Below are 55,131 nucleotides of genomic sequence, written 5' to 3' on the forward strand. Positions count from 1 at the left end.
GGGCCCTTGGCGGACAGCGGCGTGAACGTCGACATGATCGTCCAGAATGTGTCGGAAGACGGCAAGAAGACCGATCTCACCTTCACCGTCACGCGCGGCGAGCTCGCCCGCGCCCTGGCCTCGATCGAGAAGGCGGCCGAGCAGATCGGCTATCGGGAGATGACGCATGACGCCGACGTGGCGAAGGTCTCGATCATCGGCATCGGCATGCGCGCCCATCCCGGCGTGGCCCAGACCATGTTCCGCACCCTGTCGGAGAAGGGCATCAACATCCAGGTGATCTCGACCAGCGAGATCAAGGTCTCGGTGCTGATCGCCGAGGAATATGTCGAGCTCGCCGTGCGCGCGCTGCATTCGGCGTATGAACTGGACGTGGCGTAGATGAAAAGAGCCCCCCTCTTTTCCTCCCCCGCGTTTGCGGGGGAGGTGCTGAGCGAGCCCTTCGCGAGCGAAGCGGAGGGGGCCCGCCCCGCACCGTCGCCCATACACTTCCCCCCTCCGTCGCTGTCGCTGCGCTCCAGCGACACCTCCCCCGCAAACGCGGGGGAGGAAAAGGAGTTCTGATGCCCGTAGCCGCCGGCGGCCCGCGCATTCTCCTGCGACGCCTGCGCGAGATCATGGCCGAGCAGACGAGCGCCCAGATGCGGCTCGACAAGCTCGTCACCGTCATCGCGACCATCATGGTGGCGGAGGTCTGCTCGATCTATCTGCGCCGGGCCGGCAAGGCGCTCGAACTCTTCGCCACCGAGGGCCTGAACCGCAGCGCCGTCCACAACACGCGGCTGAAGGAAGGCGAGGGCCTTGTCGGCCTCGTCGCCGAAACCGCCGAGCCGGTGAACCTGTCGGATGCGCCGTCCGATCCGCATTTCTCCTACCGGCCCGAGACCGGCGAGGACCCGTACAAATCCTTCCTCGGCGTGCCCATCGTGCGCGGCGGCCAGGTGTTCGGCGTGCTCACGGTGCAGAACCGCCAGGCCATCCTCTATTCCGAGGAAGAGGTCGAGGCGCTGCAGACCGTCGCCATGGTGCTGGCCGAGGTCGTCGCCCAGGGCGGGTTGTTCAAGCTCTCCGAGCTCGACGAGCCCGAGCTGCGCGCCGACCGGCCGCGCACCTTCCACGGCGAGGGGTTGTCGGAAGGCGTCGGCATCGGCCGCGTCGTGCTCCATGAGCCGCGCGTAAAAGTCGAGCGCATGATCGCCGAAAATACGCTGGAGGAGCTGACCCGGCTCGAGGACGCCATCGGCTCGCTGCGCGACGCGGTCGACAAGATGCTGGATTCCAGCGAGCTCGACCTCACCGGCGAGGGCCGCGAGGTCATCGAGGCCTACCGCCTCTTCGCCCACGACCAGGGCTGGCGCCAGCGCATGCGCGACGCGGTGCGCACCGGCCTCACCGCCGAGGCCGCGGTCGAGCGCGTGCAGGACGAGATGCGCGTGCGCGTCCAGCGCCTCGACGATCCGGTGCTGCGCGAGCGCCTGCACGATCTCGACGACCTGGCGCGCCGCCTCCTGCGCCACCTGACCGGCGAAAGCGGCATCCAGGAGCTGCCGCTCAACGCCGTCGTGATCGCCCGCGCCATGGGCCCGGCCGAGCTCCTGGACTACAGCCGCGAACGCCTCGTGGGCCTGGTGCTCGAAGAGGCCGCCTCGACCTCGCATGTCGCCATCGTCGCCCGCTCGATGGGCCTGCCGCTGATCGGCTCGGTCGAGGGCATCACCGATTCCGCGCGCGGCGGCGACGAGATCGCGATCGACGGCGAGACCGGCGAGCTGCACCTGCGCCCGCAGAGCGAGATCGTCGCCGCCTTCGAGGTCAAGCGCTCGCTGCGCGAGCAGGTCCAGGCGCGCTTCGCGGCGCTGCGCGATCTTCCCGCCGTCACCAAGGACGGCGTGCCGATCAAGCTGATGATGAACGCCGGGCTCAAGCTCGACATGCCGCATCTGGCGCAATCCGGCGCCGACGGCGTCGGCCTGTTCCGCACCGAGCTTCAATTCATGATCGGCGAGACCATGCCGCGCCTCGCCGACCAGGTGTCGTTCTATCGCGAGATCCTCGACGCGGCCGGCGACAAGTCCGTCGTGTTCCGTACCCTCGACCTCGGCGGCGACAAGGTGCTGCCCTATGCGCGCTGGGAGCGCGAGGAGAATCCGGCGCTCGGCTGGCGCGCCATCCGCATCGCGCTCGACCGTCCGGCCCTGCTGCGCTACCAGGTCCGCGCGCTTTTGATGGCGGCGACGGGGCGGGTGCTGCGCATCCTCCTGCCGATGATCTCCAATGTCGACGAGTTCAACCGCGCCCGCGCCCTGATCGACCGCGAGACCGAACGCGCCCGCCTGCTCGGCCAGGAGCGGCCCAAGCAGGTCCTGGTCGGCGCCATGCTCGAAGTCCCGGCGCTCGCCTTCATGCTGCCGCAGCTGATGCGCTCGGCCGATTTCGTCTCCATCGGCTCGAACGATCTTCTGTCGCTCGCCTTCGCGGTCGACCGCACCAATCCGCGCGTCTCGCGCCGCTACGACACGCTCAATCCGGCGTCGCTGACGCTGATCCGTCTCATTGTGAACAGTTCGGCCGAGGCCCATGGCGAGCTGTCGCTGTGTGGCGAAATGGCCGGCAAGCCGCTCGACGCCATGGCGCTGCTGGGGCTGGGCTTGCGTACATTGTCCATGCATCCGGCCAATATCGGCGCGATCAAGCTGATGATCCGCAGCATGGATCTGAGCGAGGTGACGCCTTTCGTCACGAAACTTTGCGGCCGCACCGACCACAGCCTGCGCACGCGGCTCGCGGCTTTCGCGGCCGAGCGCGGGATCGCGCTGAAATAAATGGCGTCAAATTGTCGTGACCGGAACGCCTGCGCTTGATTTCGCTGTGCGCATGCGAAAAGGATCGTCTGTGTCCACCAATAGAGAGAGCATCTTGCACTACGGTATGATGGGTATTGCGGCTGCCGCCGCCTTGGGTTTGTCGCTGATCGGCGCGCAGGCCCAGTCGGATCCGGCTCCCGCTCCGGCGGCGCCCGGCACGGTCACGACGCCTAGCACGGTCGCCGCGCCCGCCATGGTCGCTACGCCGAACGCCCCGTCCAATACCGGCGCTCCCGGTCAGGCGGTTGCCGCGATTCCGCCCGATCCCGATGCCGACAAGATGATCTGCAAGGATATGCCCCCGCCGACCGGCTCGCGCCTGGGCGGCCGCCGTGTGTGCCTGACCAAGGCCGTCTGGCAGGAGATGACGCGCGTCGGCCAGGAAAATGTCGGCCGCATGCAGCGCGGCGGCGTCAGCGGCGGCAGCTCGCGCTGACCTCATCGCGGGGGGCGGCCGTCCGCCCATCGCGATAGGCCTGTAAAAAACGCCGCCTTTTCGGCCGGTTTCAAAGAATTGGCTGGCACCGGTGCGGCGCAGCGGATAATGCTTTGCCAATGACCAAAGTGACCCGCCTGACGCTCGATGACGACGGCAACATGAAGAGCCGGCGCATCCATCTGCGCGAAATCTCCGGCGACAGCGACGCCCCGCTGGAGACGGTGGGCCAGGATCTGCGCGCCGCCCGCCTGCGCCGCGGCGACGATCTGGCGACCGTCTCCAAGGCGCTGAAGATCCGCAAGGACCACTTGGAGGCGATCGAGGAGGACCGGCTGGAACAGCTTCCCGGCCGCACCTATGCGGTGGGCTTCGTCCGCTCCTATGCCGATTATCTCGGCCTCGACACCCAGCAATGCCTGGAGCGTTTCAAGGCGGAGATCGCCGGGCGTTCCGACACCGACAACGTCCCCGCCGTCTCCGTCATCGACGAGGACGAGAACCGCCGCCTGCCGCAGGGCTGGAAGATCATCGCGGCCGTCGTCGTGCTCCTGATGGCCTATGGCGCTTATTATGTGTTGAGCTCGACCAGTTCGATGACCTCGCAGCCGGTCCCCGCGCCGCCACAGCTCGCGCCGAAGCCGGTCGTTCAGGCGACGCCGCAGCCCGCGCCGCCGCCGGCCGCGACGCCGGCCGCGCCCGCGGCAGGTACCCCGGAGGCCGCCGCCGGCACGGCGCCGCCCGCCGGCGCCCCGGCGCCCGCCCCGCTGCCGCAAGGCCAGGTCTATGGCGCGAACAATCGCGGCGCCCGCGTCGTGCTGCGCGTGCATCAGGCGACGCGCGTGCTGGTCCAGGGCGAGGACGGGATGGTCTACATCAACCGCACGCTCCAGCCGGGCGACACCTACCAGGTCCCCAATGTCGTCGGCCTGACGCTGACGACGACGAATGCCAATGCGGTCGAGATCGACCTCGACGGCGAAACCAAGGGTTTTGCCGGCCGGGATGCCGGCGTCGCGGAAGGGCTGTCGCTCGATCCGCAATCGATCGTCGACCGCACCGGCGGAGGCCTCTGATGAGCGTACGCGCGTACCGCGATATCCACCGGCGCAAGTCGCGCCAGATCATGGTCGGCAAGGTGCCGGTCGGCGGCGACGCCCCGATCACCGTGCAGACCATGACCAACACCGTCACCGGCGACGCCCGCGCCACGATCGACCAGATCCGCGGCATCGAGGAGGCCGGCGCCGACATCGTGCGCGTCTCCTGCCCGGACGAGGACGCGACCAAGGCGATGCGGGCGATCACGCGGGCCGCGAACATCCCGGTCGTCGCCGACATCCATTTCCACTACAAGCGCGCCATCGAGGCCGCGGTGGCCGGCGCCGCCTGCCTGCGCATCAATCCCGGCAATATCGGCAACGCCAATCGCGTGAAGGAAGTCGTGCAGGCCGCCAAGGATCACGGCTGCTCGATGCGCATCGGCGTCAATGCCGGCAGCCTCGAAAAGGAGCTGCTCGAGAAATACGGCGAGCCGTGCCCCGAAGCGATGGTGGAGAGCGCGCTCAACCACGCCAAGATCCTCGATGACCTCGATTTCCGCGAATACAAGATATCGGTGAAGGCGTCCGACGCCTTCCTCGCGGTCGCCGCCTATCAGCAGCTCGCCGACGCGGTCGACTGCCCGATCCATCTGGGCATCACCGAGGCCGGCGGCATGATCTCCGGCACCGTCAAATCCTCCATCGGCATGGGCATGCTCCTGTGGAGCGGCGTCGGCGACACGATCCGCGTCTCGCTCAGCGCCGATCCGGTGGAAGAGGTGCGCGTCGGCTTCGACATCCTGAAGTCGCTGAACCTGCGCCATCGCGGCGTGAACATCGTCTCCTGCCCGAGCTGCGCCCGCCAGGGTTTCAACGTGATCGACACGGTTCGCACGCTGGAAGACCGGCTCAAGCATATCTCGACGCCGATGTCGCTGTCGATCATCGGCTGCGTCGTCAACGGCCCAGGCGAGGCGCGCGAGACCGATCTCGCCTTCACCGGCGGCGGCGCCGGCAAGGGCCACGGCCAGATTTATCTGAACGGCAAGCCGGCCTATCGCCTCGACAACGAGAAGCTGGTCGAGCACGTCGTCGAGCTCTGCGAGAAGAAGGCCGCCGAGATCGAGGCGGGCCGCGGCACCGTCGCGCCCGTGTTGGAACCGGCGCAATAGAAAGACTTGTCATGCCCGCGAAGGCGGGCATCCAGCGACCGGGCGAGCGGCCGATCTGGCTTCCGGCTTTCGCGGGATGACATTCTGGTATCGGTTTCCCTATCGGCGGACGCCTACCGCGCCTTGATCTGGCTCGTCACCACATCGGTCTGTGCGCCGTTCGGCACGTAGTCCACGCGCGCCGTCACCGTCCTGCCGCAGATCAGCCCCGTCCAGTTCTCGCGCCAGCCCTTGGGCGACGGCTTGCCCGCCGCCACGATGTCGAGCACCGCCGGCGTCTTCCAGTCCTTGCACTTGGTCACGTTCATCATGCTTTCGACGACATAGGCATGCGCCGTTTCTTCCAGCTTGTAGCCGCCGGCGAATTCGCCGGGCAGCAGCCCGCGCGTGCGCAGCGTGTTGTCGGACTTGGTCTCGACCAGCGCGCGGCGCAGCACCTTGGTGCCGCAGGCGTCCAGCGTGGCGCGCTGGACCCAGGCGCCGGTGCTCGCGCGCCATCCCTGCGGTCCCTTCACGAAGGCCGGCGCCTCGACGATCTCGGGCTTGTCGAACGAGACCAGCGTCAGGACAGGGCATTTGGCCTTGAGCGTCGCCGGCTCGGCGTCGTTATAGGCCTTGAGCAGGATCCCCCGATAGGCCGGGGAGCCGACATAGCCGTCGAACAGCGCCTGCTGGCTCTGCGCCTGGGCCGCGCCGGCCGCCAGCCCCAGAAGGACCAGCCCCTTGAGGAACGCGAACGCCGCGTGATAGCCGGGTAGCCGAAAGGTCATGCGCGCGCCTCGCGAAGGGGTCCGCGCATCCTATCTTAGGAACCGCAATGATCCCATCCGCCAAGCTCGAACGCCTGCTCGACCGCTTCCACGCGGTCGAGGCCGAGCTGTCGTCCGGCGCGGGCGGGCCGGCCTTCGTGAAGCTCTCCAAGGAACATGCCGAGCTCGCGCCCATCATCGACGTGGTGCGCGACTACCGCTCGGTGCAGGACCAGCTCGCCGGCGCCGAGGCGATGATCGCCGACCCCAAGACCGACAGCGAGATGCGCAGCCTCGCCGAGGAGGAACGCGCCGAACTCAAGCAGCGCTTCGAGACGCTCGAGCACGATCTGCGCATCCAGCTCCTGCCCAAGGACGCCGCCGACGCGTCCAACGCCATCATCGAAATCCGCGCCGGCACGGGCGGCGACGAGGCGGCGCTGTTCGCCGCCGACCTCCTGGAGATGTACACGCGCTATGCCTCGCTCCAGGGCTGGCGCACCGAAATGCTGTCGCGCACCGACAGCGACCTCGGCGGCATCAAGGACGCCGTGCTCGACGTCACGGGGCAGGGCGCCTTCGCCAAGCTGAAATTCGAGAGCGGCGTGCACCGCGTGCAGCGCGTGCCGGTAACCGAGGCGCAGGGCCGCATCCACACCAGCGCCGCGACCGTCGCCGTGCTGCCCGAGGCCGAGGACGTAGACATCGTCATCGACGACAAGGACCTTCGGATCGACGTCTACCGCGCCCAGGGCGCCGGCGGCCAGCACGTCAACAAGACCGAGAGCGCGGTGCGCATCACGCATCTTCCGACCGGCATCGCCATCGCCCAGCAGACCGAGAAGTCGCAGCACAAGAACAAGGCGGCGGCGATGAAGATGCTGAAGGCCAAGCTCTACGACATGGAGCGCGAGCGGGTGGATTCGGCCCGCGCCTCGACGCGCAAATCGCTGGTCGGCTCGGGCGACCGCTCCGAGCGCATCCGCACCTACAATTTCCCGCAAGGCCGCGTCACCGATCACCGCATCAACCTGACGCTCTATAAGCTCGACCGCATCATCTCCGGCGACGATCTGGGCGAGATCATCGACGCGCTGGTGGCGCAGGACCAGGCCGACCGTCTGACCGCGATGGAAGAGGAAGGGTGAGCGATCCGCTCGCCGCCGCCGTCGCCCGCCTGCGCGAAGCCGGCGTCGACAACCCGCGCCTGGACGCAAGACTGCTGTGGGAGTTCGCACGCTCTCTTTCCTCCCCCGCCGTTGCGGGGGAGGGGGACCGCGAAGCGGTGGAGGGGGCCGCCGCCGGTAGGCTCTTCGACACCCTGAGCGCCCGCCGCGCCGCGCGCGAGCCGCTCGCCTACATCACCGGCACCAAGGAATTCTGGAGCGTCGCCTTCGCCGTCGGCCCCGGCGTCCTGATCCCGCGCCCCGACACCGAAACCCTGATCGAGGAGCTGATCCGCCTCTACCCCGACCGCTCCGCGCCGCTGTCGATCCTCGACCTCGGCACCGGCTCGGGCTGCCTCCTGGTCGCGGCGCTGACGGAGTACCCGGCCGCCCATGGCGTCGGCATCGACGCCTCGCCCGAGGCGCTGGCCTGGGCCCGGCGCAACGTCGCCGCCCACGGCCTGGAGGCCCGCGCCAGCCTGATCGAGACCGCCTGGCCGGAGGAGGCCAGCCCCGGCTTCGACGTCCTCCTGTCCAACCCGCCCTACATCCCGACCGCCGAGATCGACACCCTGGAGCCCGAGGTTTCGCGCCACGAGCCGCGTCCGGCGCTGGACGGCGGGCCGGACGGCCTGGACGCATACCGCGCCTTGGCCCCGCGAATCGCCCGGCTCTTGAAGCCCTCCGGTTCCGCCATTTTGGAGTTCGGCGCCGGCCAAGCCGATGCTGTCACCGCCATCATGGCGTCCGAAGGTCTCCGGACCATGAAAATTGCGCCAGATTTGGCCGGAATCCCGCGATGTACGGTCGTAAAATCGGCGGCCCGCTCTATATAGAAAACAGTTGGAAATCGGCCCCCGAGCCGTTAGTTTCCCGGCCCGTGGGGACATAGGGACCCTGCCGGCAGTCGATCGCAATCGATCGGGGGGGCCGGAAAGCGGCCAGGCCGCGGTTCTTGTGCAAAGCGAAAGACGAGCCCTGCATTGCTGTGGCAGCCGGATTTGCGCGGAGCGCGGCCCGTGGGCGGCAAAGGCGCTTCCATCGCGCGCAGCAAAGCGATGCTCGTCCTCTGAAGGTTAGGGGCAGAAGTGAAACGTTCACGCAGAGGCGGCCGCAGGCCGCAACACGCAGGCGGCGGCGGTCATAACAATGGCGGCGGCGGCGGAGGTGGCGGCAACGTCCACAATCCGAACCGGACGTTCGATTCCTCGGGTCCGGAGGTGAAGATTCGCGGCTCGGCCTCGAATGTCTACGAAAAATACCTCCAGCTCGCCCGCGACGCCAATGCGTCGGGGGACCGGGTGATGGCGGAGAACTATCTCCAGCACGCCGAGCACTATTACCGCATCATGGCGGCGCAGCAGGCCCAGCTTCAGCAATACCAGCAGCAGCAGGCCCTGCAGCAGCAGCAGCCGCGCGGCGGCAATGGGAACGGAAACGGCAATGGCGGCGGCGACCAGCCCTATGTCCAGCCGCAGCCCGCCCAGAGCGCGCCGTCCTTCTCCCTCGCCGAGAGCGAGGAAGAGGGCGAAGAGGAAGCCGCGGAGTAAATCCGCGCTTGCCGTTTGATCTCGCGACGCGCTCCGGCAACGGGGCGCGTTTGCGTTTGTGCCCGGCCCCCTTGAAGAGTACGGACCGGGAACCCAATTACCCTCTGGAACGGGGCGCCCCTGAGGGGCCTTATTCCAAATCAAACGAGACTCGCCCGGGCGGCTCTACAAGGCGTCCTCAGGGACGAGGGCTTGAGAGGCGAAAATGGACGCAGAGAAATTCACCGAGCGGGCGCGCGGCTTCATGCAATCCGCGCAAGGGTTGGCCCTCCGCTCCAACCACCAGTACTTCACCCCCGAACATCTCCTGAAGGTCCTCATCGACGATGAGGAAGGCCTCGCGGCCCGCCTGATCGCGGCCGCCGGCGGCAAGCCGGAACAGGTCCGGGGCGGCGTCGAGCGCGCGCTGGCGAAGCTCCCCCAGGTCCAGGGCCAGTCCGGCCAGGTCTACCTGTCGTCCGACGCGGCCAAGCTGTTCGACAATGCCGAGCAGATCGCCAAGAAGGCCGGCGACAGCTTCGTCACCGCCGAATACCTGCTGCTCGCGTTGACGGTCTCCGGCAACACCGAGAGCGCCAGGATCCTGAAGGACGCCGGCGTCACCGCGCTGAACCTGAACAAGGCGATCGCCGACCTGCGCCAGGGCCGCCATGCCGACAGCGCCACGGCCGAGAACAGCTATGACGCGCTCAAGAAATACGCCCGCGACCTCACCGAGGCCGCGCGCACCGGCAAGCTCGACCCGGTGATAGGGCGGGACGAAGAAATCCGCCGCACCATCCAGGTGCTGGCGCGCCGCACCAAGAACAATCCCGTCCTGATCGGCGAGCCCGGCGTCGGCAAGACCGCCATCGCCGAGGGCCTCGCCCTGCGCATCGTCAATGGCGACGTGCCGGAGAGCTTGCGCAACAAGAAGCTGATGGCGCTCGACATGGGCTCGCTGATCGCCGGCGCGAAATTCCGCGGCGAGTTCGAGGAGCGGCTGAAGGCCGTGCTGGGCGAAGTCACTTCCGCCGAGGGCAACATCATCCTCTTCATCGACGAGCTGCACACTCTGGTCGGGGCCGGCGCGTCCGAGGGATCGATGGACGCCTCCAACCTGCTCAAGCCGGCGCTGGCGCGCGGCGAGCTGCATTGCGTCGGCGCCACCACGCTCAACGAATACCGCAAATATGTCGAGAAGGACGCCGCTCTGGCGCGGCGCTTCCAGCCCGTCTTCGTCAACGAGCCGACGGTGGAGGACACCATCTCCATCCTGCGCGGCCTCAAGGAGAAGTACGAGGTCCATCACGGCGTGCGCATCACCGACAGCGCGCTCGTCGCCGCGGCGCAGCTTTCCAACCGCTACATCACCGACCGCTTCCTGCCCGACAAGGCCATCGACCTGATGGACGAGGCGGCGTCGCGCCTGCGCATGCAGGTCGACTCCAAGCCGGAAGAGCTCGACGAGCTCGACCGCCGCATCATGCAGCTCAAGATCGAGCAGGCGGCGCTCAAGAAGGAAACCGACGCCGCGTCGAAGGACCGGCTGAAGACCCTGGAGCACGACCTCGCCGAGCTCGAGGAGAAGGCCAACGTCCTCTCCGCCAAATGGCAGGAGGAGAAGAAATCGGTCCAGGACGTCCAGGGCCTGAAGGAACAACTCGACAAGGCCCGCATGGAGGTCGAGGTCGCGCAGCGCAAGGGCGACTTCGCCCGCGCCGGCGAGCTCAGCTATGGCGTGATCCCCGGTCTCGAGCGCCAGCTCAAGGCCATCGAGGACAAGGAGACCAACTCCCTCGCCAAGGAAGCGGTGACGCCCGAGCAGATCGCCGCCGTCGTGTCGCGCTGGACCGGCATCCCGGTCGACAAGATGCTGGAAGGCGAGAAGGACAAGCTCCTCAAGATGGAAGATGCGCTGGAGCAGCGCGTCGTCGGCCAGCACGAGGCGGTGCGCGCCATCGCCAACGCGGTGCGTCGCGCCCGCGCGGGATTGCAGGACCCCAACCGTCCCATCGGCTCGTTCCTGTTCCTGGGCCCCACCGGCGTCGGCAAGACCGAGCTGACCAAGGCGCTCGCCTCCTTCCTGTTCGACGACGACACCGCCATGGTGCGCATCGACATGTCCGAGTTCATGGAGAAGCATTCCGTGGCGCGTCTCATCGGCGCCCCGCCGGGCTATGTCGGATACGAAGAGGGCGGCGTGCTCACCGAAGCGGTGCGCCGGCGGCCCTATCAGGTGATCCTGTTCGACGAGGTCGAGAAGGCCCATTCGGACGTGTTCAACGTGCTGCTCCAGGTGCTGGACGACGGGCGCCTGACCGACGGGCAGGGCCGCACCGTGGACTTCAAGAACACGGTGATCATCCTGACCTCCAATCTCGGCACCGAACTGCTTTCGACCGGCGAGGAGACCCGCGAGGCCCGCGCCGCCGTGCTGCAGGCCGTCAAGGCGCATTTCCGGCCCGAATTCCTGAACCGGCTGGACGAGATCATCCTGTTCCACCGGCTCTCCCGTGCGAACATGGACAAGATCGTGGAGATCCAGCTCGGCCGCCTCGAGAAGCTGCTCGCCGACCGCAAGATCGAGATCACGCTGGACAAGCGCGCCACCGAATGGCTCGCCAATGCCGGCTACGACCCGGTCTATGGCGCGCGCCCCTTGAAGCGCGTGATCCAGCGCCGCCTGCAGGACCCGCTCGCCCAGCTTCTGCTGGAGGGCAAGATCCTCGACGGCTCGAAGGTGAAGGTCTCGACCGGCAAGAACGGGCTGACGATCGACGGCGTCGAATTCGCCACCGGCGAAGACGACGTCGACATCGACCACACCCCGCAGGTCAGCCGAGCGGTCCATTAAGACTCCGCGCAGCGGGGAGCGACCCCGATCGGTGTCATCCGCCGCGAATGCGGCGGACCAGGTGATATCTGCACGGCAGGCGTCACCTGGGTCCGCCGCATTCGCGGGGCATGACACTTAAGGGTCGGCAGGTTGTCCGATATCCGCATATGCAGCGCACCGTCGCCGCCCCGCTGGTGCCTTGTCGCCGCCCCGCGACGTCATCATGAATATTTAAACAATACTTCAGGTAGCCGCTGTTATTTTCGGTGAAATAGGCGATAGACTTCAGATAGACGGAGGAGGCAAGCACATGGCTGAACCGACACCGGTCGATGGGGTGATTACCGATTCCCTCACCCAGTCCAATGTTACGGTCCTGGGCGACGCGCCCGCGATCGCCATGGGCAATCTCTACCAGGCGACGGCCCAGGCGCTCGCCAATGCGGCGCACAACGCGACGAGCGCGCAGCAGCAATCCAACATCACGGCCCAAGCCGCGACGACCATGGGCGTGTCGACGCTGTATTCAATCGACACCGCCAGCACCGGCCAGGCGACCGGCAAGATTCTCGGCAACGCCGCGACCGCCAGCAAGGATTCCTGACATGGCCATCCCGACACCCGTCAACGGGCAGATCACCGACGCCGTCACCCAATCCAACCTCACGGTCGTCGGCCAGGCGCCGGCCATGGCGCTGGGCAATCTGCTGCAGGTCTCGGCCCAGGCCTTCGGCCTGATGATGCAGAACGCCGCCGCCGCGCAGCAGCAGCTCAATATCACCGCGCAGGCGGTGACGACCCAGGGCGCCGTCGTCCTGTCGTCCTCGGCGTCGGCCTCCGCCGCCAAGCTGGCGCAGTCCGACGTGCCGGACAATCTGCTCTCGCTGCTCGCCGCGCTACGCGCCGGCACCGGTCCGATCCCGAGCTGACCTTCGAACAGGAGCGTGCCGATGTCCGATCCGCAGACGCCCGGTGCGCCGCCGCCGGGCGAGACCGCCGAACCGCCTTTCCACCAGGCCGAGCAGGAAGAAACGGCGCGCGCCGAAACCGGCGGCGCGGACGATCCGCTCAACGGCCAGATCACGGCCGCCGTCGCGGCCGTGGAAGCCGCCATCGAGGACGCCATGGCGGTTGCCGCCGCGTCGCTGGCGCAGGTCGTCGCGCAATCGGCCGGCCTCGCCATGCTGAACGCCGTCAACGCGCAACAGAACGCCTACATCACCGCCAACGCCACCGTGGCGGCGACGGTGGCGCGCATTCTCTCGGCGCGCGAGGTCGTCACGAAGGAGCCCGCCGATGTCTGATCCGGTCGATCCGCCGGTCGATGTCGGCGACAGCTATGCGATGGTGGCGCAGGCCTGCGCGCTGGCGATCCAGGACGCAGTGGCCCATCTGCGCAATGTGGAGATCGTCGCCAACGCCGTCATCGGCGTAGCGCAGGAGCGGCTGATCAGCGGCACCAACGGCCCCGACCCGGCCGCCGCCATCGCGACGGCCCAGGAGACGATCGTCGCGGCGGTCAGGACTCTCGAAACGATCAGCGCCACCGCCGGCAAGATCCTCGCGGACTTCCCGCGCGGGTAGGGACCCCAAAAATATTGTCATGCCGACGACGCGGGAATGACACTCTGGAATAAGCCGATCAACCGCAGGCCGGCGCTCTACCGATACCCCCGCCACAGCCACTCCAGCGCGTCCGGCAGCGTCTCTTCGGTCACGCGCGGATCGACATGTACCGCGCCCTTCGCCAGCACATAGCGGTAGTCGTAGCCCTTGGCCTTCAGCACCGCCGCCATCCGCGCATTCGCCAGCGGCCAGTTGTGCCAAGTCTCTTCCGGATCGTCGAAATGCAGGTCCTTCTCGCCCACCTCCATCCAGACGCGGATCGGCTTCTTCGGCGCGTCGGCGATGAGACGGTCGTGATACTCCCACGCCCCGCGCGGCGTCGCTACGTTGGGCGGCGATTGCTGGTTCACGAAGGTGCCCGAATAGGACAGCACCTTGCCGTAACGCTCGGGATGGAACCACGCCATGGTGAAAGCGCAGGCCGCGCCCGAGCTCGCGCCCATCGTCGCGCGCCCGTTCGGGTCGCTTGTCAGCGTCACGCCCGTCTCCGCCACGACGCGCGGCAGCACCTCCGCCTCGATGAAATCGCTGTAGACGCCCGACACCGTGTCGTACTCCAGCCCGCGCTCCGAGCCCTGCGCGTCGCCGCCGCCGCTGTCGACGAACACCGCGACCATGGCCGGTATCCGCCCCTGCGCGATCAGATTGTCGAGCACGCGCGGCATCACCTTCATATAGCCATAGCCGTCCTGCACCACCATGAACGGCGCCGCCGTCCCGCGCGCATACTGCTTCGGCACATAGACCCACACGGTGCGCGTATAGGGCAGGGGCATGGACTGCTCGTGCGCCGCCGCCGCGATCCGGTTGCCGTAAGCATCGCGCCGCTTCGTGATCGCGTTCTCGATCCGCGCGATGCCCGGATAGAATCTGCTGTCGCCCGAATACATCGCGAAGGCCTTGATCTCGCCGACCGGCACGCCCGCCGCGACGCGCGTCTCCGGCGCCGCCGCATAATCCGGCCCGATGACGATGTCGGCCGGCTCCCCCGCCAGCGCGGCGCCCGTCATTGCAAGCCCCGCGAATATGCAGGACAGCCCCCTCCGCATCGTCCCCTCATGCCCCCGCGACTTCCTTCGTGATCACATCGAACTTCACCAGGTCCGCCCGCCCGAAGGCGGTGGAGAGCGCCACATCCGCCGCGTCGCGCCCGCGCGCCATCAGGATGCGGCCGATGCGCGGCTTGTTGTGGCGCGCGTCCCAGCTATGCCAGGCCCCGCCGAGATAGACGTCGAACCAGGCGCTGAAATCCATCGGCGAGGGATCCTCCGGCACGCCGATATCGCCGAGATAGCCGGTGCAATAGCGCGCCGGGATGTTCATGCAGCGGCACAGCGCGATCGCCAGATGGGCGTAGTCGCGGCACACGCCGCTCCGCTCCATGTAGGCGTCATGCGCCGTGCGGTCCGAGCGGGCGTTCTGATAGCTGAAGGCGATGCGGTCATGCGTGAAGTCGGTGATCGCCTTCACCCGCGGCCAGCCGGGCTCGATATGGCCGAACTGCGCCCAGGCGAAATCGGCCAGCTTGTCGGTGTCGCAATAGCGGCTGCCGAGCAGGAAGATGAGCAGCTCGTCCGGCAGGGAATCGATCTCCGCCTGCCAGGCGCCGTTCGGAACGTGGTCCGGCAAGCCGCTGTCGTGGATCAGGAAGTCGTTGGTGACATGCGTCACGCCCGCCGGCACCACCAGCCGCGTGCACAGATTGCCGAACACGTCGTGGTAGGTACGGAAGCGCACGCCGCGGTCGACCGCGAAATTCTCCGGCGCCAGGAGGTCGCCGATCCGCTCGGACCGCACATGCAGCATCAGGAGCAGGGGGGTCTGCGCGGTGCATTCGAAGGCGATGTCGTACCCGCACCGGATCAGCAAACCGTACCTCCAGACTTCAACGCATGCGCACCACGCGCTTGTGGCCGCCAGGTTCCTCGGCCACGACGTCGACCTCGACGTCCATGCCCAGATAATCGGCCGCCTCGCCGTCCCACGTCCCCGACAGCGGCACGGCCTGCACCGGATCGCGCACCACCGCGACGCGGATCAGGTCGCGATTGCCGACAAGGCCGTTGGTCGGGTCGAATTCGGCCCAGCCGCCGCTCGGAAGGAATACGCGCACCCAGGCATGAGTGTTCCCGCCGCCCCGGTGCGCCGGCCGGTCGTCGCGCTCGGGCACGTAGAGATAGCCCGACACGAAGCGCGTGGCGAGGCCGAGCGACCGCGCCGCCTCCATCATCAGGACCGCGAAATCGCGGCAGGTGCCGCGCCCCAGCGCCAGCGTCTCCAGCGGCGTGCGCGGCGGCCCCGAATGGCGCGCCTCGTATTTCAGCTCGTCATGGATGGCGAGCGTCATTGCGGCCAGGATGTGCGGCGCGTCGATCCGGGTGAGGCCTTCCAGGAAACGCCGCGACCAGGCGGCGAGCACGCCGTCCGGATCGGCATGGATCGGCGTCTTGGACGGCCCGAGATCCGGCTCGTCCACCCTGTCATAGGCGAAGGGAAAGGCGTTGGTGCCCTCGCGGTCGTCCGGCGCGTCGAGCGCGTGCTCGGGATGGTGCTCCAGCCGGTTGATGCTCTCGAACAGCAGCTCGCGCGCCCGGCTCTCGAACCGCGCGATGCCGATCGTGTTGCCGAAGGCGTCGTGGATGTAGCGGATCGAGGCCGGCTTGGGCGTGATGCGCAGCACCGATTCCAGCACATGCTGGTCGAAGCTCTCGCGCGGCCGGAACATCATGCGATGCTCGCCGAACGCGACGGGACGCGCATAACGGTAGCGCGTCAGATGACGCACGCTCAGAACGGTCACTTGTCGCCCACCCGCGATTCCAGCCGTCATCATGCGCCTTCGCGCATGGGCGACGGCGTGACGGAACGTCGCGCAACCGTCTTATGTGTTAACGCGCCTTGGCCTGGCGCAGGTCGGTGGCGATGTCCGCGACCTTGTTCTCCAGCGGCGTCGAGGCCAGCATCGCGTCGACATGCAGCTTGCCGAACAGGAAGTCGCGCAGCTCGGTGCCGCCGAGCTTGCGGCCCTCCGCCACCTTCACCTTCAAGGGATTGACCTGCTCGTTGTGCACCAGGATCTCGTAGTGCAGGTGCGGCCCGGTCGACAGGCCCGTATTGCCGCTATAGGCGACGATCTCGCCCTGGTGCACATGGCTGCCCGGATGGATGCCCGGCGCGAAGCGCGACAGGTGGCCATAGGCGAAGCCGTAGCCGTTGCCCATGTCGATGCGCATGTAGTTGCCGTAGCCGCTGCTGCGGCCGGCGATCTTCACCGTGCCCGCGCCCGAGGCCATCACCGGCGTGCCCACCGGCACCGCGAAGTCGATGCCCTTGTGCATGCGGCTATAGCCCAGCACCGGATGGAAGCGCATGCCGAAGCCGGACGAGATGCGCGCACCGTCGACCGGCGTCTTCATCAGCATGCCCTTGAGGCTTTCGCCATGGGCGTCGAAATATTCCGCCGGCTGGTTGGGATCGGGCTGGTAGCGATAGACCGCGTAGGTGTGCCCGCCGGTCTTCATCATCGCATAGTCGATATTGCCTTCGCGCGCCGGCTGTCCGTCGGGCGTGTAGTAATAGCTGTAATAGACCTCGAAGGTGTCGCCCGGCCGGATGTCGCGCTGGAAGTCGACCTTGTAGGAGAAGAGCTTGATCATCGCGATCGTGACGTCGGTCGGAATGCCGGCCTGGGTCGCCGCGAGATAGAGCGAGGAATCGATCGTCGCACCCGCGCGATGGGTGTGCTCGGTGAGCTGCTTGACGTCGTCCTGCGCCGCGAAGCTGTTGTCGGCCTGGCGCGCCACCGTGATCTCGTGCTCGACCGACGGCGAGAACGCGATCGACAGCAGCCGTCCCGCCGGCGTCGTCACCGGCGTGACGTCGCCGGAATCGGATGCATCGTCGTCGCTCGCGTCGCTGCCCGCCACCGTGACCGGCCGGCCGTTGACGTTGACGACGGCGGTATGCGGCTTCGCGGCCGCCGGCGGCGGCGCGGCCGGCTGCGCCACCGGCTCGAAGGTCGCGACGAAGCTCTGTCCGGCGCGCGCGTCGCGCAGGTCGTAGATCTTGGCGAGCGCCAGGACCGCGCCATTGGCGTCGTCCTTCGGCACGCCCGCGTCCTCGAGCAGCCCGACCAGCGTGTCGCCGGAATCCAGCGTCAGCGTGCGCGTCTCCGGCGCCGGCGCGCCGGTGTCGCCGGCCTCTTCGTCGGCGAGCGCGTTGTCGAGCTGCGCCGGCGGCGGCGCGACATGGCGCGCGGGCTGTCCCGAAACGAGATTGTTCCCCGCCTGCACCAGGTCCGAGAAAAGCCGATAAGGCAGGAACGTCGTCGACGCCTGCTGCGTTTTCACATGCAGCGGCGGCAATGCGCTCGCCGCAAGCCAAGCCATGGAGCCGGCGACAAGCCCGGTAATGGTGGTCGAGACCAGCGCCCAGCGGCCATCGGTGGTCGCGAGCGCCGACGTCGCTGCGTTGAGCGAGCGGCGCATGGCATCCAGGCGCATCGATAAAGTGCGATCCACGTCGGCTCCTGTCTTTCAGTGTCGACGCATATCCCGCGCCAACCCCAGCCCAGTGTTATGCCCCCAGCGCTCAGCCGGCGTGCAGGAAGCATATAGCCCGGCCAATTATAGGGCCGTCAACCCTTGCCGGCAGGTTAACGGTGCATTGACCAACCCCGATTCGGGAACTCGCGTTCGTGCGCGCCGATGTTTTCCTCCCCCAACTCTTCTTTCCTCCCCCGCAAAGCGGGGGAGGTGGCACGCCGAAGCGAAGCGAAGGCGTGACGGAGGGGGCCAGCCGCCCGCTGGCCCCCTCCGCCTCGCTGCGCTCGGCACCTCCCCCGCTTTGCGGGGGAGGAAAGAAAAAACCCGCATCGCTTGCGCGACGCGGGCTCTTTCGCCGGATCGGAAAATCAGAGCCGCACGAGAAGCGCTTCGGCGATCTTGCCGTGCACCCATCCGATGGCGCGCGCGACATGCAGCACCAGGAAGAACAGGAAGACGCCGATCAGCGCCAGGACCAGGAGGCCCGGAGCGGTGTGCAGGACGTGCTCGAGATAGGGCGCATTGCTGATCTGGATGTGCGATTCGCCGGTGACGAGGCCGTAGATCGAGCCCGCGGTGACGCCGAGCGACAGGGCGAGGCCCACCACGCCGACGACGAAATAGCAGATGCCGAGCGGCAGCATCAGCAGCATGTAGAACAGCGACGACCAGGTGCGGATGTCGCTGAACGCTTCCTTGATCTTGGAGAGGACGCCTTCGTCGGCCGAAGGGCCGGCGGGCAGGCGGCGCGGCATGCGCACGCCGAGCAGGGCCTCGACGATGCGGCCCTCGACATGGGCGAGCACGCGGACCGAGGCGATGAACATCAGCGCGAAGGGGATGCCGATGATCAGGATGAAGAGGCCGAAGGAAAGCGCGATGCCCGTCACCGCCCAGGTGAAATAGAAGATGCCGGTCGCCATCGACAGCAGCATGTAGAGCAGGGCGCCATAGGTGCGCGGATCGGACACCACGTTGAAGAAGCCGAAGCGGCGGTCGTCGCCTTTGGTTTCGGGCTGCGGGAACGGAGTGGAAATCGTGTGTTCCATGTCTCGGTACTCCTCGGCGATCTCCGCGGGCGTGCCATAGGTCTCGATCACGCCGGCGAGGATCTGGGTTTCGGACAATTCGGGATTTTGTGCGATCTCGTTGTTGAGGTGGTCTTCGCAGTCGGCGAGCGCGTCGGCGATCAGTCCCGCCGGCGCGCCTTTGAGCGCGCGCCGGAGCTGGATCAGATACGCATTGACGGTCTCAGGCGGCGGCGCCGGCATGACCATCGGGGGTCGCTCCAGGGGTTGTGCCGGCCTTGAGGGCGTCGTCGACGAATTCGCGCATGTCGCGCCAGGCGAACTGCCATTCGGCGAGGGCTTTGCGGCCGTCCTCGGTGATGTCGTAGTAGCGGCGCGGCGGTCCGAAGGCGGACGCCTCGACCCGGCTGTGCAGCAGGCCGGTGGCGTTGAGCGAGCGGAGCACGGGGTAGATCGCACCCTGTTTGAAGATGAGTCCGCCTTCGCCTTCGGCCTTCACGGCTTTGGCGATTTCGTACCCGTACATTTCACGTCCTGCGCGGGCGAGCACCGCCAGCAGGACGAGCGAGGAAAGCCCGGCCATCAGTTCTTTACGGAATTTGCGCGTGTATTGGGATTCTTCGGTCACAACGCGCCTTGTCCGCCTCCTTGGCTATTGCGAAGTTCTATCTAGCATGAACTTCGCACTATGCAAGAGTGAACTGTACTGAGGTTGAAAATAATTCAAGCGCTCGCCGGCCGGGGTGGCCGACCAGCTCCGGTCACTTTTTCCTAGTCATATGATATTTTCCCCAATACCAGCTATTTATCGGGCCGTTCTCTTTGCTTAGTCCGACCCATAGGTGTCATGGCCCGCGATGCGGGCCATCCAGTTGGGTTCTGTACGCTCGTCGTGAGCGAGTCGAATAAGGCTCTCTATTCGAGTGACCACGAGAACGCTTCGTCTTGCAGACTCGCGGATGAAGCCGGTCATGTAGGCGACCTTGGGAGGGGCCAGCATCCGCTGGCCATCAACAGAATGTTGTCGATTTCGCGCTTTTCGGCATCATCAAAATAGAGCCTGAATCGCGGGCCAGCCGATCCGGGCGAGACTCGCCGCCTGCCGTGACCTATTAGTTTTTATAGGTAACGCATCGAACAAGGAAGTGGCACGGTAGACAACGCGGATGCGGGTGCTCTTCGCTGCAATACCTGTCAGGAAACCGGAGCGGGCGATGAAGGTCTTGATCTTTGCTCTTTGCGCCGTGGCCGCACTTGGGTGCGCACCCGCGTCGGCGGACCCTTGGCGGCCCTCTGCGGGTCATGCGCAAATTCCGCTATGGCCGGGAACGCCGCCCGATGCCAAGCCGATGCCGAAGCCGGAAACCGAAGGGCAGACCAAGAGCCTAGTCGCAGGCAAACCATGGACATGGGTCGCCTATGTCTCCCAGCCGACGATGACGATCTATCCGCCACACGGAAAGAACACCGGCGCGGCCGTCGTGGTGCTTCCCGGCGGCGGCTTCGAGGTGCTGGCGATCGATCTCGAAGGCACCGAGGTCTGCGACTGGCTGACATCCGCCGGCATCACCTGCGTCCTCTTGAAGTATCGCGTCCCGAGCGAGCCTTATGACTGGCACTGCGATTGCCGTCCCGACGGTCTCGCGACATCGACGCGGTCGTTGGAGGATCTGCAAAGAACCATCGGCCTGGTGCGCCTTCACGCCAGGCAATGGCATATCGATCCGCGCAGGATCGGCGTGCTCGGGTTCTCGGCCGGCGGATATCTCGCGGCGGAGATCAGCACGAAATACCGGCAACGCCTGTACGCGCCGGTGGACGATGCCGACAAACAAAGCGCCCGCCCGGATTTTGCCGTGCTGGTCTATCCGGGGCATCTCGCGCCGGGCAAGACGGACGGCAATACGCTGAACCCGAATGTTCCCGTCACCTCCGAAACGCCACCCACATTCCTGGTGCAGGCGGAGGACGACAAAACGGACGGCGTGAATCAATCGCTGGTCTACTACGCGGCGCTCAGGAAAGCCGGCGTGCCGGCGGAGATGCATCTGTACGCGGAAGGCGGGCATGCGTTCGGCCTGCGGCGGACTCGGTTTCCCATCACGGACTGGCCGCGACTGGTCGAGGCGTGGCTGCGCACGATCGGGATGACATCGCGGTAGAGGTGGGTACACGGGCTTCCCCGCCTCGTGCACAAAAAATATTCCGCCTCACCTCTTGAATTTCCGGTTGTGCACCACACGTTCCACAACTCACAGACATCGCCAGGCATTCCAACGGAGGTCCCCGTGCAGGGCTTCGACATCGTCGGTCACGAACTCGACAGGCGCTTTCGCGCCCGGCGCGCGGCCGGCCTCGTCTCTGTCGACTCGCTATCCAGCCTCGTTCGCCAATACGTCCAGGCGTTTGCGCGCGATCCGCGCGAATCGAACCGCCTTTTCGCTTCGAAGCTGAAGCGCCGCCCCGGCGGCCAGCCGGGCAACGAAAACCGTCGCATCCATGGCTATTATTCCGGCGACGCAAAACTCCTGCGCGAGGGCATCCGCGCGCTGGAATGGCTGATACGGATTTCGGCCGACGGGGGACAATCATGAACATCGACGCCTATCTCGCCCGCATCGGCCTGGATCATCGCCCGCCGCCGACGCTGAAGGGGCTGACCGAGGTCCACCGCGCCCACATGCTGGCGATCCCGTACGAGAATCTCGACGTCCAGCTCGGCCGGCCCGTCACCATCGCGCGGCCGGCGATCTACGAGAAGATCGTGAACCGCCGCCGCGGCGGCTGGTGCTACGAGATGAACGGCATCCTCGGCTGGGCCATGGGCGAGCTCGGCTTCCGCGTCACGCGCGCCACCGGCGCGGTGATGCGCGAAGCCGCCGGCGAGACGGCCGTCGCCAACCACCTGGTGCTGAAGGTCGAGCTGGACGAGGGCCTCTATCTCGCCGATGTCGGCTTCGGCGACGGCCCGCTCGATCCGATCCGCCTTGCGCCCGGCACGTTCTCCTCGAACGGCTACGTGTACGGATTATCGCGGGCCGACGGCGATTGGTGGCGGCTGCGCAGCCACCCCAACGGCGCCGCGCCGAGCTTCGACTTCGATCTGGATCCCGCCGACGAGACGCGCTTCGCCGCCAAATGCGAAGAGCTCCAGACCGCGCCGGACTCCCACTTCGTGCAGAACCTGTTCTGCTTCCGCCACCATCCGGACGGCACCGTGCTGCTCTTGCGCGGCCGCGTCCTGCGCACGGTCACGCCCGCGGGCTATGCCGACCGCGTCCTCGACAGCGCCGAGGATCTCGTCGCGACGCTACGCGACGGCTTCTCGCTCGACTTGCCGGAGGCGGCGACGCTGTGGCCGAAGATCGTCGCGCGGCACGAACAGGTCATGGGCCGGCCCGCGCCATGAACACGATGCGACAACCTGCAAAAGAAAAGACCCAGCGCGAGATTTCGCACCGGGCCCCTCTCAATGCCTGTATCGAGACCTTAATCGTGAACCGAGAAGTCGGTCGTCTCGCAGAGGTTCTGGTTGCGGAACTCGGCGGTGCCGCCGTCGCTGAACACGGCCTTGATGTCGTACGAGCAGGTCGTGCGGCCATCGGCGATGTCGACCGACAGATCCTCGCCCGGATCGACCTTCCCGCTCAGGATGTTCTCTTCCCACGAGTTCGTGCCGACATGCGAGACATACAGCTCGGTCAGCTGCGTGCTCGTGTTGTTCGTGACGTTGATGCTGAGGTCTTCCGCCAAAGCGGGCGTTGCGAACGCCAGGGCAGCGGCGACGACCGCGGTTGCGAAGAATTTCATATATATGCGCTCCTTGATGGTTCCCTCGAAATGGCGCAGCCCCTGCCACGCGCCTGTGAGGTCGCGACACTTTGCGAATGAATTTCCAAAAGGCAATACGAGAAGCGGCTTCCGCCGGCGTTCTTTTTTGGAACACGCCAACACGATTAACGGCCTGCCGTTCGGGAACCCATCCGCTCCGATCGCCTCGGCTCTTTGGAGATTGGGCGGCAAGGCTGTCGTTTCGCGTCCGCTGCGGCAGGCGAGATCGACAAAGCAAGCCTGCCATCACAGGTGAAGGTCTGCGCGTTCGCCCCGTCGGAACCGCTCACGACATCCAGATAAGACGTGTACGTCACACGGGGCGCTTCCTCGATTCGCGTCGTCGTCTGCCGATCGTACGGCATCGGACGCAACGGCGAGACGAGCCTCGCCCGCAAGATGGCGCCAAGCAAGCGACCGGCGGCGGCGTGCGGCCGGAGCCTTCGCCGGGCTCGCCGACGCGTTCCTTAGTTGTTGGCCAGGATCACGTTGCGCACGATCGGGTAGATTTGCGTCTGCCAGCGCGTGCCGGAGAACACGCCATAATGGCCGACCCCGGCCTGCACATAGTGCTTCTTGCGGAACGGCTTGATCGACGGCGTGAGATCGTGCGCCGCGAGCGTCTGGCCGACGGAGCAGATGTCGTCGCGCTCGCCCTCCACGGTGAGCAGCGCCGTCTTGCGGATCGCGGCGGGCTCGACGCGCGTACCGCGATACTCGAACTTGCCCAGGGGCAGGTGAAACTCTTGGAACACCTTCTGCACGGTCTCGAGATAGAACTCCGCCGGCAGGTCGGAGACCGAGAAATACTCGTCGTAGAATTTGCGGTTGGCCTCGGCCTTCTCGTCCTCGCCCTTGCGGATGTGATCGAACAGATCGACATGCGCCCGGATATGGCGCGCCAGGTTCATCGACAGGAAAGCCGACACCTGCATGAAGCCCGGATAGACCCGGCGATGCGCGCCCGGATAGCGGCGCGGCACGGTGGTGATCAGGTTCTGCTCGAACCATTCGATCGGATGCTCGGTCGCGAGTTGGTTGACCGTCGTCGGGCTGACGCGCGTGTCCACCGGCCCGGCCATCAGCGTCATGCTGCGCGGCTGGCAGGGATGGTCGGCCTGCGCCATCACCGCGACGGTGGCGAGCAGCGCGGCGCAGGGCTGGCACACCGCCACGACATGCGCGCCCGGACCCATGTGCTCGAAGAAGCGGATCGTGTGGTCGATATAGTCGTCCACGCCGAAGCGGCCGGCGGTCAGGGGTACGTCGCGGGCGTTCTTCCAGTCGGTGATGTAGACGTCGTGGTCGGCCAGCATCGTCTTGACCGTGTGACGGAGCAGGGTAGGGAAGTGTCCCGCCATCGGCGCCACGATCAGGACGCGCGGCTGCTCGATATTCGTCTCCTTCTTGAAATGGAGCAGGGTCGCGAAAGGCGTCTCCAGCGCCCCCACTTCCGCGACCGGCACATCGCGGCCCTCGACCTCCACGGTCTCGATCTCGTAGCTCGGCCGCTCATGGATGAGATGGGCCCGGTTCAGGACCTCCGCCGCGGCCGAAATGCTCTTGAGGATGTAGTTCGCGCTCGGTCCCGCGCAGGTGTCGCGGTAGATCGCGCTCGTCAAGCCGGCCCAGGCGCGCAGGGGTGCGAGCAAGTCCGACTGGGCTTGGTAGGCGTCGTACAACATCTCGAAAACCGAACGCCTCTTGGACAGCCCGTTTTGCGGTGCGGCAATAATCGAACGATTTCACGCCCTGACGGCGAAAAATGCTAGTGCATTTTATGCTGCGGTGCGAAATAATTGGTGACAACGTTAGCGGAAGAATCGTCGCCATGGGTAAAGCGCTCCTGACGATTTCGAGCAAGAACTACTCGTCCTGGTCGCTGCGCGGCTGGCTGCTGTGCCGCATGGCGGGGCTGGAATTCGACGAGAAAGTGCTCTCGACCGACGATCCCGACACCCGCGCCGAGCTTCTGCTGCTGTCGCCGTCCTTCCTCGTGCCCTGTCTCACCGACGACGGTATCAAGGTGTGGGATACGCTGGCCATTGCGGAATATCTCCAGGAGACGCGTCCCAAGAGCGGCCTGCTGCCCAAGGACCTGGAAGCGCGCACCCATTGCCGGGCGATCTCCGGCGAGATGCATTCCGGCTTCGCCAATCTGCGCTCGGCGCTGCCGATGAATCTCAAGGCGCGCTATCCCGACTTCAAGGTGTGGGCCGGCGCGCAGGCCGACATCGATCGCGTCGTGGCGATCTGGCGCGAATGCCTGAAGCGTTATGACGGCCCCTATCTCTTCGGCGAGAAGCCGACGCTCGCGGACGCGATGTATGCGCCGGTGTGCACGCGCTTCCACACCTATCACGTGAAACTCGACCGGCTCTGCGCAGACTATTGCGAGACGATCCTCAACCTTCCTGAGATGCTCGAATGGATCGAGGCCGCCAAGGCCGAGCCGGACGCGGTGGAAGAACTCGAAGCCGAGTTCTGAGCCTTACGTCCCGGTCTCGTTGGCCTTGGTCTGGAGCTGGACGTAGTTCTGGATACCCATCTGCTCGATCAGGCGCATCTGGGTCTGCAGATAATCGATATGCTCCTCTTCGCTTTCGAGGATGTGCACGAACAGTTCGCGGCTGCCGAAATCGCCGACCGCCTCGCAGTGTCGGATCGCGTTCTTGAGATCGGGATAGGAGAGGGTCTCCAGCGACAGGTCGCAGGTCAGGACCTCCTTGACGTTCTCGCCGATCATCAGCTTGCCGAGATCCTGGAGGTTCGGCAGGCCGCCGAGGAACAGGATGCGCTTGATCAGCGCATCGGCGTGCTTCATCTCGTCGACGGATTCCTCGTATTCGTGCTTGGCGAGAAGGGAGAGTCCCCAATCGCCGTACATCCGCGAATGCAGGAAGTACTGGTTGATCGCCGTCAGTTCGTTCTTCAGGACCGTGTTGAGCCAGCGCAGCGTCTCAGGATCGCCCGGGATGCCGGCATGGGGCTCGGGACCCGGCGCTACTCCGCCGCCAGCAGCCGGGGCCGCACCGCGGCGCCGTCCATCATTTTTTCGATCGTTTCCTGGCATCGCCCGCAATTCTTTCTCACGTTGCAGTAAGAATACACGTGGTCGGCCGATTCCGCGCCCTGCTCGATGGCACCGCGAATCTTCACGTCGTTCAGCCTATTGCAGACGCAGACGATCATCCAGAAACCGTTCCCAGATCAGACACCTCCGATATGATGAGACTGAGAATGATTGTCAACTGTGCGAAAACCAGCCGTTTCCAGGAATCCAGGGATTTCCTGGAAAAACCGCGATTTGAGCGTCACGCGGCCGCGGCGAGCGCCTTTATCTGCTTCTCGACCTGGACATAGTCGGTCTTACCTGTCCCGAGCACCGGAATCTCGTCTACCGACAGGATCCGGCGGGGCACCGCCAGTTCGGAGACGCCGTGGTTGTGTGCCCAACCGACAAGGTCGTGCCGGTTGGCATCCTTGTTGGTCGTCATCAGGACGATCTGCTCGCCCTTGCGGCCGTCGGGAACGGCGATGGCGGCATGGCTGTGGTCGGGCCAGAGGGCCGAGGCAATGCTCTCCACCACGGCCAGCGATACCGTCTCGCCGCCGATCTTGGCGAAGCGCTTGAGGCGGCCCTTGATGGCGATGAAACCTTCGTCGTCGATCGACACGACGTCGCCCGTATCGTGCCAGCCACCCTCGGGCGGCTGGATCACGCCGGGCTGATCGGCCTTGATATAGCCGAGCATCACGTTCGGCCCCTTCACGAACAGCCGCCCGGCATTGGGGATGCCTTCGACCGGCTCCAGCCGCGCCTTCATGCCGGCCATCAGCCGGCCGACGGTGCCGGGGCGGTTCGCCTGCGGCTGGTTCGCCGCCACCACCGGCGCCGCCTCGGTGACGCCATAGCCCTCGAGAAGCTCGATCGCATACTTCTTGCGCAGAAGGGCGCGCGTCTCGTCGCGCAGCCTTTCGGCGCCGCATACCGCGAGCCGGAGCGAATTGAGATCGCCCTGGTCGCCGGCCCGCGCATATTGCGAGATGAAGGTGTCGGTGGAGAGCAGGATCGTCGATCCTGTCTCGCGGATGCGCTTGACGATCTCGTGCGGCTGCAGCGGCGTCGGATGGCACACGACCTTGATGCCCAGCAGAAGGGGCATCAGCGAGCCGACGGTCAGGCCGAAACAGTGAAAGGTCGGCAGCGGATTGAACAGGATATCGGTTTCGTAGATGTCGATATGCTCGCGCACCTGCTCGACATTGGAGAGCAGATTGGCATGGCTGAGTGCGACGCCCTTGGGCTCGCCCTCAGTGCCCGAGGTGAACAGGATCACCGCGGGCGACGAATGCATCGCGTGGCTGGCGACGAGGCTAGGCACGAAGGTCCCCACCGCCGCGAAGATCTTGTCGAGCAGCGAGAGCTTTTCGCGCACGTCTTCGAGATAGACGATCTCGTATGTCTTCTCGAGCTGCTCGATCAGGCTGTCGAGTTTGCCAAGCTGCACGAAGCGCTTTGCGGTGACGATGCGTTTAACCTTGGCGGTGTTGAGCGCGCTCTTGAGGCCAGCCGCGCCGCTCGTGAAATTGAGCATTGCCGGGACGCGGCCGTAAGCCGAGACGGCGAAGAACGCGATCACCGCGCCCGCGCCGGTCGGCAACAGGATGCCGACGGCTTCCCCGGACTTGGTGCCCTTCTTCAGCGCGTGGCCGAGCGCAAGCGAGGCGCGGATGATCTCCTCATAGGTGAGCACCCGCTCGTCGCCGTCGACCAGCGCGGCGCGGCTGGCGCCGAAACGCGAGCGGGCATCGATCAGGGCGCTGAAGACGGGCTGCTGCCAGCGGCCTGCCTCGGCCGCTATGACGGATTCCTCGCCGGACGCTGCAGCGATGCTTGCGACGCTCAATGTTCCACCCCAAATTTGTCGTTCTGTGCAGGCGACATGGCGGCCTCCGTCTAAGCGGCGGTCACACTCTCTCGATATATTACGAATTATTTGGGGCGTCGTCTGCGGACAACAATCCTAAATCAACGGAACCGGTCGACCCATTGCGACAGCCGCTGGGCAAGCAGGTCGCGGACTTCCGCCGTGTTGATCGAGGACATGAGACGGCCGACGTGATCTCGCCATGGCCGCGTCTCGGCCCAAACCCGGTCTGCCTGGGGCGCGACCGCCGCGGCCAGCGGAACCAACGTCGCGGCCGAGATCGGTCGGACGAGTTCGTCGCGGAACCGCCTGGTCCCGAAGAGGGCCACGCCCAGCGCGGCAAGCCCGGCAACGCCGACGACAACGGCGATCGTTCGCAGGGGCAGGACCTCCAACAGCGACTTCGGCGCGGTCTTCCGACGCGCCGGGGCGTTACCCCGCGCGAGTACTTTCGTCGTTGCCTTGACCGGTTTGCGTGCCGCCATCTGAATCTCCCTCTAGTCCCATGCAACGCACAATGGGAACAAAAGTTCAAAATGCCATGAATTCGCTCGCGGAAGCGACTATATCGGTTATGCCATGACCATCGTGATCGACCGCACCACCCCGCCGCGCCACCCGGAAAAGGCGCACCGTCCCGATTCGCCCGTCCCGCGCAAGCCGGACTGGATTCGCGTGAAGGCGCCGGTGTCGAGGGAATATGCCGCCACGAGGGCGATTGTGCGCGCGAACAATCTCCACACCGTGTGCGAGGAGGCAGCCTGTCCGAATATCGGCGAGTGCTGGACCCAGCGTCATGCCACCATGATGATCATGGGCGACACCTGCACGCGCGCCTGTGCGTTCTGCAACGTGAAGACGGGGCTGCCCGCGCCGCTCGATCCGGCGGAGTCCCAGAACGTCGCGCAGGCCGTGGCCCAACTCGGGCTGAAGCATGTCGTGATCACCTCGGTCGACCGCGACGATCTCGCGGATGGCGGGGCAGGGCATTTCGTCGAGGTCATTCGTGCGATCCGCGCCACCAGTACCGGCACGACGATCGAGATTCTCACGCCCGATTTCCTGCGCAAGGACGGCGCGGTCGAGACGGTGATGACCGCGCCGCCAGACGTCTTCAACCACAATCTCGAGACCGTGCCGCGGCTCTATCTGACCGTGCGGCCCGGCGCGCGCTATTTCGCGTCGTTGCGCCTGCTCCAGCGCGCCAAGGAGCTGGCGCCGCAGGGCTTCACCAAGTCCGGCCTGATGGTCGGGCTGGGCGAGAGCCGCGAGGAGATCATGCAGGTGATGGACGACCTGCGCGCCGCCGGCGTCGATTTCCTCACCATCGGCCAATACCTCCAGCCGACCAAGAAGCATGCCGCGCTCCAGCGCTTCTGGTCGCCCGACGAATTCGCGGCGCTGGAGGCGACGGCACGGGCGAAGGGCTTCGCGATGGTCTCGGCCTCGCCGCTGACGCGCTCGTCCTATCACGCCGACAGCGATTTCGCCGCATTGAAAGCGGCCCGCCGCGCGTGAGCGCCCATTCGGAGATCCGAATCGTTCCGTACACGGCCGATCTGATGTACCAGGTCGTCGCCGATGTGGAGCGCTATCCGGAATTCCTGCCCTGGGTGGTGGCGCTGCGCGTGCTGTCGCGCGAGCAGGTGAAGGCCCGCGACGTGCTCAATGCCGAAATGGCGGTGGGCTATGGTGCGCTGCGCGAGAAATACACCAGCCGCGTCATCCTCGATCCGGCCGCGCGCACCATCGACGTGGCGCAGACCTCCGGTCCGTTCCGGATTCTGGAAAACCACTGGCGCTTCACGCCGCAGGCCGACCGCTGCCGCGTCGAATTCTCGCTCGCCTATGAGTTCAAGAGCCGCCTGCTCAATGCCGTGGCCGGCGCCGCTTTCGGCAAGGTCTATATCAAGATGGCCGACGCCTTCGAGGCGCGGGCCAAGGCGCTGTCAGATCAACCGGTGCAGCAGGCTTAGCGCCGCCTCGCAGGTTTTCAGCCGCACCTCCGTGCGTCCGATGTCGCCGAAGCGGTGCGCCTCGTGCAGGATCGAGCGGCCCTCGCGGCAGGCTGCGACATGGACAAGGCCGATCGGCTTCATCGGCGAGCCGCCGCCCGGACCGGCGATGCCGGTCACGGCGACGGCGAGCTGGGCGTTGGAGTTCTCGACCGCGCCTTCCGCCATCATCCGCGCCACGGCCTCGGAGACTTCCCCCATGTCGGCGATCAGATCGCCCGGCACGTTCAAGAGGTCCTGCTTGGCGCGATTGGTGTAGACGATGAAGCCGCGATCGAACACCGCCGACGACCCCGGTATCTCGGTGAGCAGCCCCCCGATCAATCCGCCGGTGCAACTCTCCGCCGTGGCGACACGCAGCTTCGCGGCGCGCGCGTCGGCGATGACGACTTCGGCAAGGCGGAGCAGGGCGGAAGAGAACATCGCGGAAAGCCTTCTCGAAGAGGCGCTCAGATTAGGCCGCGCCAGCGCAGGGCCGCAACGACGGCGGCGGAGATGACCGCGGCGATCAGGTCGTCGGTCATGATGCCCCAGCCGCCCGGCAGTTTCTCGCCGAGCGAAACCGGCCACAGCTTCGAGATGTCGAGGGCACGAAACAGTGCGAAGGCCAGCGCGAATCCGACGAGGCTCAGCGGCGCCGCGGCGCAGGCGAGCCATTGGCCTGCGACCTCGTCGATCACGCATTCCGACGGATCGATCTTTCCGATCCGCGCCGCATGGATGTCCGTGGTCCAGACGCCGACGAAATAGGTGCCGATGGCGATGACGGCCAGCGCCGCCGGCCCCAGCTCCCAGAGGATCAGCCAGGCGAAGGGCAGTGCCACCAGGCTCGCGGCCGTGCCCGGCGCGAAACGGGCATAGCCGACGCCGAAGACGGTCGAGAGCGCGGTTGCGATCATCCGGGCAGCCGGACGGTCGCGACCGCCTGTGCCGCAAGCCCTTCGCGGCGTCCTTCGAAGCCCAGGCCTTCCGTGGTCGTCGCCTTCACGCTGACGCGCGAGACGTCGAGCTTGAGGATCTCCGCGATGCGCGCCCGCATCGCCTCGCGATGCGGTCCGACCTTCGGGCGCTCGCAGATGATGGTGACGTCGCAATGCGAGATCGCGCCGCCCCTGGCCGTGACCAGCGACGCGGCATGGGCGAGGAATTTCCACGACGGTGCGCCGCGCCAGCGTTCGTCGCTCGGCGGAAAATGCTGGCCGATATCGCCTTCGCCGATGGCGCCGAGGACGGCGTCGGTCAGCGCGTGCAGTCCGGCATCGGCATCGGAATGGCCCTCGAGCCCATGATCGTGCGGCACCTTCACGCCGCAGAGCCAGACATGATCGCCCGCCGTGAAGCGATGAACGTCGTAACCCATGCCGGTGCGGCTTTCGCCCAGCCGGGCGCGCAGATGCATCTCGGCGAGCGCGAAATCCTTCGGCTCGGTGACTTTCATGTTCGCGTCCTCGCCGGCGACCGCCGCGATGTGCAGGCCGGCGAGTTCGGCCAGCGCCATGTCGTCCGTGACCTCCTGCGCGGCATAGTGCCGATGCGCGCGAAGTATCTTCGTGAACTTGAATCCCTGCGGCGTCTGCGCGCGATGCAGGCCCTCGCGCGACACGGTCGTCCACTTGCCGTCATCGGATCGCTTGAGTGTATCGGCGACCGCGAGCAGGGGCACCGCGCCGTCGCTGCCGGATTCCAGCGCGGCGATCACGCCGTCGATCACCTCCTTCGACACGAGCGGCCGCGCCGCATCATGGATCAGCACGATGTCGGGAAGCGCGCTCGAGAGCGCTTCGAGACCACGCCGCACCGATTCCTGCCGCGTCGCACCGCCGACGATGGGTGCGAGCAGGTCGAGGCCGTCGACCGCCTCCGCATAGGCGCGGTCCTGATCGGGACCGATTGCAACCTGGATTGCCGTGACCTTGGGATGGCGCGCGAACGCCTCGATCGACCGGCGCAGAATCGGCTTGCCGAGCAGCGGCGCATATTGTTTCGGCACCGGGCCGCCCGCCCGTTCGCCCCGGCCGGCAGCCACGATCAGGACGGCAATGCCAGACATGGCCTCTCCCAAATCAGTCGGAACTGGGTAGCACGAAAGTGCCATTCATCAAGGAAAAGCAGAGTCGTACACCGCACTGCAACAATGTTGTTGCCCAGTTTGTGATCAATGAACTAGAGTGCCTATTCAATAGGCATGGTGACGATGGCAGGCGACCAATCCCAGCTCAAAGAGGCGGCAGCAACGGCGGCAATCGCCGGTGCGTTGCCGATGCCTTTGATGGTGATCGGTTCCGACCTCCACATCCTCTTCGTAAATCCGGCAGCCGAACAATTTTTCGACACCGGCGCCGGGCTCCTGGTCCGGCAAAATCTCACAGACCTGGTTCCCTTTGGAAGCCCGTTGCTTCAGCTCGTGGCCCAGGCGCGGGAACGCGGCGCCTCGGTCAGCGAGCGCAATGTTGACCTGACCACGCCGCGCAATGGCGAGCGCGTTGCCGATGTCAACGTCACGCCGCTTCCGGAACCGGAGGATGCCGTCGTCGTCATCCTCCAGGAGCGCAGCCTTGCCCAGCGCATCGACCGCCAGCTTCTGCATCGCGGCGCGGTGCGCTCGATGCACGGCATGGCGGCGGTGCTGGCGCATGAGATCAAGAACCCGCTCGCCGGCATCCGCGGCGCGGCGCAACTGCTCGAGGAATCCGGCAGCGACGCCGACAAGACGCTGACCCAGCTCATCTGCGACGAGACCGACCGCATCCGCGCCCTGATCGACCGGATGGAATCCTTCGGCGACACGCGCGCCATGCCGCGCACCCCGGTAAACATCCACGAGGTCCTCGACCGGGTGCGCAAGGTCGCCGAGACCGGTTTCGCCAAAGGCGTGACCATCGTCGAATCCTTCGATCCGTCGCTGCCGCCGGTGCTCGGCGACCGCGACCAGCTCATCCAGGTGTTCATGAATCTCGTGCGCAACGCCGCCGACGCGCTGCCCGAGGCCGGCGGCGAGATCACGCTGACGACCGGCTATCGCCCCGGCGTGCGCTTCGGCGCCGCGGTCGCGGGCGAGCGGCTCAGCCTGCCGTTGGAAGTCACGGTGCGCGACAACGGCTCCGGCGTGCCGCCCGACCTGATGCCCAACATCTTCGATCCTTTCGTCACGACCAAGCCGCGCGGCTCGGGCCTGGGCCTCGCGCTGGTCGCCAAGATCGTCGGCGACCATGGCGGCGTGATCGAATGCGAGTCCGGGCCGCGCCGCACGATATTCCGAATCCTTCTGCCCAAGGCGGCGGAACATAGCGAGGGGGGCTGAATTGCCTGCCGGATTGATTCTCGTCTGCGATGACGATTCCGCCATCCGCACGGTGCTGAACCAGGCGCTCGGCCGCGCCGGCTACGACGTGCGCACCACCGGCACGGCCGCCGGCCTGTGGCGCTGGGTATCCGCCGGCGACGGCAACCTCGTCATCACCGACGTCGTGCTGCCGGACGAGAACGGTTTCGATCTCATTCCGCGCATCAAGAAGATCCGGCCCGACCTGCCGGTCGTGGTGATGAGCGCCCAGAACACGATCCTGACCGCGATCACCGCGACGGAGCGCGGCGCGTTCGACTATCTGCCCAAGCCTTTCGATCTGAAGGAGCTGACCGCCGTCGTCCAGCGCGCCCTGGCGTCGCCCACGACCAAGCGGGACCTGACCGCCGAACAGCGCGGCGAAGACCGGCTGCCGCTGATCGGCCGCTCGCCGGCGATGCAGGAGATCTACCGCGTCATCGCGCGTCTGACTCAGACAGATCTCACGGTCATGATCATGGGCGAGAGCGGCACGGGCAAGGAACTCGTCGCGCGGGCACTGCACGACTACGGCAAGCGCCGCCACGGCGCCTTCGTCGCGGTCAACATGGCCGCGATCCCCAAGGAGCTCGTCGAAAGCGAGTTGTTCGGCCATGAGCGCGGCGCCTTCACCGGTGCGACCAATCGCGGCGTCGGCCGCTTCGAGCAGGCCGAAGGCGGGACGCTGTTCCTCGACGAGATCGGCGACATGCCGCTGGAAGCGCAGACGCGCCTGCTCCGTGTGCTGCAACAGGGCGAGTACACAACGGTCGGTGGCCGCACGCCGATCAAGACCGATGTGCGGATCATCGCCGCGACCAACCGCGACCTGCGCCAGCTTATCCAGCAGGGCCTGTTCCGCGAGGATCTGTATTACCGCCTGAACGTCGTGCCGATGCGCCTGCCGCCCTTGCGCGAGCGCGCCGAAGACGTGCCCGATCTCGTGCGCCATTTCCTGCGCAAAGCGGAGGACGAGGGCCTGCCGTCCAAACGTCTTGAACCCGAAGCCTTTGACATGCTCAAGCACTATCGCTGGCCGGGCAATGTGCGCGAGCTCGAGAACCTCATCCGGCGTCTCGCCGTGCTTCACTCCGGCGACGTCATCCCAACGGCGGCGATCTCCGCCGAGCTCAAAGAGCCGGCACGCGTCAGCGATGCCGACGACGGCGACGAGCCGGTTTCCCTGAGCACCGCCGTCGAGCGCCATCTGACGAAGTATTTTCTCGCACAGGGCGAGAAGCTGCCGCCGCCCGGTCTTTACGACCGCGTGCTGCAGGAGATCGAACGTCCGCTTCTGTCGATCTGCCTGGCCGCGACGCGCGGCAATCAGATCCGCGCGGCGCACCTCCTGGGCCTGAACCGCAATACGCTGCGCAAGAAAATCCGCGATCTGGGATTGGAAGTGATCCGGGGATTGCGGGCCGACTAGCGCCGGCACGCGTTTAACCCTGTTGCGCGACCGCAACGCAGCATTCTTGCAACATCCTGTGGCTTCGCTACACTGTGCCTGATAATTGAACGCCGCTAGCTATTTAGACGGCGTCCGCGGAACCCGATGACAACTGCGAACCTCGTGGCAGAGCCTCCTCAAGGCGGCTTGCTGAATTGGATACGGGCCATTTCGCGCCCGTCGCGGCTTGCGTTCGGCGTGGCCATTCTGGCCGTCCTGTCCGGCTTTCTCACTTACGCGACGGTCACCGGCGTGGGACCGGCCGAGCCCACCCAAGGCGTCCTTGCGGCGCTTCTGCTGCTCAACCTGACGCTCGGCCTGACGCTGGCCGCACTGATCGCCTGGCGCCTGACGCGGTTGTGGAGCGCGCGCAACGCCGGCACGGCCGGCGCGCGCCTGCACGTCCGGCTGGTCTTGATCTTCAGCGCCATCGCGGTGATTCCGGCGATCCTGGTGGCGATCTTCTCGACGGTGACGCTCAATCTCGGCATCGAAGGGTGGTTCTCCGACCGCGTCCAGGCGGCGATCAACAACACCGAAATCATCTCCGGCCGATACATGCAGGAAAAGGGCAGGGGCATCGCCAACGATGCCATCCAGATGATGCTGGCGCTCGAAAGCGATCCGACGCTGCTCGACGATCATCACCAGATCAAGACAGGGCTGATGTTCGCCAAGCTGGCCGACATGGCCGAGAAGCGCGGCCTGCTCGGCTCCTTCATCATCGACAGCCATGGCGACTACAAAGGCAGCAACACCAACTTCAAATACTCCGCGGCGAAAAAGCCGAGCGCCAGCGATCTCGCCTGGGCGGCCGCGAATCCGTCTGCCATCACCTATGGCGACCGCAAGACCGGCATCATGTACGCGCTGATCCGCGTCTCGCTGCTGAACGATGCCTATCTGCTCGTGGCGCGCCCGGTGGATGCGGACGTCTACGACTACTACAAACGCTCGACGGCGGCGGCGAACGAATATTTCCGCCTGAAGCAGAATCTGTCCGAAGTCCAGCTCATCTTCGCCGCGCTCTACATCGTGGTTTCGCTGGTCATCCTGCTGGCCGCGATCTGGCTCGGCCTGTGGGCGGCGAACCGGCTGGTGCGGCCGATCTCCAGCCTGATCGGCGCGGCGGAGCGGGTCACGGGCGGCGACCTCAAAGTTCAGGTCGAAGTCGAGCGCGACGACGACGAGGTCGGCGTGCTCGGCCGCGCCTTCAACCGCATGATCAACCAGCTCGACGCACAGCGCTCCGCGCTGGTCTCCGCCAATCGCCAGAACGACGAGCGGCGCCGCTTCACCGAAACGGTGCTGGCCGGCGTCAGCGCCGGCGTGGTCGGCCTCGATCATGACGGCATGATCACCATCGTGAACCGCGCCGCCGCCCGCCTGCTCAATTCCGCCCCGGAGGAACTGGAAGGCCGCCACTATTCGGAATCGGTGCCGGAGCTCGCCGCCCTGATCCGCCGCGCCATTTCCGAGCCGGTCGGCCGCGCCGGCGGCGAGGTGACGGTGAAGCGCGGCACCACGACGCGGGCGCTGAGCGTACAGGTGTCGAGCGAGCGTGGCCCCGACGGGAGCGGCTATGTCGCGACCTTCGATGACATCACCGATCTGGTCTCGGCACAGCGCACTGCCGCCTGGGCGGACGTCGCGCGGCGCATCGCGCACGAGATCAAGAATCCGCTGACGCCCATCCAGCTCTCGGCGGAGCGCCTCAAGCGGAAATATGCCAGCGAGGTCACGACGGACCCCGACGTTTTCGCGCAATGCACCGACACGATCATCCGCCAGGTCGGCGACATCGGCCGCATGGTCGACGAGTTCTCCTCCTTCGCGCGCATGCCGACGCCGGTGATGCGGCGCGAGAACGCGCAGGAGCTGATCCAGCAGGCGGTGTTCCTGCAGCGCGTCGCCAATCCGCAGATCGCCTTCGAGACGCGGCTGCCGAAGGAGCCGGTCTATTTCGAATGCGACGGCCGGCTGGTGGCGCAGGCGCTCACCAATGTGCTGAAGAACGCGGGCGAGGGCGTCAATGCGCGGCTCGCGAAGGGCGACGACCATCCCGGCCGCATCGTCATCGCGCTGGAGAAAACCGACGACCGCGTCGCCTTCCGCATCACCGATAACGGCATCGGCCTGCCGCATGAGCATCGCGACCGCCTGACCGAACCCTATGTGACGACGCGCGCCAAGGGCACCGGCCTCGGCCTCGCCATCGTGCGCAAGATTCTGGAAGACCATGGCGGCGAACTGATCCTGCAAGATGCTGGTCATGACGCGGCCGAGGGCATCGAAACACAGCACGGCGCGGAGGTCGTCTTGACCTTCCCGCCGCGGCAGAAAAATTCAAAAGACAAGGGACTCGGCGATGAGCAAGAACGGATCGCAGATCGCGTCTGAAATCCTGATCGTCGACGACGAGGAGGATATTCGAGACCTTATCTCGGGCATTTTGCGCGACGAGGGCTATGAGACCCGCGTCGCGGGCGACAGCGACGGCGCATTGAACGCCGTGCGCCTGCGCCGGCCCCAGCTCGTCGTGCTCGACATCTGGCTCCAGGGCTCCAAGCTCGACGGCATCCAGGTGCTCGACACCCTGAAGCGCGAGCAGCCCGACCTACCGGTCGTGATGATCTCCGGTCACGGCACGATCGAGACCGCAGTCGCCTCGATCAAGAAGGGCGCCTATGACTTCATCGAGAAGCCGTTCAAGGCCGACCGGCTCATCCATGTCGTCGGCCGCGCCCTCGAAGCCTCGCGCCTGCGGCGCGAGGTCCAGGAGCTGAAGCTCAAGACCGGCGACGATTCCGAAATCGTCGGGCAGTCCTCCGCGATCAGCCAGGTGCGCCAGGCGATCGAGAAGGTGGCGCCGACCAACAGCCGTATCTTCGTCACCGGCCCGTCGGGGTCCGGCAAGGAGGTCGTGGCGCGGATGATCCATGCCCGCTCGCGCCGCGCCGGCAACGCCTTCGTCGCCATCAATTGCGCCACCATGGCGCCATCGCGGATCGAGGCCGAGCTCTTCGGCGTCGAAGCCGGCGAGGGGCCGCGCAAGACCGGCATGTTCGAGCTCGCGCATAACGGCACGCTCTATCTCGACGAAGTCGCCGACATGCCGCTGGAGACCCAGGGCAAGATCCTGCGCGTGCTGGTCGACCAGACCTTCACCCGCGTCGGCGGCACGATGCGCGTGCAGGTGGACGCCCGCGTCGTGTGCTCGACGACGCGCGACCTGCGCGCGGAGATCGCGGCCGGCAAGTTCCGCGAGGACCTTTATCACCGCCTCAACGTCGTACCGGTCCGGGTTCCGTCCCTGGCGGAGCGGCGCGACGACATTCCGCTGCTGGTCGCCCATTTCATGACGCGGCTGTCGGCGACGTCCGGACTGGCGATCCGCGAGATCGGCGACGACGCGATGGCGGTGCTGCAATCGCATAGCTGGCCGGGCAATGTCCGCCAATTGCGCAATATCGTGGAGCGCCTTTTGATCCTCGCCACCGACGATGCGGCGCAGGTGATCTCGGCCGATCTTCTGCCGGCCGATCTCGGCTCGAGCGCGCCCTGGGGCGGCGGGCGCGGCGGCGACCTGGTGATTTCCCTGCCGCTGCGCGAGGCGCGCGAGATCTTCGAGCGCGACTATCTGGTGGCGCAGATCAACCGCTTCGGCGGCAACATCTCGCGCACCGCCGCCTTCATCGGCATGGAGCGCTCGGCGCTGCATCGCAAGCTGAAGTCGCTGGGCGTCGGTCCGAACGGGCGAGAGCAGGGCTTCAACGCGTGAGGCACAAGTGAGCGAGGGTTGGAACGGCCGTCCGCCGGCCGGGCGCATCGCCTATGTCGACGGCCGCTATGTGCGCCATGGCCGCGCCGGGGTGCATGTCGAGGATCGCGGGCTCCAGCTCGGCGATGCAGTCTACGAGGTCTGCAGCATAGACGATGGCCTGCTGATGGACGAGGACGAGCATCTCGACCGGCTCGAGCGTTCGCTGCGCGAGATCGAGATCGCCCTGCCGATGCCGCGCCATGCGCTGAAGCTCGTCATGCGGGAGCTCGTCCGCCGCAACGGCGTGCGCAACGGCTTGCTCTACCTGCAGATCTCGCGCGGCGTCGCCCGCCGCGACCATCCCATTCCCAAGGTCGCGCCCCGCCCAAGCCTGATCCTGACCGCGCGATCGGTGCCGCCGGGCGAATTCGAGAAGCGCCGGCAGGACGGGGTGACGGTCGTCACCCGCCCCGACGAGCGCTGGGGCCGCCGCGACATCAAGACAGTCCAGCTCCTGCCCAATCTGCTCGCCAAGACCGCCGCCCGCCGGGCAGGGGCCTACGAGGCCTGGCTCGTGGACGAGGCGGGGTTCGTCACCGAAGGTAGTTCGACCAATGCCTGGATCGTGGACGCCCAAGGGAACTTGCGGACCCGGCCGCTCAGCCACGCCATCCTCCCCGGGGTGACGCGGCGGGTGATCCTGGAGGCCGCGGCGGATGCCCAATTGGCGGTCGCGGAACACCCGTTCTCGCTGGCCGAAGCCCGCACGGCGCGTGAGGCTTTCGTCTCCTCCGCCACCGGCGTCATGCCGGTTACGGCTATCGACGGCCAGCCGGTCGGCGACGGCAAGCCGGGGCCGGTGACCCGGCGGGTGCAGGAACTCTATACTCGGCTGTCGGCCGGGCGCGCCGCGAAAACGGGCACTTAGCCCTTTCGCAAACGCAGCAATGCAGCCTATGCTAGCGCAAGTGCTTCGCAGGGGCGCGGCGCACAATCACTTGGAATCCCCGATGAGCGAAAAACAACAAAATCTGCAAGACACGTTCTTGAATGCAGTTCGAAAGAGCAAATCGGCCGTTACGATTTTCTTGGTCAACGGCGTAAAGCTTCAGGGGAACATCACGTGGTTCGACAATTTCTGCGTTCTTCTGCGCCGGGACGGCCAGGCGCAGCTCGTTTACAAGCACGCGATCTCGACCGTCATGCCGCTGGGACCGATCCAGCTGCAGGAGGAGACGGCGGCCGAGAAGGAAAACGCGTAAGCCGCAAGCAACCCGGCTACGACGATGCGCGCGAGCGCACCGCCTTCGTCATTCACGTCGAGCCGAAGGCGCGCGCCGCTGGCGCGCGCCTGGATCGCGACGCGCAGGCGCGCCTCGAGGAAGCGATCGGCCTGACTGCGGCGATCGGGCTGCAGGTCGTCGAGAGCCTCATCGTGCCGCTGGTGCGGCCGACGCCGGCGACTCTGATCGGCAGCGGCAAGGTCGAGGAGATCGCAGGGCAGGCGAAGGCGCTCGAGCCGGAAGTCGTCATCGTCAACGCGCAACTATCGCCGGTGCAGCAGCGCAATCTCGAAAAGGCGTGGGCCACGAAGGTTCTCGACCGCACCGCGCTGATCCTGGAGATTTTCGGCGAGCGGGCACGCACCCATGAGGGCCGGCTGCAGGTCGAACTCGCGCATCTCAGCTACCAGCGTTCGCGCCTGGTGCGGTCCTGGACCCACCTGGAGCGGCAGCGCGGCGGCTTCGGCTTCCTCGGCGGCCCCGGCGAAAGCCAGATCGAGACCGACCGGCGGCTGATCAACGACCGCATCGTCCGCATCAAGAAGGACCTCGAAAGCGTCAAGCGGACGCGAGGACTCCAGCGCCAGGCGCGCAAGCGCGTGCCCTATCCGGTGATCGCGCTGGTCGGCTACACCAATGCCGGCAAGTCGACGCTGTTCAACAAGCTGACCTCCGCGGACGTCCTGGCCAAGGATCTGCTGTTCGCCACCCTAGATCCGACGATGCGTGGCCTGAAGCTGCCGAACGGAACGCGGGCTGTGCTGTCCGACACCGTCGGGTTCATCGCCGACCTGCCGACCGAGTTGATCGCCGCGTTCCGCGCCACGCTGGAGGAGGTGCTGGAGGCCGATGTGATCGTCCATGTCCGCGATGCCAGCCACGACGAAAGCGCCGCCCAGAAGGCCGACGTGCTGAAGGTCCTGGCCGACCTGGGCGTCGAGATGGACGGCGAACGGCCCTTCATCGAGGTCCTCAACAAGATCGACCGGATCGAGCCGGAGGTCCGGGCGGGCCTGCTCGCCGGGAACGGGCGGGCCGGCGGACCGGTCGCCGTGTCGGCCCTCACGGGCGATGGCCTAGACCAGCTCCGGCACCGCTTCGAGAGCGAGTTGTCGCATGCCAACATCCAGTATCGGCTGACCTTGCCGCACGCCGATGGCGAAGGACTGGCCTGGGCCTATCGCCACGCCCAGGTGCGCGAGCGGCGCGAGGCCAAGAACAGCGTTGAGCTTCTGCTCACAATCCCTCCACAGGAGACGGCGCGTTTCGAAGCGCGCTTCGGCAAGAATTTGTCGACAGAGTAGGGTGTTAGGGTGTGGACTTCGTGTGGATGACGGTCCGCGTCGAGGGGCACGCATAATGGGGATGAAACGGTGGATCGTGCTGGCGGCACTGCTCGCCGCAAGCATCCCGGCGGCGGATGCCGGGCCGCGCGACGACGTCGTCGACGTGCTGGCGAAATGCACGGATGTGGCGGACCGGGAAGCCCGGATCGCATGCTACGACCGGGCAGCGCCGCAGCTCCGCGCCGCCGCCGGACTGCCGCCCGCGCCACCGGCGGCTCCGGAGTCGACACCGCCGCCGCCGCCGGTCCAGACCGCGACTGCGCCGCCGCCACCGTCCGAGGCACCGCCGCCGCCAAGCGGACAATCCTTCCTGGGCTCCCTGGATCCCTTTGGCGAAGAGGCGCCGGCAGCGCCGCTTCCCGCCCAGATGGCGTATCAGCCGATCGGGCAGGAGCTGCTCCCGATCACCATCGGCGTGACCGATTATGACGTGGCGCCCGGCGGCCCGTTCACGGTGACGCTGGCGAACGGGCAGGTCTGGCGCGAGCGCAACGGCCACTCCGAGACCCCACCGTTCAAGGCCGGCGCCAGGAATTTCGTGCGGATAGAGCACGGGCTGATCGGCGGCTACGACCTCTACCTCGTGGGATACGGCAAGCTCTACAAGGTGATGCGGATCAAGTGACGCTTTCTGTCTTGGCCCGCTGCCAGAGTGCCTCCAATTCTTCCAGCGTCGCCTCCTTGGGTCCGCGGCCTTGGCGGGCGAGCTCGGCCTCGATCCAGCGGAAGCGGCGCTCGACCTTGGAATTTGTTGTCCGCAGAGCGGCTTCCGGATCGACCTTCAAGTGCCGCGCCAGGTTGGCGATCACGAACAGCAGATCGCCGATCTCGCCCTCGATCTCGGCCTGCGACGCGCCGGCGGCCTGGGCCTCCACGATCTCCGCCGCTTCCTCGGCCACCTTGTCGAGTACGAGTTTGGGAGAATTCCAGTCGAATCCGACGCTTGAAAGCCGTTTCTGAAGCTTCTCGGCACGGACCAGCGCGGGCAGGGCGAGAGGAATCCCGTCCAGCACGCCGGCCGGGCCCTTGGCGCCGCGCTCGGCCGCCTTCAGCGTTTCCCAGGCAATGGTCTGCGCCTGCGGATCCGCCGGCGTAGCGGCCTTGGCGAAGACATGCGGGTGGCGGCGGATCATCTTGGCGGTGATCGCCTCGACCACGTCGCCGAAGGCGAAGAGGCCGCGCTCTTCAGCCATTCGGGCGTGGAACACGACCTGGAACAGCAGGTCGCCGAGCTCGTCCTTGAGGCCGCCCCAATCCTTCTCCTCGATCGCCGCGAAGACCTCATAGGCCTCATCGATCGTGTAGGGCGCGATGGTCTCGAAGGTCTGCTCCAGATCCCACGGACAGCCCCCGTCCGGCGAGCGCAGGCGGCGCATGATGTCGAGGAGGGCGGCGATATCCTGGGCGGGCTTGGTCATGTCGCTTGATAGCGCATCCGGCGGCGGCGAGATGCCCCGGTCTCGGGGCATTCACAGGGAAAGATCGGCACGGTGCAGCGGGCGTTGTACGCTTGCCCTCCATCGGTTGTCCGGAGAACCCATGGTCGGCACCACGCCGCTCTGAGCAGGGCCAACCAAGCCGCTTGAGCGAAGGGCGAGGGTGGCATATCGATATATCGTATAAGTAATATTATGGGAAATTATGGATTATTACACGCCAAACTATGCCTGGGGACGGCCGGCCAATGGCTCGAAGTCTTCCCGCCGTTCGGCCTCGGACTTTACCTTCACGCCGTCCAGCCCAAACAAATCCGGCATGGGATAAATCCCGCATCCCGCGCCTCCTGCGCGTTTTCGAATTCGATCCTGTTGGAGCCGTGCAAGTACCAGGCATACTCGCAGTGAGGCAGGTGGAACACTTCGCGCTTTTTTCCGCCGATCACCATCTCGGATGACGCCTTGCTCGGCTTCTTTGCTTTCCCCAGCGGAGATTTTTTCGGCATGACCGGCGACGTCATGGATTCGCCAAGGATCGAGGCCGGCGGTCCTTCGCGCGGGAAACCTCGAATGCGAGCGCCTGTTCGACGCGGAGGTTAATTTCGCCGATTTCGGCCTTCGAAGACGCCTTTGCGTCCCGCATCGCGGCCGAATAGCGGCCATGGCGCCAGCGGTTTTTGTTGCCGGGCTGGGCGCCGCGCTTGCGCGTGGACGGCAAGGCCGGCGGGTGTTTGCGCGGACGGCCGCGTTTGCGGAGCGGCGGGTCGGAGGAGGGCCGGACCAGGGTCATTTTCCGGTATTCGAACCTCGAAAATTTCGCGAGGGGTCCCCCTCCCCCGCGGCGCCGTCCCGGCCGATAGTCGTCTCAGCGACGCCGTCGTCGTCGACATCGTAATCTTCGTCATCCTCAGAATCCGGATAGAGAACCGGCCAGTCGTCGCCGTCCTTCATGCCGTGAGCCGTCATCCATGTGTCCGCGATCAGCTGGGCGCGGGCGGCGTGCTCGTTGTCGACCGGTGTTTCCAGCGTTGCGGCACGCGGGCGCCGCGACGCGATGCGGGGCGGCGGGGCGTGAAGCTCCGTCCGGCAGATCGTGACATTGCTGGTGTGTTCGCCCTTGAGCTTGGCCAGCGCCATACCGACCCTGGCGCTCACCTTCATGAACGCTATGGCACGGTTATAGGCCAGATCCTGGCCACAATCGTCTTCCCGCCGATCGATGGATTGCGCGAGCTCGAGGCTCTTTCGTGCCGTCTCCTGTGCAGATTCCAGCACGGCCTCCAGAGCCGCAACGCCGCGGGGAATAATCTTGTTCATCGTCTTTCGCTCCAAAAACCTCCCCCGGGAGCAAAATTAGAAAAAAGTTGCATGTAAACGCAAGCGCAATCTTTGCGGGCAGTCAGCCTTCGATGACCATGCCGTCATAGGCCGGTTCGACGCCCGGCGGCAGTTCGGCGGCGAGCGTCGCGTAGTCGAGATCGACATGCATATTCGTGAGGATCGCGCGCTTCGGCTTCGCCCGCGCGATCCAGTCCAGCGTCCGCGCGACATGGGCGTGGCTGGGATGCGGCGTGTAGCGCAGCGCATCCACGATCCAGCATTCCACGCCTTCGAGCGCCGCGAAGGCCGCATCGTCCAGCGCATCGACGTCGCTCGAATAGGCGATCGGACCGAAACGGAAGCCGAGGCTCCGGATCCGTCCATGGCCCTGATGGAAGGCCAGAACCGGCACCGCGCCGCCCTTCCCTTCGATCGCGAAAGGTTCGAACGGCTCGGCGATCTGGACGCCGTTCAGGATCGGCGGATAGTCGCTGCCGGCCGGCTGCACGAAACAGTAGCCGAAGCGCGCCAGCACGCCTTCATAGGTCGCCGCGTCGGCATAAACGTCCACACGCCGGCGCATGTTCAGCGCCACCATGCGCAGATCGTCCAGGCCGTGGAGCTGGTCGGCATGGTCGTGGGTGATGAGGACGCCGTCCAGCGCCGAGACCCGCGCATCGAGCAATTGCTCGCGCATGTCGGGCGCGGTGTCGACGAGCACCCGCGTCGCGCCGGCGTCCGACGTCCGCGTCACCAGGACCGAGCAGCGGCGGCGGCGGTTCTTCGGATTGGCCGGATCGCAGGCGCCCCAATCGCCCGCGCCATCCGACCCACCGATGCGCGGCACGCCGCCGGAAGAACCGCAGCCGAGGATGGTGGCGGTGAGGGTCAATCCGGCCTCCGCACCTTGGCGAACAGGCGGAAGAAGTTTTCCGTCGTCGCGGCGGCCAGCGCGTCGGCACTCACGCCCTTGAGATCGGCCAGCAGCGCCGCCGTGTTCACGACGAAGGCCGGTTCGTTGCGCTTGCCGCGTAAGGGAATGGGCGCGAGGAACGGGGCATCGGTCTCCACCAGCAGGCGCTCCAGCGGCACGGTCTTGAGCACGGCGCGCAATTCGTCCGACTTCTTGAAGGTCGCAATGCCGCTGACCGAGATGAACATCCCGAGCTCCAGCGCCGCATCGGCCAGGCGCTGCGTGCCGGTGAAGCAATGGATCAGCCCGGTGAAGGGCGCCGCCGCCATCTCGTCGCGCAGCACCTCGATGGTCTCGTCGTCCGCGTCGCGGGTGTGGACGATGACGGGAAGCCCAGTCCGGCGCGCCGCGTCGATATGGGCGCGGAAATTCGCCACCTGCTCGGCGCGCGGGCTGTGCTCGTAGAAATAGTCGAGGCCGGTCTCGCCGATGCCGACCACTTTGGGATGCCGCGCCGCCTCGATCAGCGGCGCCGGACCGTCGAGCAATTCGTCCTTCGCCTCGTGCGGATGGACGCCGACCGAGCACCACACGTCGTCGAAACGCTCGGCGACCGCGCGGACGCCGGGGAATTTGGCGAGCGTGGTGCCGATGCTGACGCAGACGGCGACGCCCGCCGCCTTCGACCGCGCCACCACCGCGTCCAGCTCGGCCGCGAATTCGGGGAAGTCGAGATGGCAATGGCTGTCGACCAGCATCGTCATAGGCCCCCTGCCCGCCGGCTCGCCTGGGCCAGTTGCCCCGCCGCGTTCAGCAGCGTCTGGCGCGGCTCCAGGTTCAGCGCCGCGGTGCGCGCGAAGCTCGCTTTCAGGCGGTTCAGGCACTCGACCCAGCGGTCGAGGTGAACGCCGCCGTCGAGCGCGCGGGCGCGGATGCGGGCGGTCAGCGCGTCGATGAGATAGGTGCCGAAGGTCGAAAGGCCGTCGGTGACGCGGTAGAGCCTGTCGCCGAGCGCCAGGATGGCGGCGATGTCGGGCGCCTGGGCGCGGTCGAGCAGCAGGTCGGCCTCGCGGGCCAGCGCCACGGCGTCGCCGCCGGCCAGCCGCAGCGCCATGCCGATCGATCCGCCGGCCAGGCGCACCAGCGCGGCGCGCTCGGCGGCGCCCGTGTCGGGGAGAAGTCGCGCCAGCTCGGCCTCGAGCACGGCGTCGTCGAGCGGGCGCAGATCGAGCCGCTGGCAGCGCGAGCGGACGGTCGGCAGCAGCCGGCCGGGCACGTTGCTGAGCAGGATCAGCATGGCGCGCGGCGGCGGCTCCTCCAGCATCTTGAGCAGCGCGTTGGCGGCGGCGTCGTTCATGTCGTCGGCCGTGTCGACGATGGCGACGCGCCAGCCGCCGGCGCCCGACGTCATGCCGAAGAAGCCGGAGAGCTTGCGCACCACGCCGACGGACAGATCGTTCATCAGCTTGCCGGAATCGTTCAGGCCGCGCTTGAGGACGAGGAGGCCCGAATGCGACGCCGCGGCCACCTGGATCGCATTGGCCTCGCGCTCGGGAACCGAGAGGTCTTCGGGACCGGCCGCGGTCGCGCCATAGGCGAGGACATAGCGCGCGATACGATAGGCGAGCGTCGCCTTGCCGATGCCGGGCGGTCCGGCGATCAGCCAGGCGCCCGGCGGATGGCCGCCGCGGATCGCGCGCGCGGCCCGCGCCAGGGCCGCATCCTGTCCGACGAGACGCGACGTCTCGCGCGGATGCGCGAACCCGTCGACGCGATCGGTCTCGGGAACGTCTTCGGTCTTGGCTTTCGCACGCGGCGCCATGCCTATAGTTTGAACCGTTTGGCGACGGCTCGCCAGATCGTGGCGGCCAGCGCGTCCGTATCGATTGCCGCATCGATCACGATGCAACGCTCGGGGTCGCGGCGCGCGATGGCGAGAAAGGCCAGGCGCATGCGCTCGTGGAACGCCAGATCGAAGGCTTCGAAGCGCATGTCCTTGGAACGGCCGGCCGTGCGGCCCAGCCCGATCTCGACCGGGATATCGAGGATCAGCGTCAGGTCGGGCCGGAAGCCATCGAGCACCAGGGTTTCCATGCGCCGGATGGTCTCGCGCGCCAGGCCGTGGCCGGCACCCTGATAGGCATAGGTGGAATCGGTGAAGCGGTCGCTGACGACCCACCTTCCGGCGTCGAGCGCCGGCTTGATGGTGCGCGCGACATGATCGGACCGCGCGGCGAACATCAGCAGCGTCTCGGTCAACGCGTCCCAGCGCTTGGGATCGCCGTTGAGCACCAGCTTGCGGATATCCTCGGCGCCCGGCGAACCGCCGGGCTCGCGCGTCGCGACGACATCGACGCCGCGCTTCCCGAGCGCCGCGACCAGCCGCTTGATCTGGGTCGACTTGCCGGAACCGTCGCCGCCTTCGAGCGTGATAAACCGCGCGCGCCGCTTCATTTGCCGCCGAACAGCGCGCGCAGACCCAGGAACATGCGGCCGACAATGCCCATCCGATCGACCGGATGGGCGACATAGAGCGGCACCGTCAGACCGGGGAAATCCGGCGCGGAGACGACCAGCGTTCCCGCCTGTTGGCCCTGCGCCAGCGGGGCCTTCAGCGGCGCGGTGTATTTCACCGAGACCTTCATCCCCGGCCGCGAGTCGACCTGGAGCGTGATCGCCACCGGTGCCTTCACCGTCAGCGGCACCGTTTTCTCGGCGCCACCGAACACGTCCGCCGTCGCCACCGTATCGCCGGGCTTGAACAGGTCGTAGCGGCGGAATTCGCGAAAGCCCATCTCGATCAGGCGCGCGCCCTCGTCCGCCCGGTCCTTCTCGGAGGCAAGGCCGCTGACGACCAGGATGACGCGCTGTGCGCCGCGCTGCGCCGAGGCGACAAGGCCGTAGCCGGACGCCGCGATGTGGCCGGTCTTCAGGCCGTCGGCGCCGGGCGTGTTGAACAGCACCGGATTGCGGTTCGGCTGGTGGATGTTGCTCCAGACGAAGTCCTTCTCGCCGAAGAAATGATAGAGCGAGGGATATTCGACGATGATGTGGCGCGCGAGCTTGGCGAGGTCGAAGGCGGACATCATCTGCCCCGGCGGCACGTCGAGACCGTCCGGGTTCACGAAATGCGACTGGCTGAGGCCGAGCTCGCGCGCCCGCTGGTTCATCATGCCGACGAAGCCCTCGACCGTGCCGCCGAGCGCCTCGGCGACCACGATGGTCGAGTCGTTGCCCGACACGACGATGATGCACTGGATGAGGTTCTCGACCGACATGCGGTCGCCGACCTTGACGAAACACTCCGAGCCGGAGCGCTCCCGCCAGGCCCGCTCCGATACGGGGAAGGTGTCGGTGAGCTTCACGCGGCCGTCCTTCAGCCGCTTGAACAGCATCTCGATCGTCATGAGCTTGCTCATCGAGGCCGGCGGCATCGGCGTGAAGGCATCCTTCGCCCAGAGCACCTGGCCGGTCGTCGCGTCCAACAGGATGGCGTGGTTTCCCGAAGTCGTGATCTCTGCCGCGGCGGGCTGGGCGGCTGCCAGCAGCAGGAACAGCGCGCCAAGCAGGCGATGACTCATGAAAGGGACTCCGTAAAGGAACTAGCGGTCGACGACGATTTGCGCGTCGTTACTACCAAGGCTCTCGATGCGGGCCAACGCGGAATCGGCTTCGCCCACATCGTCGAACGGCCCGAGCCGGACCCGGTAGAGCGTGCGCCCGTTCTGGACCACCGAGGTTATCTGCAATCCGCCGCCGACGCGGGCCTGGAGCCGCGCGGCATTCTGGTAATTGCTGAAGGCGCCGGCCTGGACATAGAGGTGCGTCACCGGCGGAACCGGAACATTGCTGACGACGCCGGTCGGCACGGTCGCCACCGCGACATCGGCGCTGCGGATGGGCGGCGGCGGCGGAAGATCGGTGTTGGTGACGGGCGGCGCGACGGCGGTTCCCGGCACGGCGTCGAGCGCCGTGCTGGCGACCGCGCGGGTCGGCGCCGCGGGGACGGCGGAGGCGATTTCCGGCGGCGTCTCGTCCGGCGGCGGTCTTCCGCCCTGCAGGTCGGCGCGTCCGACAAAGGTCACGCGCACCCGCGCCGTGCCTTTTTGCCTGTAGCCCAGAAGGTCGGCGGCCCGTTCCGACAGATCGATGATGCGCCCCTTGGCGAAGGGACCCCGGTCGTTGACGCGCACCACGATGGTCTTGCCGTTGTCGAGATTGGTGACGCGCACATTCACCGGCAGCGGCAGCGTACGGTGCGCAGCGGTCAGGTCGCCGGCGGTATATATCTCGCCATTCGCCGTGTGATGGCCGTAGAAAGTCGGCCCGTACCACGAGGCAACGCCTGTTTCGTCGTAGTCCGGCTGCTCCTTGGGATAGTACCAGGTGCCGTCGATCTGATAGGGCTGGCCGATCTTATAGACGCCGGCATTGGGCGGCACGCTCACGCCGGATCCCCGGGGCGTGCTGGCGCAGGCAGCCGCCAAGGCGGCCAGCGAGACCACGGCGAGAAGCCGGCGCGCATTGCGGATCATTGTTTCGAATCAGGCCGTAAGACGGTAAACAGGATAGGCGAGGACGGGCCGGCGCTCAACGCCGCCCGGCGCCCTTGATCGGCCGAGTGGGGCGTAACAGGGTAGGATGAATTCAGCCATCAGGACATTCCCGTGCACCCATCGCCGACCCGCCGCACCGTGACGATGCTTCTGGGCGCCGCAGCGCTGCCGCTCCCTGCCCTGGCATCGTCGGCCGGATCCGCCGACGCGGCCTTCCAGAGCGTCGCCAAGCGCTGGCTCGAAGCCTATCTCAGCCTCCAGCCGATCGGCGCCACCCAGACCGGCGATCACCGTTTCGACTCCGAAATCGACGATATGGGCGTCCAAGGACGGATGGCGCGGAGCAAGGCGTGGCACGCGCTGCTGGACGACCTCGGCGCCGTCGATCGCGCGCGGCTCTCGCGCGACGACCAGGTCGACGCCGCGATCCTCGAAAGCCAGCTGCGCTACGCCATCTGGGACGATGAGGTTTTCCAGAGCTGGGCCTGGGACCCGCAGGTCTATTCCGGCCTCGCCGGCAACGCGCTCTACGGCCTGATGGCGCGCGAATTCGCGCCCCTGCCCGTGCGGATGCGCGCCGCCGTCGCCCGCATGGAGAAACTGCCCCGGCTGTTCGAACAGATGCGCGAGAGCCTGGTGCCGGCGCGGGTGCCGCCGGTGCATGCGCAGATCGTCGCCAAACAGAACGGCGGGATAAGCGATCTGGTGGACTCGATGGTGCTCGTCAACGCCCCGGTGCTGAGCGCGGACGAACAGAAGCGTCTTGCCGCCGCAGCCGACGCGCTGAAGACGGCCGTCGCGGAACATCAGAAATGGCTCGATACCGTTTTGGTGCCCAATGCGAAGGGCGATTTCCGGATCGGCGCCAAGCTGTTCGACGAGAAGCTCGCCTTCACGCTGAATTCGCCGATGAGCCGCAAGGAAATTCGGGAGCGCGCAGAAGACGCGGTGAAGGAAACGCGCGGGAAGATGTACGCGGTGTCCCTTCTGGCGCTCGAACGGCACGGCAAAGCCGTCGCGATACCCAACGTCGTTACGCCGCAGCATGAACAGGAAACCATCGAGGCGGCGCTCGCCCTCGCTTATGCCGACAAGCCGGCGCGCGACAAGGTGGTGGAGACCTCGAAGGCCGCGCTCGAACGCGCCACCGCCCATGTCCGCGACAAGGACCTGATCACGCTGCCGACTGCGCCGGTCGAGGTGGTGATCATGCCGGAATTCGCGCGCGGCGTGGCGGTGGCCTATTGCGACTCGCCCGGCCCGCTCGACAAGGGGATGAAGACTTATTTCGACGTCTCGCCCATTCCCGACGACTGGACGGCAGAGCAGGCGGATTCGTTCCTGCGCGAGTACAATTCGCTCGGCATCCAGGACATCGCGGTGCACGAGGCGATGCCGGGCCACTATGTGCAGCTCTGGCATGCCAATGCCTGCCCGTCGGTTCTGCGCGCGGTGCTGTCCTCGGGCTCCTTCGTGGAGGGCTGGGCGGTCTATGCCGAAGGCATGATGGTCGAAAAGGGTTTCCTGGGCGACGATCCGCTGTACCAGCTTATCCAGCTCAAGGTGCTGCTGCGCACCATCACCAATTCGATCCTCGACCAGGCGCTGCATGTCGACGGCATCAGCCGCGAGGACGCGATGACGCTGATGACCGTGACAGCGTTCCAGCAAGAGCGGGAGGCGGCGGGCAAATGGATTCGCGCCTCGCTGAGCTCGACGCAGCTTTCGACCTATTTCGTCGGCGTGTCGGAGCACAACGCCGTCCGCGCCGAGGCGACGCGCCGCGCCGGCGCCGCGTTCGACCTGAAGCGCTATCACGACCGGGTGCTGTCCTACGGCTCGGCCCCGATGCGCTATGTCCGGGCGCTGATGTTCGGGGAAGCGATCGGATAAAGGCGCCGATGGCGGGCCACAACCGATGAAGATGAGCACTATGTCTACGCCATAGCCCTATGATTGATCCCGACATGGCGAAGCGTTTGCAAGAACACGCGCAGCCAGAGCTTTCACGTAGCCGTGGGCGAGTAAGATCTATTGAGCACCGGCAGAACGCCTTCGTTCTGAATATGGATGTTCATCCATGTGCGCTCAATCTTGTTCGTATCAGTGCTTTCAATCCAGTGAAACAGGACAGCGCGACCAAGCTTTGTCTCGTCTGTCTTGGTCGGGCTGTCCAGGTGATCGTTCATGCGCCGTCGAAGGTTGTCCGCCAGTCCCACGTACAACACTTCTTTGGAAAAGGTAGTCAGCACGTAGCATCCCGACTTCTCAGGGACGAAGCGTTCACGGTTTCGTTTGAAGGGCTCACATCCTGAAGGTTGTGGCACCAAAGCTTCGATATTCATACTTCAATCGCGGTCTGAGCCGATACCTTGTGGAGAGCCTTGGTCATTTCCTGGCAAACGATATTGAGTGCGCCCGCGTTGAGGCGGCCCGCTTGCCCGCCTGTCTTCCACCAATCTGGATGGCCCACCCCCGCGTAATCACCTTCCACGTTTTCCAGGCAGTCCTTAAGAAGCTTTTCCATCGTGCCAACCGTGTAACTGCCACGGTCCTGAAGCTTCATGAAAAACGGAATCGAGAACTTGCAGAACAATTCAACCCCGCCGTATTTGTACAGAGTTTCCGAGTCACCATCGTCCAGGTTGGATTTGATGGCCTTCCAGTAGTTCAAGAAAATCCGCTTCTCCTTGTCAAAATCTTTGATGATGCTAATTGGGTTATTCGCTGTTAGTACATATTTGACTATGGCTTTTACAAAAGATCGCTGATTGATCGTGCCGTCTGAGGATTCCGAGTTGGCCATGCGCACCTTTCCGAACCACGGCGACTCATCGGTATCGTTCAGATAGTCCGCATATTTGATTGCTCTTTCCACCTCACCTCTTTCGACGGTGCGAAGAATCCAGCTAGGCAAGCTTGGCAAATCCTCAACGTCCAGTGCGTCCGAGAGCCGAGCAATAATCCGCTGTTCTACCGACTTGTCGACGCTCTTCTGTGTCGTATTTACAATCAAGAAGTGACACATTTGGGCGATGGTCGGCAGATTGGTGGCGATGTTCACCGGCACTTCGAAGTCTAAAACCCGCGCGTCTTTTTGCGCGGCCATCTTCAGCCCCTCAAGGCGATGCTGTCCGTCAACAACGCTGAACGGTCCCACCACGGCGGTATCGAACCTGATTGTGTGGTCAGCCTCGTTGAAGTCTATTGACTTGTCGGTAGCCAGAAACACCGAAGTTGGCAGAAACGCGTCGCGTTTGTCCTGACCCTTGATGATGTAATCCGCCAGTTTCCTCGCACGCGCGAGATTCAGAACGCGCTGATAACCCGTGTCATTCCCATCCGCCGTATCCAGCTTTTCGACGTTGTAAAAATTCTCTGACACAAGGTCTTTGACCTTCAGCGCTGTGGTGTACAGCAACAAATCCCCCTGCTTCACGCGAGCGGCTGGAATGTGAATCTGCGTCATGACCTATCGCTCCCAGGCGTTTGCTCGACGGCTAAAAAACAGTTTGCCCCTGGCGCGCACCGCGCAAGCGTGGCACCCACGTCGGGACTTGTAGCATGTCCCAGACGCGGCCAGACAGCCGGAATCGTGCCCACGGTAGACGGATCGAGATGCGCTGAGACGGCAGCCGGCGAGCGCCTTTGATCATAAACCTGAGCCCCCCGAAGGCACGGTGACAGTAGCGAGCGGGGCGCCTGCTGCCCAGTCGCAACGATGATCAAGTGTAGCGATGCCACGCCTCAGCAGCGCGCCGAGTGCCCGTGTGAAGCTCGTCGTCGAGCAGACGCCACGCCGCTTCATCGCACAACTTAAGAAGCCGTCCGTCTGGGGATCGGGCTCAAAAGTTGGACGGCAAGGTAAAAGGCCGACCGTCGGTCCTGCCTATGTGGTTGGGCTGATGGCGATATTTGGACTCCATCGAGACACCGCCTGCTGGCGCTTTTAGCTGAAAGCTCAATGATATCAATGCTCCGAACGCCAGCCATCTACTCTACAGCCGCCGAAGGCCCTCCCTTGCTTGTGTTGCTTCAGTATGATAACTTCCCGCTGTGATGGAGCCGCGCGACCCGACTCTCGACGTGCTTCTCGACCTCGACGGGCAGGTTCTCGTGGTGGACCCCGAGGGCGGTCACTGGGTCCGGTTCGTGGTGACGCGAGTGCCAGTGTCGCCGGAGAAGCCCCACGGCATCGACTACTCGCTCACATTGCACGGGCCGGATGGTGGGCGGCTGGTCGGTTTCGACAATGCCCATCCAGTCGCGAAGCAGAAGCGCGGCGAGGCGCAGGACCATCGCCACCGGCTCCGGACGATACGGGCTTACGAGTATCGGGACGCGGCGACCTTGCTCGCCGATTTTTGGACAACGGTGGACGCGGTGTTGCGCGAGAGAGGAGTGATCCCATGACCACTTTGAAGGTCGGCATCGCCAGCTACGAGGAGATGAAAACACGCACCATGGCGGTGGCGCGGGGCGAGCGGCGCGTCAAAGCCGAGGAGCCGAAGGTGTGGTTCACCTCGACGGAGTCTTTCGCCAAAGTCTTGTCGGCCGGCAATCGCGAATTGCTGCGCGTCATCGCCGAGAAGGCGCCCGGCTCGCTCGACGAACTGGCACGCATCACCGGCAAGGCGAAATCGAACCTATCGCGCACGCTGCGGACGATGGAAGGCTACGGCCTGGTCCAGCTCGAACGCGGCGAGCGCGGACGCATTACGCCCAAGGTGATGCACGACCGCGTGGAGCTGGACTTGCCGCTCACCCTCGCGCGCAAGGTGAGCTGAGCCCATGATCGTTTGGACGCGAGCAGGCCGGACCGCCGCCAGCCCGTCAAGGCTGGCGCAATCGCGCCACCGCTTCGCGGCTTGCGGCCTTGACCGCCTGTCGCCGGCCCGGCAGATGGCCCGCAAGCGATCAAGACTCAAAGTGAGCGAAGTCGCTCCCTTCACCGATTTGCCCGGAGGCAGAAGGGCGTCGCCGATAGAGAAAGGCCGTTTGTTTGGGAGCCCAGCGGCGCGATGCTGGCGGGACGTCCAGACAGCACGTCAGCCTCGGCGTTGTGCCCGATGATCTTTACATCGTTCCTGGCCCGTGGCCGCGCCCCGGCCGGCCCATCAAGCATGATGTCGAGACTTGGGCTGTCACCGACGATTGGCCCGACCGTGTGCCGATCACCGACGCCGAACTCGACATATTCGAGGCATGGTTCGGCGACCTATTCGATGAATTGTTCGGGCCGCGCCGATGACTTGAGGAGACACTTGCCATGACCGTGCCGTTGCGCGCCGCCCTTTACTGGCCGGCGTCGCCGATCTCGACGACCCGGCGCTGAAAGAGCGCATCGCAAGCCTCAAGGCGATCCGCGACCAGGCGCAAGCCGACGCCGATCGCTCGGCCGCAATGCTGCAATCGTCGGCCCACCAATGCATCACGCCGCAGATGGTCCAGAGGTTCGCCAGGACGGCGCGCGAGCGGATCAGGATCGACGGCGGCGGCTATCGCCGCGACCACCTCCGCGCGCTTGCGCAGCGCGTCGAGGTCGCAGACCGCGAGGTCCGGATCATCGGTTCGAAAAGCAATCTGCTTCGAACGCTGACCACCGCGGCCGGCGTAAAGCCGGCTACGCCCGGCGTTCGCAGTTCTGTTCTGAAGTGGCGGATGGGGTGAGATTCGAACTCACGGTGACGTCGCCGCCACGCCGGTTTTCAAGACCGGTGCCTTAAACCGCTCGGCCACCCATCCGTCTTGTTACTTCAAACACATACCTGCCGCGTGATCCAGCGACGATACGGAATTGGCACCATTCTGGCACCGTCCACGTCGAATTGCGTTCTCCCTTCGCTCACTCTTTGAGCGCGGCCCGTATCGCGGCATCAACACCCAAGACGAGATCATCCTGCATCGCCGGCAAGGCGTGCTGATAGACGTCCATGGTGATCGCGACCGAGGCGCGCCCGCTCGCTGGC

General features: G+C 66.0%; 57 protein-coding genes, 1 tRNA gene and 2 pseudogenes (2 of these 60 only partly in view). 31 read left to right on the forward strand and 29 right to left on the reverse strand.

The annotated features are described in order from the left end of the window. The 5 genes from WDN01_06245 to ispG form a co-directional block, all read left to right on the forward strand. Nucleotides 1-381, forward strand: partial view of an aspartate kinase gene (locus WDN01_06245; protein MEJ0025613.1) — the 3' portion only. 867 nt of this gene lie to the left of the window's left edge; 381 of the gene's 1,248 nt are visible here — the last part of the coding sequence; its start codon lies off the left edge, out of view; the stop codon is at nt 379-381. 182 nt (nt 382-563) lie between these two features. Further along, complete coding sequence (gene ptsP / locus WDN01_06250) at nt 564-2,822, forward strand: phosphoenolpyruvate--protein phosphotransferase (protein ID MEJ0025614.1); 2,259 nt, start codon at nt 564-566, stop codon at nt 2,820-2,822. Between the two features lie 94 nt (nt 2,823-2,916). Further along, on the forward strand, nt 2,917-3,300 hold the full coding sequence (locus tag WDN01_06255) for a hypothetical protein (GenBank protein ID MEJ0025615.1): 384 nt from the start codon (nt 2,917-2,919) through the stop codon (nt 3,298-3,300). 119 nt (nt 3,301-3,419) lie between these two features. Further along, complete coding sequence (locus WDN01_06260) at nt 3,420-4,376, forward strand: RodZ domain-containing protein (protein MEJ0025616.1); 957 nt, start codon at nt 3,420-3,422, stop codon at nt 4,374-4,376. Further along, nucleotides 4,376-5,515: a flavodoxin-dependent (E)-4-hydroxy-3-methylbut-2-enyl-diphosphate synthase gene (gene ispG / locus WDN01_06265; protein MEJ0025617.1), complete on the forward strand. Its 1,140-nt coding sequence runs from the start codon at nt 4,376-4,378 to the stop codon at nt 5,513-5,515. The genes WDN01_06260 and ispG overlap by 1 nt, the downstream gene beginning before the upstream one ends. A 113-nt stretch (nt 5,516-5,628) precedes the next feature. Here ispG and WDN01_06270 read toward each other — a convergent pair whose 3' ends face one another. Further along, a complete protein-coding gene (locus WDN01_06270) occupies nt 5,629-6,285 on the reverse strand; it encodes a hypothetical protein (protein ID MEJ0025618.1) in 657 nt (218 codons plus the stop codon). Nucleotides 6,286-6,332: 47 nt separating this feature from the next. Here WDN01_06270 and prfA point away from each other — a divergent pair, with 47 nt between their 5' ends. From prfA to WDN01_06310, 8 genes are all read left to right on the forward strand, one after another. Further along, nucleotides 6,333-7,412, forward strand: coding sequence for a peptide chain release factor 1 (gene prfA / locus WDN01_06275; protein ID MEJ0025619.1), 1,080 nt, complete (start codon nt 6,333-6,335; stop codon nt 7,410-7,412). After that, a complete protein-coding gene (gene prmC, locus WDN01_06280) occupies nt 7,409-8,266 on the forward strand; it encodes a peptide chain release factor N(5)-glutamine methyltransferase (protein MEJ0025620.1) in 858 nt (285 codons plus the stop codon). Before prfA ends, prmC begins: the two co-directional genes overlap by 4 nt. Before the next feature lie 252 nt (nt 8,267-8,518). Further along, nucleotides 8,519-8,980 carry a DUF4167 domain-containing protein gene (locus WDN01_06285; protein ID MEJ0025621.1) on the forward strand — a complete coding sequence of 154 codons (462 nt, stop codon included), beginning with the start codon at nt 8,519-8,521 and terminating at the stop codon, nt 8,978-8,980. 205 nt (nt 8,981-9,185) lie between these two features. After that, entirely contained in the window at nt 9,186-11,816 is a 2,631-nt protein-coding gene (gene clpB / locus WDN01_06290) for an ATP-dependent chaperone ClpB (protein ID MEJ0025622.1), read from the forward strand. A 292-nt stretch (nt 11,817-12,108) separates the two neighbouring features. Then, complete coding sequence (locus WDN01_06295; GenBank protein MEJ0025623.1) at nt 12,109-12,402, forward strand: RebB family R body protein; 294 nt, start codon at nt 12,109-12,111, stop codon at nt 12,400-12,402. Between the two features lies 1 nt (nt 12,403). Further along, complete coding sequence (locus WDN01_06300; GenBank protein ID MEJ0025624.1) at nt 12,404-12,727, forward strand: RebB family R body protein; 324 nt, start codon at nt 12,404-12,406, stop codon at nt 12,725-12,727. A 21-nt stretch (nt 12,728-12,748) separates the two neighbouring features. Further along, nucleotides 12,749-13,102, forward strand: coding sequence for a RebB family R body protein (locus WDN01_06305; protein ID MEJ0025625.1), 354 nt, complete (start codon nt 12,749-12,751; stop codon nt 13,100-13,102). Further along, the gene (locus WDN01_06310) at nt 13,095-13,382 is read left to right on the forward strand and encodes a hypothetical protein (GenBank protein MEJ0025626.1); all 288 of its coding nucleotides are present in this window, start codon (nt 13,095-13,097) and stop codon (nt 13,380-13,382) included. The genes WDN01_06305 and WDN01_06310 overlap by 8 nt, the downstream gene beginning before the upstream one ends. Nucleotides 13,383-13,459: 77 nt before the next feature. Here the strand turns inward: WDN01_06310 and WDN01_06315 are convergent, their stop codons facing one another. From WDN01_06315 to WDN01_06340, 6 genes are all read right to left on the reverse strand, one after another. Beyond that, complete coding sequence (locus WDN01_06315) at nt 13,460-14,434, reverse strand: alpha/beta hydrolase-fold protein (GenBank protein MEJ0025627.1); 975 nt, start codon at nt 14,432-14,434, stop codon at nt 13,460-13,462. 46 nt (nt 14,435-14,480) lie between these two features. Then, nucleotides 14,481-15,293: a transglutaminase family protein gene (locus WDN01_06320; GenBank protein ID MEJ0025628.1), complete on the reverse strand. Its 813-nt coding sequence runs from the start codon at nt 15,291-15,293 to the stop codon at nt 14,481-14,483. 16 nt (nt 15,294-15,309) lie between these two features. Then, nucleotides 15,310-16,224: a transglutaminase family protein gene (locus tag WDN01_06325; GenBank protein MEJ0025629.1), complete on the reverse strand. Its 915-nt coding sequence runs from the start codon at nt 16,222-16,224 to the stop codon at nt 15,310-15,312. A gap of 88 nt (nt 16,225-16,312) precedes the next feature. After that, complete coding sequence (locus WDN01_06330) at nt 16,313-17,944, reverse strand: peptidoglycan DD-metalloendopeptidase family protein (protein MEJ0025630.1); 1,632 nt, start codon at nt 17,942-17,944, stop codon at nt 16,313-16,315. Between the two features lie 392 nt (nt 17,945-18,336). After that, on the reverse strand, nt 18,337-19,245 hold the full coding sequence (locus WDN01_06335) for a sensor domain-containing protein (protein ID MEJ0025631.1): 909 nt from the start codon (nt 19,243-19,245) through the stop codon (nt 18,337-18,339). Continuing rightward, a complete protein-coding gene (locus tag WDN01_06340; GenBank protein MEJ0025632.1) occupies nt 19,220-19,624 on the reverse strand; it encodes a PadR family transcriptional regulator in 405 nt (134 codons plus the stop codon). Before WDN01_06340 ends, WDN01_06335 begins: the two co-directional genes overlap by 26 nt. Nucleotides 19,625-20,345: 721 nt before the next feature. On the opposite strand from WDN01_06340, the gene WDN01_06345 reads away from it, so the two are divergent. From WDN01_06345 to WDN01_06355, 3 genes are all read left to right on the forward strand, one after another. Further along, nucleotides 20,346-21,158 (forward strand): alpha/beta hydrolase, encoded by an 813-nt coding sequence (locus WDN01_06345; protein MEJ0025633.1) that lies wholly within the window; start codon nt 20,346-20,348, stop codon nt 21,156-21,158. 69 nt (nt 21,159-21,227) lie between these two features. Continuing rightward, a complete protein-coding gene (locus WDN01_06350) occupies nt 21,228-21,590 on the forward strand; it encodes a hypothetical protein (GenBank protein MEJ0025634.1) in 363 nt (120 codons plus the stop codon). Beyond that, a complete protein-coding gene (locus WDN01_06355) occupies nt 21,587-22,405 on the forward strand; it encodes an arylamine N-acetyltransferase (GenBank protein MEJ0025635.1) in 819 nt (272 codons plus the stop codon). The genes WDN01_06350 and WDN01_06355 overlap by 4 nt, the downstream gene beginning before the upstream one ends. A gap of 80 nt (nt 22,406-22,485) precedes the next feature. On the opposite strand, the gene WDN01_06360 is transcribed toward WDN01_06355, so the two are convergent. Then, complete coding sequence (locus tag WDN01_06360; protein ID MEJ0025636.1) at nt 22,486-22,806, reverse strand: hypothetical protein; 321 nt, start codon at nt 22,804-22,806, stop codon at nt 22,486-22,488. A 488-nt stretch (nt 22,807-23,294) separates the two neighbouring features. After that, a complete protein-coding gene (gene phaZ / locus WDN01_06365; protein ID MEJ0025637.1) occupies nt 23,295-24,512 on the reverse strand; it encodes a polyhydroxyalkanoate depolymerase in 1,218 nt (405 codons plus the stop codon). A 146-nt stretch (nt 24,513-24,658) separates the two neighbouring features. Between phaZ and WDN01_06370 the strand changes: the two genes are divergently transcribed. Beyond that, nucleotides 24,659-25,315 carry a glutathione S-transferase family protein gene (locus WDN01_06370; protein MEJ0025638.1) on the forward strand — a complete coding sequence of 219 codons (657 nt, stop codon included), beginning with the start codon at nt 24,659-24,661 and terminating at the stop codon, nt 25,313-25,315. Nucleotides 25,316-25,318: 3 nt separating this feature from the next. Here WDN01_06370 and bfr read toward each other — a convergent pair whose 3' ends face one another. From bfr to WDN01_06385, 3 genes are all read right to left on the reverse strand, one after another. Next, nucleotides 25,319-25,900, reverse strand: a complete 582-nt coding sequence (gene bfr, locus WDN01_06375) for a bacterioferritin (GenBank protein ID MEJ0025639.1) — start codon at nt 25,898-25,900, stop codon at nt 25,319-25,321. Between the two features lie 241 nt (nt 25,901-26,141). Beyond that, nucleotides 26,142-27,737 (reverse strand): AMP-binding protein, encoded by a 1,596-nt coding sequence (locus WDN01_06380; protein MEJ0025640.1) that lies wholly within the window; start codon nt 27,735-27,737, stop codon nt 26,142-26,144. Nucleotides 27,738-27,859: 122 nt separating this feature from the next. Further along, entirely contained in the window at nt 27,860-28,243 is a 384-nt protein-coding gene (locus tag WDN01_06385; GenBank protein MEJ0025641.1) for a hypothetical protein, read from the reverse strand. A 76-nt stretch (nt 28,244-28,319) separates the two neighbouring features. On the opposite strand from WDN01_06385, the pseudogene lipA reads away from it, so the two are divergent. Both lipA and WDN01_06395 read left to right on the forward strand, forming a co-directional pair. Further along, nucleotides 28,320-29,276: pseudogene (lipA, locus tag WDN01_06390) on the forward strand (lipoyl synthase). After that, nucleotides 29,273-29,734, forward strand: a complete 462-nt coding sequence (locus tag WDN01_06395) for a type II toxin-antitoxin system RatA family toxin (GenBank protein ID MEJ0025642.1) — start codon at nt 29,273-29,275, stop codon at nt 29,732-29,734. The pseudogene lipA and the gene WDN01_06395 overlap by 4 nt, the downstream one beginning before the upstream one ends. On the opposite strand, the gene WDN01_06400 is transcribed toward WDN01_06395, so the two are convergent. The 3 genes from WDN01_06400 to WDN01_06410 are packed head-to-tail and all read right to left on the reverse strand — an operon-like array spanning nt 29,708 to nt 31,823. Beyond that, the gene (locus tag WDN01_06400; protein MEJ0025643.1) at nt 29,708-30,196 is read right to left on the reverse strand and encodes a CinA family protein; all 489 of its coding nucleotides are present in this window, start codon (nt 30,194-30,196) and stop codon (nt 29,708-29,710) included. The two genes, WDN01_06395 and WDN01_06400, sit on opposite strands and share 27 nt — an antisense overlap. A 26-nt stretch (nt 30,197-30,222) precedes the next feature. Continuing rightward, on the reverse strand, nt 30,223-30,672 hold the full coding sequence (locus tag WDN01_06405; GenBank protein ID MEJ0025644.1) for a phosphatidylglycerophosphatase A: 450 nt from the start codon (nt 30,670-30,672) through the stop codon (nt 30,223-30,225). Further along, complete coding sequence (locus tag WDN01_06410; protein MEJ0025645.1) at nt 30,669-31,823, reverse strand: bifunctional 2-C-methyl-D-erythritol 4-phosphate cytidylyltransferase/2-C-methyl-D-erythritol 2,4-cyclodiphosphate synthase; 1,155 nt, start codon at nt 31,821-31,823, stop codon at nt 30,669-30,671. Before WDN01_06410 ends, WDN01_06405 begins: the two co-directional genes overlap by 4 nt. A 144-nt stretch (nt 31,824-31,967) precedes the next feature. Here WDN01_06410 and WDN01_06415 point away from each other — a divergent pair, with 144 nt between their 5' ends. The 8 genes from WDN01_06415 (at nt 31,968) to WDN01_06450 (ending at nt 41,562) form a co-directional block, all read left to right on the forward strand. Continuing rightward, nucleotides 31,968-33,074 carry an ATP-binding protein gene (locus WDN01_06415; GenBank protein MEJ0025646.1) on the forward strand — a complete coding sequence of 369 codons (1,107 nt, stop codon included), beginning with the start codon at nt 31,968-31,970 and terminating at the stop codon, nt 33,072-33,074. A 13-nt stretch (nt 33,075-33,087) separates the two neighbouring features. Beyond that, the gene (gene ntrC, locus WDN01_06420; protein MEJ0025647.1) at nt 33,088-34,524 is read left to right on the forward strand and encodes a nitrogen regulation protein NR(I); all 1,437 of its coding nucleotides are present in this window, start codon (nt 33,088-33,090) and stop codon (nt 34,522-34,524) included. Nucleotides 34,525-34,743: 219 nt separating this feature from the next. After that, a complete protein-coding gene (locus WDN01_06425; protein MEJ0025648.1) occupies nt 34,744-36,945 on the forward strand; it encodes a PAS domain-containing sensor histidine kinase in 2,202 nt (733 codons plus the stop codon). Continuing rightward, nucleotides 36,914-38,326, forward strand: coding sequence for a sigma-54 dependent transcriptional regulator (locus tag WDN01_06430; protein MEJ0025649.1), 1,413 nt, complete (start codon nt 36,914-36,916; stop codon nt 38,324-38,326). The genes WDN01_06425 and WDN01_06430 overlap by 32 nt, the downstream gene beginning before the upstream one ends. Before the next feature lie 7 nt (nt 38,327-38,333). Then, entirely contained in the window at nt 38,334-39,236 is a 903-nt protein-coding gene (locus WDN01_06435) for a D-amino-acid transaminase (GenBank protein ID MEJ0025650.1), read from the forward strand. Between the two features lie 82 nt (nt 39,237-39,318). Continuing rightward, on the forward strand, nt 39,319-39,570 hold the full coding sequence (gene hfq, locus WDN01_06440; GenBank protein ID MEJ0025651.1) for an RNA chaperone Hfq: 252 nt from the start codon (nt 39,319-39,321) through the stop codon (nt 39,568-39,570). Nucleotides 39,571-39,659: 89 nt separating this feature from the next. Continuing rightward, a complete protein-coding gene (hflX, locus tag WDN01_06445) occupies nt 39,660-40,895 on the forward strand; it encodes a GTPase HflX (protein ID MEJ0025652.1) in 1,236 nt (411 codons plus the stop codon). Nucleotides 40,896-40,956: 61 nt separating this feature from the next. Continuing rightward, on the forward strand, nt 40,957-41,562 hold the full coding sequence (locus WDN01_06450; protein ID MEJ0025653.1) for a hypothetical protein: 606 nt from the start codon (nt 40,957-40,959) through the stop codon (nt 41,560-41,562). On the opposite strand, the gene mazG is transcribed toward WDN01_06450, so the two are convergent. The 10 genes from mazG to WDN01_06500 form a co-directional block, all read right to left on the reverse strand. Beyond that, entirely contained in the window at nt 41,555-42,355 is an 801-nt protein-coding gene (gene mazG, locus WDN01_06455; protein MEJ0025654.1) for a nucleoside triphosphate pyrophosphohydrolase, read from the reverse strand. The two genes, WDN01_06450 and mazG, sit on opposite strands and share 8 nt — an antisense overlap. Nucleotides 42,356-42,663: 308 nt before the next feature. Next, nucleotides 42,664-42,894: a hypothetical protein gene (locus WDN01_06460; protein MEJ0025655.1), complete on the reverse strand. Its 231-nt coding sequence runs from the start codon at nt 42,892-42,894 to the stop codon at nt 42,664-42,666. Then, nucleotides 42,891-43,163, reverse strand: coding sequence for a hypothetical protein (locus WDN01_06465; GenBank protein MEJ0025656.1), 273 nt, complete (start codon nt 43,161-43,163; stop codon nt 42,891-42,893). The genes WDN01_06460 and WDN01_06465 overlap by 4 nt, the downstream gene beginning before the upstream one ends. Continuing rightward, nucleotides 43,160-43,690: a hypothetical protein gene (locus WDN01_06470; GenBank protein ID MEJ0025657.1), complete on the reverse strand. Its 531-nt coding sequence runs from the start codon at nt 43,688-43,690 to the stop codon at nt 43,160-43,162. The genes WDN01_06465 and WDN01_06470 overlap by 4 nt, the downstream gene beginning before the upstream one ends. An 82-nt stretch (nt 43,691-43,772) precedes the next feature. Next, complete coding sequence (locus tag WDN01_06475; protein ID MEJ0025658.1) at nt 43,773-44,585, reverse strand: MBL fold metallo-hydrolase; 813 nt, start codon at nt 44,583-44,585, stop codon at nt 43,773-43,775. Further along, nucleotides 44,582-45,370 (reverse strand): TatD family hydrolase, encoded by a 789-nt coding sequence (locus WDN01_06480; protein ID MEJ0025659.1) that lies wholly within the window; start codon nt 45,368-45,370, stop codon nt 44,582-44,584. The genes WDN01_06475 and WDN01_06480 overlap by 4 nt, the downstream gene beginning before the upstream one ends. Next, nucleotides 45,367-46,428, reverse strand: coding sequence for a DNA polymerase III subunit delta' (locus WDN01_06485; GenBank protein MEJ0025660.1), 1,062 nt, complete (start codon nt 46,426-46,428; stop codon nt 45,367-45,369). Before WDN01_06485 ends, WDN01_06480 begins: the two co-directional genes overlap by 4 nt. A gap of 2 nt (nt 46,429-46,430) precedes the next feature. Next, nucleotides 46,431-47,060 carry a dTMP kinase gene (tmk, locus tag WDN01_06490; GenBank protein MEJ0025661.1) on the reverse strand — a complete coding sequence of 210 codons (630 nt, stop codon included), beginning with the start codon at nt 47,058-47,060 and terminating at the stop codon, nt 46,431-46,433. Next, a complete protein-coding gene (locus WDN01_06495) occupies nt 47,057-48,187 on the reverse strand; it encodes a D-alanyl-D-alanine carboxypeptidase family protein (protein ID MEJ0025662.1) in 1,131 nt (376 codons plus the stop codon). Before WDN01_06495 ends, tmk begins: the two co-directional genes overlap by 4 nt. 21 nt (nt 48,188-48,208) lie before the next feature. Beyond that, the gene (locus WDN01_06500) at nt 48,209-49,141 is read right to left on the reverse strand and encodes a septal ring lytic transglycosylase RlpA family protein (protein MEJ0025663.1); all 933 of its coding nucleotides are present in this window, start codon (nt 49,139-49,141) and stop codon (nt 48,209-48,211) included. 132 nt (nt 49,142-49,273) lie between these two features. On the opposite strand from WDN01_06500, the gene WDN01_06505 reads away from it, so the two are divergent. After that, a complete protein-coding gene (locus WDN01_06505; GenBank protein ID MEJ0025664.1) occupies nt 49,274-51,055 on the forward strand; it encodes a DUF885 domain-containing protein in 1,782 nt (593 codons plus the stop codon). A gap of 113 nt (nt 51,056-51,168) precedes the next feature. Here the strand turns inward: WDN01_06505 and WDN01_06510 are convergent, their stop codons facing one another. Both WDN01_06510 and WDN01_06515 read right to left on the reverse strand, forming a co-directional pair. Continuing rightward, complete coding sequence (locus WDN01_06510) at nt 51,169-51,507, reverse strand: GIY-YIG nuclease family protein (GenBank protein ID MEJ0025665.1); 339 nt, start codon at nt 51,505-51,507, stop codon at nt 51,169-51,171. Then, the gene (locus WDN01_06515; GenBank protein MEJ0025666.1) at nt 51,504-52,631 is read right to left on the reverse strand and encodes a DGQHR domain-containing protein; all 1,128 of its coding nucleotides are present in this window, start codon (nt 52,629-52,631) and stop codon (nt 51,504-51,506) included. The genes WDN01_06510 and WDN01_06515 overlap by 4 nt, the downstream gene beginning before the upstream one ends. Nucleotides 52,632-53,221: 590 nt before the next feature. On the opposite strand from WDN01_06515, the gene WDN01_06520 reads away from it, so the two are divergent. From WDN01_06520 to WDN01_06530, 3 genes are all read left to right on the forward strand, one after another. After that, nucleotides 53,222-53,575 (forward strand): DUF6516 family protein, encoded by a 354-nt coding sequence (locus WDN01_06520; GenBank protein ID MEJ0025667.1) that lies wholly within the window; start codon nt 53,222-53,224, stop codon nt 53,573-53,575. Then, entirely contained in the window at nt 53,572-53,949 is a 378-nt protein-coding gene (locus WDN01_06525; GenBank protein MEJ0025668.1) for a helix-turn-helix domain-containing protein, read from the forward strand. The genes WDN01_06520 and WDN01_06525 overlap by 4 nt, the downstream gene beginning before the upstream one ends. Nucleotides 53,950-54,565: 616 nt before the next feature. Continuing rightward, nucleotides 54,566-54,832 carry a hypothetical protein gene (locus WDN01_06530; GenBank protein ID MEJ0025669.1) on the forward strand — a complete coding sequence of 89 codons (267 nt, stop codon included), beginning with the start codon at nt 54,566-54,568 and terminating at the stop codon, nt 54,830-54,832. Here the strand turns inward: WDN01_06530 and WDN01_06535 are convergent. Together WDN01_06535 and WDN01_06540 are read right to left on the reverse strand one after the other, a co-directional pair. Continuing rightward, nucleotides 54,818-54,907, reverse strand: a tRNA-Ser gene (locus tag WDN01_06535). The genes WDN01_06530 and WDN01_06535 overlap by 15 nt on opposite strands. Nucleotides 54,908-55,056: 149 nt before the next feature. Then, nucleotides 55,057-55,131, reverse strand: a pseudogene (locus WDN01_06540) (tyrosine-type recombinase/integrase); it runs 258 nt beyond the window's last position.

Origin of the sequence: Rhizomicrobium sp., from assembly GCA_037200985.1 — a bacterium.
Classification (GTDB): Bacteria; Pseudomonadota; Alphaproteobacteria; order Micropepsales; family Micropepsaceae; genus Rhizomicrobium.

Coding starts and splice junctions, on each gene's coding strand:
- WDN01_06485 (MEJ0025660.1), bottom strand. CDS start 46,428: ATGGCGCCGCGTGCGAAAGCCAAGACCGAAGACGTTCCCGAGACCGAT.
- WDN01_06345 (MEJ0025633.1), top strand. CDS start 20,346: ATGCCGAAGCCGGAAACCGAAGGGCAGACCAAGAGCCTAGTCGCAGGC.
- WDN01_06315 (MEJ0025627.1), bottom strand. CDS start 14,434: ATGACGGGCGCCGCGCTGGCGGGGGAGCCGGCCGACATCGTCATCGGG.
- WDN01_06520 (MEJ0025667.1), top strand. CDS start 53,222: ATGGAGCCGCGCGACCCGACTCTCGACGTGCTTCTCGACCTCGACGGG.
- WDN01_06465 (MEJ0025656.1), bottom strand. CDS start 43,163: ATGACCCTGGTCCGGCCCTCCTCCGACCCGCCGCTCCGCAAACGCGGC.
- WDN01_06500 (MEJ0025663.1), bottom strand. CDS start 49,141: ATGATCCGCAATGCGCGCCGGCTTCTCGCCGTGGTCTCGCTGGCCGCC.
- WDN01_06460 (MEJ0025655.1), bottom strand. CDS start 42,894: ATGACGTCGCCGGTCATGCCGAAAAAATCTCCGCTGGGGAAAGCAAAG.
- WDN01_06450 (MEJ0025653.1), top strand. CDS start 40,957: ATGAAACGGTGGATCGTGCTGGCGGCACTGCTCGCCGCAAGCATCCCG.
- WDN01_06305 (MEJ0025625.1), top strand. CDS start 12,749: ATGTCCGATCCGCAGACGCCCGGTGCGCCGCCGCCGGGCGAGACCGCC.
- WDN01_06405 (MEJ0025644.1), bottom strand. CDS start 30,672: ATGATCGCAACCGCGCTCTCGACCGTCTTCGGCGTCGGCTATGCCCGT.
- WDN01_06510 (MEJ0025665.1), bottom strand. CDS start 51,507: ATGAATATCGAAGCTTTGGTGCCACAACCTTCAGGATGTGAGCCCTTC.
- WDN01_06360 (MEJ0025636.1), bottom strand. CDS start 22,806: ATGAAATTCTTCGCAACCGCGGTCGTCGCCGCTGCCCTGGCGTTCGCA.
- WDN01_06525 (MEJ0025668.1), top strand. CDS start 53,572: ATGACCACTTTGAAGGTCGGCATCGCCAGCTACGAGGAGATGAAAACA.
- WDN01_06400 (MEJ0025643.1), bottom strand. CDS start 30,196: ATGTTCTCTTCCGCCCTGCTCCGCCTTGCCGAAGTCGTCATCGCCGAC.
- WDN01_06310 (MEJ0025626.1), top strand. CDS start 13,095: ATGTCTGATCCGGTCGATCCGCCGGTCGATGTCGGCGACAGCTATGCG.
- WDN01_06470 (MEJ0025657.1), bottom strand. CDS start 43,690: ATGAACAAGATTATTCCCCGCGGCGTTGCGGCTCTGGAGGCCGTGCTG.
- WDN01_06355 (MEJ0025635.1), top strand. CDS start 21,587: ATGAACATCGACGCCTATCTCGCCCGCATCGGCCTGGATCATCGCCCG.
- WDN01_06410 (MEJ0025645.1), bottom strand. CDS start 31,823: ATGTCTGGCATTGCCGTCCTGATCGTGGCTGCCGGCCGGGGCGAACGG.
- WDN01_06295 (MEJ0025623.1), top strand. CDS start 12,109: ATGGCTGAACCGACACCGGTCGATGGGGTGATTACCGATTCCCTCACC.
- clpB (MEJ0025622.1), top strand. CDS start 9,186: ATGGACGCAGAGAAATTCACCGAGCGGGCGCGCGGCTTCATGCAATCC.
- WDN01_06430 (MEJ0025649.1), top strand. CDS start 36,914: ATGAGCAAGAACGGATCGCAGATCGCGTCTGAAATCCTGATCGTCGAC.
- WDN01_06335 (MEJ0025631.1), bottom strand. CDS start 19,245: ATGGTCATGCCGGCGCCGCCGCCTGAGACCGTCAATGCGTATCTGATC.
- bfr (MEJ0025639.1), bottom strand. CDS start 25,900: ATGCCAGGAAACGATCGAAAAAATGATGGACGGCGCCGCGGTGCGGCC.
- WDN01_06415 (MEJ0025646.1), top strand. CDS start 31,968: ATGGCAGGCGACCAATCCCAGCTCAAAGAGGCGGCAGCAACGGCGGCA.
- WDN01_06385 (MEJ0025641.1), bottom strand. CDS start 28,243: ATGGCGGCACGCAAACCGGTCAAGGCAACGACGAAAGTACTCGCGCGG.
- WDN01_06260 (MEJ0025616.1), top strand. CDS start 3,420: ATGACCAAAGTGACCCGCCTGACGCTCGATGACGACGGCAACATGAAG.
- WDN01_06495 (MEJ0025662.1), bottom strand. CDS start 48,187: ATGAGTCATCGCCTGCTTGGCGCGCTGTTCCTGCTGCTGGCAGCCGCC.
- prfA (MEJ0025619.1), top strand. CDS start 6,333: ATGATCCCATCCGCCAAGCTCGAACGCCTGCTCGACCGCTTCCACGCG.
- mazG (MEJ0025654.1), bottom strand. CDS start 42,355: ATGACCAAGCCCGCCCAGGATATCGCCGCCCTCCTCGACATCATGCGC.
- WDN01_06530 (MEJ0025669.1), top strand. CDS start 54,566: ATGCTGCAATCGTCGGCCCACCAATGCATCACGCCGCAGATGGTCCAG.
- ptsP (MEJ0025614.1), top strand. CDS start 564: ATGCCCGTAGCCGCCGGCGGCCCGCGCATTCTCCTGCGACGCCTGCGC.
- WDN01_06515 (MEJ0025666.1), bottom strand. CDS start 52,631: ATGACGCAGATTCACATTCCAGCCGCTCGCGTGAAGCAGGGGGATTTG.
- WDN01_06370 (MEJ0025638.1), top strand. CDS start 24,659: ATGGGTAAAGCGCTCCTGACGATTTCGAGCAAGAACTACTCGTCCTGG.
- WDN01_06300 (MEJ0025624.1), top strand. CDS start 12,404: ATGGCCATCCCGACACCCGTCAACGGGCAGATCACCGACGCCGTCACC.
- hfq (MEJ0025651.1), top strand. CDS start 39,319: ATGAGCGAAAAACAACAAAATCTGCAAGACACGTTCTTGAATGCAGTT.
- ispG (MEJ0025617.1), top strand. CDS start 4,376: ATGAGCGTACGCGCGTACCGCGATATCCACCGGCGCAAGTCGCGCCAG.
- WDN01_06480 (MEJ0025659.1), bottom strand. CDS start 45,370: ATGACGATGCTGGTCGACAGCCATTGCCATCTCGACTTCCCCGAATTC.
- WDN01_06270 (MEJ0025618.1), bottom strand. CDS start 6,285: ATGACCTTTCGGCTACCCGGCTATCACGCGGCGTTCGCGTTCCTCAAG.
- phaZ (MEJ0025637.1), bottom strand. CDS start 24,512: ATGTTGTACGACGCCTACCAAGCCCAGTCGGACTTGCTCGCACCCCTG.
- tmk (MEJ0025661.1), bottom strand. CDS start 47,060: ATGAAGCGGCGCGCGCGGTTTATCACGCTCGAAGGCGGCGACGGTTCC.